Here is a 41,022-nt window from a genome sequence, read left to right on the forward strand (position 1 = left end):
TAGCTTGCAGGGTTCGTTAAGGTTTAGCATGATGTTGGAGGTGATGAGGTCGCCGGGCTTATCGGCCACGATCACCGTGCGCCATGGCGTTGAGAATGGCGCCTTGGCGTACACCTTAACGCCGTTGCTCCAGGGCACCAGCTCGCTGCGGAGCTTGCCCTTGCCCACATTCAGCAGGGTCATCGAGGCGTAGTCGGTAAGGTTGGCCTCGTGGATGGCCAGGTACAGCCCATCCCTAGTTTCGATGGTGGCAGGCGTATTTACCGTGTCGATGGCCGCGATGGCGGTATGGCGGGGGATGCTCTCGTAGTAGCTGTTGTCGCCATGAACGGGAGTCCACCAAGCCTTATCGGCCGTAGGAAGGCTGAATTCGGTCTCCTCGCTGGCGATAATCAGGCTATCGATGTTGGGCTGCTTGGGGAAGGTGTAGCGGAAGCCCAACCCATCGTCGAATACGCGGAAGGTAACGTTGATGGCGCGCTTAAGCCCCGACTTCTCGCGAAGCTTCACCACCAGTTCGCCGCAGCTATTCGTTATCCAGCGGCGCTCGCCCCAGGGTTGCTCCCACTTCTCGTTGATGCTTCGGCTGCTGCTGCCAACAACGGCAAGGTTGCCCTTCATCTCGGGCATATTCCTAAAGGTAAATCCTAACGACGATGGCGCAATAACCTCCTTGCCGTTGCGGGTAAGCGAGTAGGTTGCCGTTCCCTTTTGAAGGACAAAGCTAACCTGCACCCTGCCGTTTGGCGATTTTGCCCGGAGGGTTGCCTCAGCGCCCAGCACCAGCCCTGTCTGGCAGAGCAGCAGGAGTGCAACCGCTAGCGTGTATATTCTTTTCATTTGGTATGGTATTTTAATTTATCGATCTCATCGGACATCAAGCATCTTCGATGCCTTCGTACTGATGCAAATCTAGCAGCAACCATCCACGAAAATTCCTCGCGCCTGCTTTATCTAAATCCAACCAACCAAATATAGATGAATTAGCGCTGCTTATAAGCAAGTTGCATGTCGTAGACAGGGGCAAAAATCTAGATATTTCAAAGGGATATACGAGCAAATAAAGGGCAAATATGGCGGTTTTTGGCAGCAGAAAATGCCCTGAAGCCTCTTTTTATGAGGGGGGGGTGAGATGTGTGAATTGCGATTTGAGATGTGTGATGTGAGAAATGATTTTCAGATTCCTTCTAGGGTAAGCAAATCCGATGTCAGAGCTTATTGTTATGGGTAAAGGATGCACAGGGACTATTCCTCCCGCCTTAGCGGGAGGTGCCCGAAGGTTGTAGCGAAGCGGAAATCCCGAGAAGCGGGGGCGGGGTGGTTTATGTCAAAACAGCAAGGTGTCTCTGATTTCTCAACTACAACCACCCCCGGCTACGCCGACCTCCCGCCTTAACGGGAGCAATCGCGCTGATTTTACTCTGCTAAGTGTATGTCCACCTCGCCTCCGCTCGGTGGCCGCCGAGCGGAGGCGAAAAAGAGCCTTGATTAAACGCTTGTCAAAATTCTTTGACTTCAAATTCCTTCCGTCTAATCCCGCTAAGGCGGGATGTCGCTGCGCTCCACTTCCTGCTATAGAGGCGTTCTGATCTGCATGATGCGTTCCTCGAAGTGGTCGCGATCGATGGATTTGCTCTTGATCTTGGTTTTGTAGGTGTAGATGGTGCTCATCGAGTAGTCCAGAAACTTTGCGATCTTCTCGTTGTCCTTAATGCCCAGGCGCATCAGGGCGAAAATCCGCATCTCGGGACTAAGCAACTCGCCGCTTTTGGGGCTGATGCGATCCTCCTCCCTAAATAGGGCGTTAAACTCCTCGACGAAGCTGGGGAAGAGCTTTAGGAATATCCGGTCGAAGCTCTCGAACAGCGATTCCCGCTCCTTCTTCAGATCGTTGCTCTTAAGGATAGCGGACAAATCGTCGAACTGACGTGCCACCACCTTGCGGTGAATCGACTTTTGGAAGGCTTCAATCCGGGCTATGTACTCCGAGTTGGCGTTAAAGAAGTAGCCAATATACTCATCCTTGATACGGTTGGCATCCTCGAGGCTCTTGTTGATGTGCTCCAGCTGTAGGTTCGTTTCCTGCAACAGCTCCTTAACTTTTCGTATTCGGCGTAGCTGCCGGTAGATGATAACGGCAAAAGCCACCACCACCATTGCCAGAAGGCTCACCACAACAGCAAACCAAACAAGGTTACGCCGCTGCTGCTCCACCATGGCCATCCTTTCGCTCTCGATAATGGGCATAATGGCGGCCAGCTCCACCTTTCGCTGGCGGGCGTTGTACCGCCGGGCATCATCCATAGCTACCGTAATAAAACGGTACGCCCGTTCGACATCTCCCTGCTTGAACAGAAGCGTAGCCAAATCGCGCAGCGCCACCGTTTCGTGGGTCGATCCCTTAATATCGGCAATGGCGGCACGTATCAGCCACTCCGTCTCCTTCTCGAGGTTGCCCTGCATCCGATAAACATAGCTTAGGCACGAAGCCGCAACGCCCATCTGCTGATGCGTAAGCGTTCTGTGGGCAATCGAATACTCGAACAAGCGTTGAGCCTGAAGCCATTTGCCCGATCGTATCAGCAGAACGCCCTCATTCAACCAACGGTCGTAGGTTTCTAGCGCTGCCAAATCGAAGGCTTTTCGAAGATAACCGTTACTCCTTTGCAGGTAGAGGTCGGATAGGCTACCACCCTTGGCATAGTCGGCCAAATCGGAATAGGCTCTGGCGATAACCCCATAGTATTCGAGCCGAATAGAATCGGGAAGGGTTTGCACGCTGATGCTTTCGAGCGTATCCAGAGCCTCCTTAAACAGACCTGAAGAGAGAAAAACGAAGCTCTGCCCAATCTTGCAGTACGATACCAGTGCGGGCTGCCGCAGCTCTCGCGCAAAGCCCTTTGCCCGCTCGATGTAGCTGTATGCCGAGTCGTAGTTGTACGATTGGTATTCCCTAAAAAGATTATGGCTAATCGAAAACCTATCGCTAACATCCGAAGTAGCCTGCAGCTTATGCTTCAGCATCAGCAAACGCTGCTCCTTAACCTCTGCGTAGCGATTCCGCTGACCAACCAGCAGGTCCAAATCACGCATTAGGCTATCATTACTACCCTTTTGAGCAAACAGGTAGCAAGGCAAAACAAGCAGCAGAAGCGTTAGGAATCTTTTCATTCGTGGTATTCGTTAAAGCTGCTCGCAAGTTACATCCTTTTCGAAGCAGTAAAAAACACCCTTTCGAAAGGTTACGGTTCCGGCCTTTCGATAGCCTAACTTGGTGTACAGACCTTCGGAGGTTGGATTTTGCGTAAAGCTATCTAGGCGTATTGATGCATATCCATTCTTCCGAGCATGAGCCTCGGCAAACGCCATAAGCCCTTTAGCAACCCCCATCCCCTGAAAGTCGGGATGAACGCATAGCCGGTGCACCACCAGCTGCTTGCCATTGGTGTATTTCCAGCAGATTTCGGCGTACTCCTTATCCTGAAAATCATTGAGCACAACCATTCCCTGTACGATCTTATTTTCTTCGAGAACGTATAGGTTGCCTTCGGCGATATCCCGTTTCAGGACATCAGCATTGGGGTAAACCTCATCCCACTGATCGATGCCCGTTGCCGACATCGAAGCAGATGCGGCCCTAACGATTTCCATCAGCCTAACCACTTCGCGTTTGGTTGCCTTTCTAATCATATTTTAAGGAATTTACTATTCCCAAATATAGCCGATTGAATGTTTGATCCCCCCCTCACCTATACGATGTGGCTTCCCTTAGCATTATCCGCCCAAAATTGTACCTTTGCAGCTTAACGTTATATTAATGACAATGCTACTTCTCGAACCCCAAAGCTGGAAAGACTACGAGCTCATCGACTCGGGCAACTTCGAAAAGCTCGAGCGCTTCGGCAGCTACGTGGTGGCGCGCCCCGAACCTCAGGCCGTATGGAACAAATCGCTGTCCGATGCCGAGTGGGAGCGCATGGCCAACGCCTACTTTAAGAAGGATAAGGGGCAGAAGAGCGGTCAGGACGAACGGGGTACTTGGATCAAGAAAAAGGGAATGCCCGAGCAGTGGGTGGTTTCGTACCACTACCAAAACATGGCGCTAAAGATGCGCCTTGGGCTTACCTCGTTTAAGCACGTTGGATTATTCCCCGAGCAGGGCGAGAACTGGAACTACATCAACAGGGTTGTCAAAAAGATGAAGACACCCCAGCCTAAGGTGCTCAACCTTTTTGCCTATACGGGTGGCGCATCCATTGCGGCCAAGGCCTCGGGGGCCGATGTTACCCACGTCGACTCGGTGAAGCAGGTGGTTACCTGGAGCCGCGAGAATATGGAGCTGAGCGGCCTCAACAACATCCGCTGGATTGTTGACGATGCGCTGAAGTTCGTACGCCGAGAGGTGAAGCGCGGCAACAAGTACAACGGCATCATCCTCGATCCACCCGCTTACGGACGTGGACCAGATGGAGAGCGCTGGATTCTGGAGGATAATATTCTGGAGTTGATCCAATGCTGCCGCGAGATGCTCGATCCCGAGGAGGGTTTCTTAGTGCTCAACCTCTACTCTATGGGCTTCTCGGCCATCATCGCTGAAACGCTCATTCATCAAACTTTCGGTAAGGATATTAACCTCGAAATGGGCGAGCTCTACCTCAACGACCGCTTCGACAAAAAGCTACCGCTGGGGGTATTCTGTAGGTTTACCAACTTCTAATCACGGATTAGACAGATTTCGCGGATTGCACGGATTCTTCCTGCAAAATATAAAGAAGGGCGCATGTAATGCGCCCCTACATATAATCTACTCGGTTTATTTCCTTCTCAAACGCGCCATGTAGAACCCATCACCACCGGAGGATGGCATAATTGCGCGATCTTCCTCTAACGTAAATTCGGGTCGAGCTGAAAGGAATGCATCCACCTGTCCCCTATTCTCGGAGTTTAGGATGCTGCAGGTTGCGTAAACCAGCACGCCACCAGGCTTAACCATTTTCGAGTAGCGGCTGAGGATATCAGCCTGCTGCTGCTTCACGTTCTCTATGCTTTCAGGCGTCATTCGCAGCTTCGACTCGGGGTTGCGACGAAAGACTCCTGTTCCCGAGCAGGGAACATCGAGCAAAAGGAAGTCGACCTTGTCGTACATGCGCTTAACCACCTTGGTGGTATCGATAAGCCTCGTTTCGATGTTGGAGATGCCAGCTTTTAGGGCGCGACGCTTCAGTTCCTCGAGCTTTTGCGGATAAAGATCCATCGAAATGATGCGCCCCTTGTTACCCATCAGCGTGCCGATGTGCAGCGACTTGCCGCCGTTTCCGGCACAGGCGTCAACCACCAATCCAGAGCCTTTGTAATCCTTCAAAAGGAATGGCGCCACCTGCTGCGACGAGATATCCTGTACCTCCAGCAACCCTGCCTTAAAAGGAACCGTTCCGAAAATCTCCTTTCCTCCGGCAACCTCCAACGCATCTGGAAAGTCTGGTACGTTACGAACCACCACCATTTGTTGGCGCAGCTCATCAACAAGGTTGCGGGTGGAAACTTTCATCGTGTTGGTGCGGATGTACCGCTTAGGGCGAGACGCAAAGGCAATTAGTTCCTGCTCCCAGCTGCCTCCAAGTTCTTCTTTGGACAAATCGATAAACCACTGGGGAAAGTCTGGAGACTCTGGGGTAACATTGTCTCCATCAATACGCTCGACAGGTATTTCAAGAGCCTTGTTTACGATGCTGATGATGCTCTCTCCGCTGCCACCACCCAACGCATACCAGTTACGGAATACGAATGGCGCATACAGGCTCAACGCCCGACGAATATTGGGATCGACAACCTTCTTGTCCTTAAAAATATCGCGCAAAGCCCTATCGAGGTAGACATCCTCAGTAGCGACCTGCCTAACCACTGCGGCCAATAGGTTTGTCAGCTGCTTTTCCTTCATGGTATCAAATTATAGTGCGGCAAAAGTACAATAAAATGCATCAACGCCACATTACTTTATTCTTCCAAATATCTTATCGAAAAACCAGTTAGGACGTGCTGCAACTTCGCCCTTTGAGGGGCAATTGCCTTTTCCTAAGAGCTCATCTACGATGGTTTGGATTAAGGGTTGCTGAATATGCTGTGGAGGTGCAATATCAAAGGTTTCTGCACCTCGCTCTCCAACATATTCGATAGGCGTAAACTTGAAGGTAGAAAAAGTAATCTTACCCTTGGTGCCTACGATTTCTACCGTGTCTACCTCTGCTTCTGGCGCAGCCACAAAGCTCCAGAGGGCAGTTCCAAGCGCACCACTCTCAAACTGAAACGATGCGGAGACCGTATCCTCGGCAGCATAAAAACCACCTAGATTTGCAGCATAACCTTGTACATCGACAATCTTTCCCAAAATAAAATCGAGGATGTCGATGGTATGGGGAGCCAAATCGAGTAAATACCCACCCCCGGCAACCTCCGGCTTTACGCGCCAGGTATGGTTAGAGGCATTGATATCCGTTTCACGGGGTGATTTAAGCAGTTCAACACGAACTGTAAGCGGTTTCCCAACTGCTCCGTTTTCGACTAGTTCCTTTACCTTGATAAAGTAGGGCAATCCCCTGCGGTAATGGGCAACGAAAATCGGTTTACAGGCCTCCTCCGAAGCTCTTACCATTTCCATGCACTCGTCGTATGTAAGCGCCATCGGCTTCTCGACATATACCGCCTTTCCGGCTTTAAGGGCCATAAGCGCATAATCCTTATGCGTATTTGGCGGTGTAGCAATGTAAACTGCATCGATTTGAGCATCGGCAAGCAGCTCCTCTGCGCTGCTGTACCATTTGGGAACGTTGTGCCGTTGGGCAAAGTCTGCAGCTTTTGCCACATCGCGCCTCATAACAGCAACCAGCCTCGAATTTTCCACCTTGTAGAAAGCGGGACCACTTTTTACCTCACAAACATTTCCGCACCCAATTATGCCCCAACGAACAGTATCCATAGTTCCTAATAAAAATTGTCATTTACTTATTATTCCTTCGCAATTTAACCTAAAAACCGACAATCATTTATATCTTTGTATTGACACTACTTTAAACTATAAATATCAAATAACTATTTATGCAAAAGCCTGTGGACAATCGTGGAAATTTAATTCTGCTAAACAATACGATTCTTACAAGGAATACCCTTGCCATTCTTTGCAGAACAAGTTTAGTTCTATTTTCGATTTTCACCATCCATTTTGCCATTCAAGCCTATTTGAATCTATTAGATCATTTAGGTGCACTTGTTGTAAACATGCTGTTGTTTATTGTGTCTATTTTATCGATTCATAAAATATATACCATTAAATTCACCACCCTATACCGATCTCTATCAATTGATAATCTCCGTGTAGTGCGTTTCAGAACTCCGTTTATCAAGAGTTTTATACGTCCAGTTGTTTTCTCGTACCCTTATGCCGAGTTTGAGGATGAAAACGGGACAGTCAAGAAATATCGCGTATGCTTGGAAAAACCGGTTCTGTCTCAGTTCAAAATTGAACTGGTAAAAAAGGACATTCGAGTAGAGGAATACTACCAGCAAAAGAGCATTCTTTAACACGATAAAACGGATTTGCAGCTCGTTGAGAACAATTAATTAATCGTTCGTGTGTCTAAAGCAAAAAGTTCATTTTTGCTTTTTGAACTTAATAACACATGAACAAGATGAATCCGAAGGTTAAAGAATTTAGAGAGTACCGTGAAAAGATGAACGAGAAGATCCTTTCTAAAAACAATCTCGTTATTAAACGCATCTACAACATCGACACCAACACCTACCAAGAGGGTGCTTTATCTACCCGCGAAAAGGAGTTAATGGGCCTTGTTGCTTCTATGGTGCTCCGCTGCGACGACTGTGTGAAGTACCACCTCGAAACTTGTTACAACATTGGCCTAAATACCGATCAAATAATGGAGGCCTTTTCTGTTGCCAACCTCGTAGGCGGAACCATCGTAATCCCTCACACCCGCCGAGCCCTCGAGTACTGGGAAGCGTTGCAGGAAGAGTAGTAGAACAACAAAGACAAAAGCCCACTCGTAACATCGCTAGGCTATCCTCGTCTTTTCTTATCCGAAATAGAATTAACACCTAAAAATAGCCGATATGCTGAAGGCATTGCCTCATCCTATCGGCTAAGAATAAACTATCACCAGATGAAAAAACTGCTTTTTACCATGCTGCTTTTTGCGGCTACAGCAGCATTGGCTAAAGACGAGGCTCCGCTCTGGATGCGGCATCCCTCGATCTCACCCGATGGCAAAACCATCGCCTTTGCTTACAAGGGAGATATTTACACCGTTGCAGCAACGGGAGGTAAAGCCACCCAGCTAACCACCAACCCGGCGTACGACTATATGCCCGTATGGAGCCCCGATAGTAAGAGCATCGCCTTTGCTAGCGACCGATACGGCAACTTCGACATCTTTACGATGCCCGCTGAAGGAGGAACTCCCAAGCGCATTACCACCAATTCGGTTTCCGAGCAGCCCAAAGCGTTCTCTCCCGATGGAAAAGAAATCCTTTTCCTTGCCCAAATCATGGATAAGGGGAACAGCCGTCAATTCCCTTACGGAGGATTTCGCGAACTCTATGCCGTTTCGATTGATGGAGGTCGCCCACATCAGGTGCTCACTACCCCTGCTGAGGATCTTTCGTTCGATAAGAGCGGTAAGCTAATGGCCTACCACGACTACAAAGGCTACGAGGACCCCATGCGTAAGCACCATACCTCGCCCGTTACGCGCGATATTTGGGTGTACGATACCCAATCTAAAAAGCACACCAAAATAACGACCTTTGGTGGCGAAGACCGTACCCCCATCTTTGGCGATAACGGCAAAACGATCTACTACCTCAGCGAGCAGTTTGGCGACTTCAACATGGTTAAAACCAGCATCGACAATCCTGCAAAGGTTGAGCAGCTAACCTTCTTCAAGAAGAATCCGGTACGCTTCCTCACCAAATCGAACGATAACATATTTGCCTTTGGCTACGGCGGAGAGATATACACCATGAAGGAAGGGGAGCAACCCCAAAAGGTAGCCATCTCGATTGTTGCCGATCAAGTTGAAAACACCCTAGTTAGTAACGACATTACCTCTGGTGCCAGCGAAATGTCCGTTTCGCCTAACGGCAAAGAGGTTGCCTTCGTGTTACGCGGCGATGTATTCGTAACCTCGGTAGAGTATGGCACCACCAAACGCATCACCAACACGCCCGAGCAGGAGCGCACTGTTGGCTTCAGCCCCGATGGACGAAGCCTTGCTTATGCAGGCGAGCGCAACAGCAAGTGGCAAATATTCACCTCTACAATCGTAAAGAAGGATGAGCCTTTCTTTGCCACATGCACCTCTGTAAAGGAGGAAACTCTTGTTTCTATCCCCGAAGATGCCTTCCAACCAGCCTATTCGCCCGACGGCAAAGAAGTAGCCTTCCTTAAGAATAGAACAACCCTTAGCGTCATCAACCTAAAGAGCAAGGCCATTCGCGATGTGCTCGACGGAAAGTACAACTACTCGTACAGCGATGGAGATCAGGACTACTGCTGGTCGCCCGATAGCAAGTGGTTTTTGGTAAAATACTTCGAAAAAGGAGGATGGAGCATGGAAGATATCGGTCTGGTAAAGGCTGATGGAACCGGAACTATCTCCAACCTTACCAACAGCGGCTATGGCGATGGCAACCCTAGATGGATGATGAAGGGGCAGTCAATGATTTGGATTACCGACAGGGATGGCTACCGCAGCCACGGCAGCTGGGGAGCAGAAGCCGATGTTTACGGAATGTTCTTTACCAAGAAGGCTTGGGATACCTTTAAGATGACCAAGGAGGAATTGGAAATACAGAAGGAAGCCGAAAAGCTTGCCAAAAAGGGTAAAAAGGACGAAGCAAAAAAAGATTCTGCCGCCAAGGTTGCCCCAATCGAAATAGACCTCGACGATATAGAGGGCCGTACCACTCGTCTTACCATCAACTCGTCGAACATTTCGGACGCGGTGCTTACCCCCGATGGCGATAAGCTCTACTACCTATGCCAATTCGAAAGGGGCTACGATCTTTGGGTAAACGATCTGAAGGAAAAAAACACCAAGTTAGTAATGAAGCTTGATGGCTTTAGCGGAAACCTTGTTATGGATAATGAAGGGAAGAACCTCTTCTTTACGTCCGGTAATACGCTCAATAAGCTCGAGATATCGTCTAACAAGCGCACTACTATTAGCTATAAAGCCCCAACGTCTATCGACTTCCCTGCCGAACGAAAGTATATGCTCGACCACACCATTCACCTTGTCGAGAAGAAGTTCTACGATCCTAAGCTACACAACGTAGATTGGAAGTACTACCATCAGGAGTACGCCAAGTTCCTTCCCCATATCAACAACAACTACGACTTTGCCGAGCTGCTTGCTGAACTTCTTGGTGAGCTCAACGGCTCGCATACTGGAGGAAGGTACTCTCCTACCCCATCATCAAGTGCCGATCAGACCGCTACCCTTGGGCTAATCTATAACGATAGCTACAGCGGCAATGGCCTAATGGTGGCCGAGGTTATCAAAAAGGGACCATTTGCCAACGGCAAGACTAAGGTTGCTCCGGGTATCGTAATCAGCGCAATTGATGGCGACACCATTAAGGCAGGAGCTGACTACTTCCCATTGCTCAACCGTAAAGCCGGAAAAGCTACCGTTATCGGCCTCTTTAATCCAAAAACTGGAGAACGCTGGGAAGAGATCGTTAAGCCAATCAGCAAGGGTTCCGAGAACGGCCTCCTTTACGACCGCTACGTTGAGCGCCAAGAAGCCTACGTCGATTCGCTTTCGAATGGCAGAATCGGCTACGTGCACGTAAAAGGAATGGACAGCGAAAGTTTCCGCGAAACGTACTCGAAAACCCTCGGAAAGTTCCGTAATAAGGAGGCCCTTATCGTCGACACCCGCTTTAACGGCGGTGGCTGGCTACATAACGACCTTATCAACCTACTCAGCGGTAAAAAGTATGCCGAATTCACCCCTCGTGGGCAGTACATTGGTTCGGAGCCAATGTTCCAGTGGGCAAAGCCTTCGGTTGTGCTCATGTCGGAAGGCAACTACTCTAACGCACACGGATTCCCATTCGTGTACAAAGCGCTAAATGTTGGTAAGCTAATCGGGAAACCGGTTGCCGGAACCATGACTGCCGTATGGTGGGAGAAGCTACAGGATAGATCGATTACCATTGGTGTTCCTCAGATCGGCATGCGCGATATGAGCGGAAACTACCTCGAGAATCAAACGCTACAGCCCGATATTGATGTTGACTTCACCCCCGAGGATGTAGCCAACGGCATCGACCCACAGCTCGAAAGAGCCGTAAAGGAACTTTTGAAGAAGTAACAATGTTAAGTATCAAACCTAACAGGTTTTTGAAACCTGTTAGGTTTAACCACAAAATAAAAGATGAAAAAGTTTTTAATTGCAATTGCAGCATTCCTAGGATTCAGCGCGGCACAAGCACAGGATTCCCCGCTGTGGTTACGCTACCCCTCCATCTCTCCAGATGGTAAGACCATTGCCTTTACCTATAAGGGCGATATCTACACCGTTCCTGCAGCAGGAGGAAAGGCACAAGCCGTAACCACCAACCCATCGTACGACTACCTACCCGTGTGGAGCCCCGATGGCAAGACCATCGCCTTTAGCTCCGACCGTAACGGCAACTTCGATGTGTATGTTGTACCTGCCGAAGGAGGAACGCCAACTCGTTTGACGACCAACTCGGCCAACGAGAACGTGCAAACGTTTACCCCTGATGGCAAGCAGGTTATCTTTACCGCATCCATCCAAAAGCCTGCCAGCAACCAGCAGTACCCCGCCTCTTATCTTACCGAGACCTATGCTGTTTCGGTTAATGGTGGAAGATCGACCCTGCTAACCAGCGCTGCCGGTGAAAACCACGTCTACACCAAGGATGGGAAGACGGTATTCTACAACGATATTAAGGGACAGGAGAACGCCTGGCGCAAGCACCACACCTCGTCGGTTGCCCGCGATATCTGGAAGTGGAACATCGCTACCAACACCTTCACCCAGCTAACCGTAGAGGGTGCAGAGGATCGTGATCCGGTACTTACTGCCGACGAGAAGACGGTCTACTACCTATCGGAGAACTCGGGCTCGTTCAACGTTTGGAAGATGGACGTTGCCAACCCTAAAAGCATCGCGCAGGTTACCTCGTTTACCAAAGATCCTGTGCGCTTCCTTTCTATCTCCAACAACAACATCCTTGCCTTTAGCCAAAACGGCGAACTCTACACCTTAGCCCAAAGTGGCAAGCCCGAAAAGGTAAAGGTGACCATCGTTAACGACAGCGACAACCAAGTAGAAAAGGAAACGGCCCGCAACGGTCTTTCGGAAGGCGTTCTATCGCCCAACGGAAAGGAGCTGGCCATTGTGGTACGCGGCGACATCTACGTTACAGCCGTAGACTACGGCACAACCCGCCGCATCACCAACACTCCCGGACAGGAGCGCAGCCCATCGTTTAGCCCCGATGGCCGCACGCTGGTATACGCCGGATTCCGCAACGGAAGCTGGAACCTGTACACTTCAACGATTACAAAGGCTGAAGAGCCATTCTTCTTTGCGGCATCATCGGTTAAGGAGGAAACGCTTTTAGATAGCCCCGAAGAAACCTTCCAGCCCCTCTTCTCTCCAAAAGGCGGCGAAGTGGCCTATCTATCCGATAGAACCAAGATCAACATCATCGATGTTAAGACAAAAGCCGTTCGCCAGATTACCGATGGTAGCAAGAACTTCTCCTACTCCGATGGCGATATCAGCTTCGGCTGGTCGCCCGACGGAAAGTGGCTTACCCTTGCCTACATCGATAAGCTGCGCCAGGGCTACAACGACATCGGCATCGTGAGCAGCAAAGGCGGCGAGATTAAGAACATCACCCAATCGGGCTACATGCAGGACGATCCGAAGTGGATGATGGGTGGCGATATCATCCTATTCTCATCCGATCGTTACGGTATGAGAGCACACGGCTCGTGGGGCTCGCAGCGCGACGTTTTCGGTATCTTCACCAATAAGGCTGCCTACGACAAGTCGAAGCTCTCTCAGGAGGATCTCGACCTGATTAAGGAGCAGGAAAAGATGAAGAAGGAGGCCGAGAAGAAGGCCGCCGAAGCTAAGAAGGACGATAAAAAGAAGCCCGCCAAAAAGGGCGATGCGGCAAAAGCCGACACCGCTAAGAAGGAGAGCAAGCCCGAGGTAAAGGACCTCAAGATCGAGCTGAACGGCATCGAGGATCGCGTTGAGCGCCTTACCATCAACTCGTCAAACTTGGCCGACTACGTGATTACCCCCGATGGCGAAAAGCTCTACTACCTTGCCGCATTCGAAGGCGGATACGACCTATGGGTTAACGAGCTCCGCAAGAACGAGACCAAACTAGTTGTAAAGCTCAACGGCCGTGGCGGCTCGCTGATGCTCGACAAGGAGGCTAAGAACCTCTTCGTGATCGCATCGAGCGGTATCACCAAAATAGAGGTAGCCAACGGCAACAGAAAGCCCGTTACCTTTGCGGCCGATGTAGAGGTTGACCATGCCGCCGAGCGCGCCTACATGTTCGACCACGTGTACAAAACCGTGAAGAGCAAGTTCTACCGTACCGACCTTCAAGGGTGCGACTGGGAGTACTACAAATCGAACTACGAGCGCTTCCTTCCCTACATCGACAACAACTTCGACTTTGCCCAGCTGCTCAGCGAGCTCCTTGGCGAGCTTAACGCATCGCACACCGGCAGCAGCTACCGAGCAACGAAAGAGAACGCCGATGCTACCGCCCGTCTGGGTCTTCTAATGGACATGACCTACACCGGCGAAGGCGCCAAGGTGGTAGAGGTTATTAAGGATGGTCCATTCGACCGCGAATCGTCGAAGGTAAAGGCCGGATCGATGCTGGTTGCCATCGACGGTAGCCCCGTTAAGGCTGGCGAAGACTACTATCCGCTGCTTAACAAGAAGGCGGGCAAGCGCACCATGCTTACCTTTAAGGATGATAAGGGCAGCACCTGGGACGAGGTTATCAAGCCAATCAGCGCCGGTGCCGAAAGCGAGCTGATGTACAACCGCTGGATAGACAATCGTCGTGCCGAGGTAGAAAAGCTATCGGGAGGTCGCTTAGGCTACGTGCACATCCGCTCGATGGCCGACGAGAGCTTCCGCACCACCTTCTCTGACGTTTTCGGTAGATACAACCAAAAGGAAGGTATCATCATCGACACCCGCTTTAACGGCGGTGGACGCATGCACGAGGATATCGAGGCGCTGTTCAGCGGCACCAAGTACCTCGAGCAGGTTCCCCGCGGACAGTACGTGGGCCTTCAGCCAACCAAGCGTTGGACTAAGGCATCCATCATGCTAATGGGCGAGGCCAACTACTCCAACGCGCACGGAACCCCTTGGGTGTACAAGCATATGGGCATTGGTAAGCTCGTAGGTATGCCAGTTCCTGGAACCATGACCAGCGTTTGGTGGGAGAACATGCAGGACAACAGCATCACCTATGGAATTCCAATCATCGGATACCGCACCAAGGAGGGCAACTTCCTAGAGAACACCCAGCTCGAGCCCGACTTTAAGGTAGCAAACCAGTCTACCATACTAGATCAGGGTCGCGACCAACAAATTGAGGAGGCCGTAAAGGAGCTACTTAAGGATATCGATGCCAACAAGTCGAAGACTTGGTAGGCAGTAGGTGTATTAAATTGACTAAGGGCTGGTAGCAATACCGGCCCTTCTTGTTTCGTGTCGATGCTATAAGGGAAGTGGGCTGTATAAGAACGCTAATGTTTAACCACCTCCAACCAATCAATTGAACAAAGCCGAACGCCGAACGTGCAGTGATGGGAGCCTCTGCTTAACTGGGTTAGATCAACCATACTCCATCAAACTTAAGATACACCTCCGACGGCTCTCTAAACGGAAACCCTTTAATAGGAGTTCTCACCTCCCATATATCCAAAATCTCTTCATCCTTTTTTCCAACAGATGTAGATAAATAGTCGTAGCCCGTAGGTTTAACTCCAAAGTGCTTTACCATCGCTTCATTTTTCTCATCAACCATTAGATAGTACACCCCATCAAGGTAGTTCATGATCCGAAGCTTAAACCCATCTACTGTACCCCAATTCTCTACATGATAGGCGGAGTCGACCTCTAACGGTTTTATTGGCCTTGTATAATAGTTGCCAAATGTATAATCTATTTGTAGTTCAAATCCGATTTTTAAATCGTCAGAATTATCACTAACCAAAACATCTCGTTCGGTACTCAATGGATACATCTTGCCTTTGAATAAAGCCCAATCGTATGTTCTCAATTTGTCCATAAATTCTTTCTATTTGAATATTTTTTTATTAGTTCTGTTATGCGAAAGCTCCAGCCTTCGCCAATTCTATCATTGCAGGCTAGAGCCTGCTAGATTCAGCAGAGGCACAGCTTCAGCCGACCGAGAAAAACTCATCATCTAAATTTTAGGTGCTTTTACTATTTTCTCAAGTTTTTCTTTGATCTCGTAAATATCAAAATAGGATCTTTCGCGGTCGAGAAACTTCAGCTTAATCCCCCAAAACATAAATGGGAACCATAAAACAACATGGTAAATCCCTACATCTCTGTCATCATTCAGAGAGCACCACAAAATGGCAAGTAGATAGGTTGCATACAAGGTCGTTAGCAGCATTAATTCAGGGAAAATTGGAAAAAGTAAAAGCCAGCAACGCTGTAAAAATAACTCATCGTCGTATTTCTCTCTCCGGAGCTTTGTCTCCTTTTTAAACTTTCGGTATTTAATATAGGTTCTCAGCCCTAGGTAGGGGCCCATCCTGTAATACTTAATTCTCCCGTATATTTCTAGTAGCCTTTTTGCATCTGCTTTTGTCATTTCTATTCAATTTTAATCGGTATTCTCGCTACGCCAGGCTTGGCGCGGCCACTGGCCGTATTCGCAGGCGGAAGGTATCTATTATTGGTAAGTTTTCAAAGAGGATAAGCCCCCCTACGCTCAACGGAGTAGCAGAGTACCCCTTATGCGTACCGTAAACTTTTTTCGGTTTGACGATTTCCCCGTCAGGGAAATGACCAACCCGTTTACTTTGACAATTTCCCGACTGGGGGAACGCTCAACCTGATTACTTTGACGATTTCCCGACCAGGGGAACGCCCAACCCGATTACTTTGACGATTTCCCGACCAGGGAAATACCCAACCCGTTTACTTTGGCGATTTCCCGACTAGGGGAATATCCCCATCAATCGAGTATAAATGGCATTGCATGAATTTTTTCTCTTATTATTTTATATTACAGAAATAATTTTGGATATTTAACACACAAACCATTAAAACCATTTCATATGAATAAAATTAAAGGGTCCTATTTGAAAAACTTACGCGTTGACGAGCAAATAGGCGTATTGAAGCAGATCATTTCAGTTTTAAAATCATTTAACGTAAGTACGCTGGAGCTGGAGGCCGAGCTGGCAAGGTTGGAGAGCACCACCAAGCAGTTCGAGGTCTCGACATCGACGCTCAGCGAAAAGGAGAAAACCGCCGAGATGGTGGCCGCCGATGGCGAAGTAGACGGCTTTTTAGGAAGCTTTAAGGGCTACCTGAAGTCGCTTTCGCGCAACCCCAAGCCCGAGCTACACGTTCCAGCTCGACGCCTAATTAGCATCATCGAGCAGCAGGGGTGGGATGTCGAGGATATGTCGTACGAGGCAGAGTCGTCGGTTATCAGCAAGCTCAACACCATCTTTACCACCGATGCTGATGCGATCAGCTCGCTTAAAGCCCTAAATGCCGAGGTATTCTGGAGCGACGTGATGGTAGCAGAGGCAAAATTCCTGAACATCCAAAAGGTAAGAGTGGTAGCCACCTCCGAAAAGGCGGGTGTTATCTCCCCTATCACCGCAGGTAAGGATGCTCGAGAAGCCTGTTACGCCCTATTAAAGAAGGTGGATGCGTTTGCCGTAGTTTCGGCGAAGCCCGAGTATGCGGCAATCATCAGCCAGATAAACGAGATTATTGACGCCAAGCGCGCCCAACTCTTTGCCCGCACCACCAAGGCTGAAAACGCCAGAAAGAAAGCTGCCGCTAAAAACGATTCGGAATCCGCATCGTAACATCACAAAAGAACATATTGTAGAAAGGGCCGTACAGCAATGCACGGCCCTTTCTCTATGTGTATTCTCTTTGTCTCTGTTAGGATGAAATTACATCCCCGAATGCTCCTGCTGCCGGTTCTCGAGGTAGCCCAGCACTACCCGATCCATAAAGAGCAGGAAGAGGATTAGAAACGATACGCCTGCTACTACGTAGCCGCTGATGGTAAACTCGGCGTACTTGGGGAAGAAGGCGTTGACAACGTAGTTGCCCACAAAAACCGCTACGGTAAGCAGGGCTAGCACAATAGCGGTTCGCCCAAGCATCTTAAGCTGAATTCGGAAGGCCAGCTTGCGGGCAATACGGTCGTTGACCCCCTGCAGGAAACTCTTAGGAAGCCCGTACCCCGGATCTTGGCGCATGGCGCTCTCGAAAAATTCGTCGAAGTTATGTTGCTTGCTCATATCGTTACCCCCAGATTTCTTCTTTTGCAAATGTAAGCTTTTCCCTTAACATGTTCCTTGCCCGCGCCAGGTAGCTCTTAACCGTACCCTCGGGCATACCCGTTACCTCTTCAATTTCCCTATACGAGAACTCCTCGAGGTAGAACAGCGTCAGCACCACCCGGTAGTGCTGCGGCAGCTCCTCCACCTTACGCAGCAGCAGCTGCCGGGCATCCTCGTCGAGGGTAAAGGAGCAATCGTCATCAACCGTTGCCCCCACTTCCCTTTCAAGTGCTGGAGAGTCATCCATCGACACCTCCTGGAGCCGCTTGCGCTTGCGCAGGTGGTTTATGGCATGATGGTAGGCCACCGAGGCAATCCACGTGGATAGCTTCGACTGCCCGCGAAACTCGCCCAGCTTCTGGTACACCTTAACGAACACATCCTGGCAGATGTCGGCAGCCTCATCGTCGCTCAGCACCATTCGGCGTACTATGTGCAGCACCAGCTTCTGGTGAATGCTCACCAGGTAGCTAAAGGCCGACATGTTGCCGTTAAGGATTTGCTTTATGAGTTCTGCATCGTTCATTGTGCGTATATGACGCCAAGATAGTAGTAAAGGTTGCAGCTTCAATCGCTTTTTCTTCGAAAAAATGATTCCCATGCTAAAAGAATGATGCTATAGGAAGAGGACAAACAGGGCTTACTCCCCTCCTTTTTAAGGAGGGGTGCCCGAAGGGTGGGGTGGTTTATGTCAAAATAGCAAGGGATTATCTCATTTTTCAACTACACCCCCCCCCGGCTACGCCGACCCCTCCTTAGAAAGGAGGGGAATCGCGCTGATTCTATCTTATGCAAAACGTTTAAGGCGCTATTGTAAAAATTTACTATATATCAAAAAAAATGCATCCACCCTGCAACCTTTCTTTCAGTAGCGGTGTCACATGGGCAAATCAAAAACACAAACGCAATGGAAGCAATACTAGTCACTGGAATCGTATTCTACGGATTCTACCTGATCTTTAAGGCATGGTCGGACCATTCCATAAAGAGAATGCTCATCAAGAACAACATGATCGACCAATCGGAGAAGCTAATTGTAAAGGAAACGCCATCTGCCGAGCAAAACAGCCTACCAACACTTAAGTGGGGATTGGTACTTCTTGCTCTTGGAATAGGCTCTGTTGTTTCAGCCTCGTTCTATCCTCTAATTATGACCTACGAGGAGCACTACTACCTACTAACATGGCTACTACCAGGCATCGTGCTTATCTTTGCCTCGCTGGGTTTCTTGGCCTACTTCTTCATCTCTCAAAGGATGAAAAAGTAAGCATCCATCAATTTAAAACACGAAGGCCACAAAGTATCATTCGAACTTTGTGGCCTTCGTGTTATCCTTTACAACCTTTGTGCTTACCTAATCGCGAATTACGACCATCTGGCAACGGGCGCAGTCGAACTGCAGCCTAAAGCGCTGCCCGTTGTTTTCGAGAAATAGCGGCTCCTTTAGCTTGGTAGCACCTGCCGTTTTAAGGCAAGCACCCAACTCGTAGCGCAGGCAGTACTTGGTTGTCATTAGATGAGCACCTGCCACATGAGAAAGCTCGAAGCCTTCGTCTATCTGCAGTACTCCGTGCCGCTCGTAGAACTTTCGAGAGAGCGAGTTTACAACATTCCCAGAGTAATCGAGTGTCTGTTCTGGATATGGAATACTATTAGGAGTGATGGATGACGCAGCCTCAGGCAGGCTTGCCTCACGTTTAGCCTCCAGCGATTCTAGCAGCATTCTACGGTAGCCGTTTAGCGTTGATATGGGGATAAACGGCACCTCTTGGCAATCGACACCTACGCGCACCACCTCAAACATTCCTCCACCCGACTTGCGTAGCTGCTGATCGATGTTTTGAAGCGCGCGCTCGGGCTTCTGGGCTATTTCAAAGAGCTCGTCCACTACCAGCTTGGAGGTAAAGCCATCGGCATCCAGCGCCATCATGGTCAACCGTCCAGCCGTATAGGTAAAGTTTATGCTGATATCTACCAACCGTTCAGTAGAGCAGCCTTCGAGCATCTTGGCAAACCGATGGTCGTAATTCCTAAATATCTGAACACCCTTCGTAATGCCATCCATCCGGTTAGGGAACACGCTTCGTCCATCCACCTTGTTGATGTTGGTTCCCACCAGTCCACCACCTTTAGATATAAAGCAAATGCCATCACCATTAGATAGCGGCATTTTGGCATCAATCTCAAAGCATAACTTCCGTACATTGGTCACCGTACCAACCAAAGCACCAGTAGCCTTGGCGGTGTTAAATCCCGTGAGGCTATCCTCCCTCTTTTGCGTAAAGTAGGCGGTAAAGCCACGGTTAAAGCTTTTCTGCGCATCGGGCGTAAAGCCGAGGAATACCTTTCCCGATGATGCCCTACGGTACTCGGAGCGCTCCTCCAGAATAGCATCAAGTTCCTTTCTATATAGCGCGGTGATATTTTTCACGTAGTCGACATTCTTGAGCCTACCCTCTATCTTAAACGAGCATATGCCTGCATCGGCCAGCTGCCGAATGCTGCGCGAGAGGTTGAAATCCTTAAGCGAAAGCAGATGCTTATTTTTTAGGATGATGTTACCCGTGCCATCCACCAAGTCGTAGGCCGATCGGCAGGGCTGTGCGCACGCACCACGGTTAGCGCTACGTCCGGTAATAGCCTCGCTCATGTAGCACTGACCGCTGTAGCTCACGCAAAGCGCACCGTGTACAAATGCCTCCAGCTCCACGTTAGTATGCTTTCTTATATCGGCAATCTGCTGCAGCGACAGTTCTCGGGCAAGAATCACCCTTTCGAAGCCAACATCCTGAAGGAACTTTACCTTTTCGGGAGAAATATTGTGGGTTTGCGTTGATGCATGCAGCGCAATTGGCGGTAGATCCATTTCCAAGAAGGCCATATCCTGCACGATGAGCGCATCGGCACCCGCATTGTAGGCCCAACGGGCAACCCGTTCGGCCTCCTCCAGCTCGTGCTCATACACAATGGTATTCACCACCACAAAAACCTTCGCCCGGTAACGATGCGCATAGCGGATAAGCTGCTCCACATCCTCAAAGGAGTTAGAGGCAGCTTCGCGTGCACCAAAACGGGGCGCACCAACGTACACCGCATCGGCCCCATAGCCAATGGCAGCAATACCCTGCTCAAGGTTCTTTGCAGGCGATAGTAGTTCTAAGGTTCTTGGTTTCATCAGCAACAAAGGTAGCAATTAAGTGGATAGGGAATAGCGAGTAGGGGACTCGCGGATAAGCTGACTAATAAAAGAAAGGGCTGAGATTAACCTCAACCCTTTCTAATATCTAAAATCTATCGTCTAAATTCTAAAGATTAAACAGACGAATCAGCTCGTGAGCCAGCCCATCCTCCTTATGGTGAAGGGCAACTACGTTAGCAGCCTTCTTTACCTTTTCGGGAGAATTGCCCATTGCCACCCCGTAACCAACCTCGCGGAGCATCTCCACATCGTTGTAGTTATCGCCAAAGGCAGCTGCATTAGCCGCATCAACACCAAGTGCATCAAGCACCTTATGCATTGCTAGAGCCTTATTGGTTCCCATTGGGGTAATCTCTAGGTAGGTATCCTTCGAGCGATAGGCGTTGGCATTGCCCACATGCTCTCGGCGCATGAAATGCTCCAGCTCGCCAACCACGTGTGCATCGCCCATGCACATAATCTTATGCACGCCAAAGCCATGGCGAGCCCACTTCTCTAGAGTCTTTTCAACAGGAGCAAACTCAGGAGTAACTCGTGTATTATTAATCTCCCGCTTTGCCCAATAATCCTCGGTTTCCACAAACCACTCATCTTCCCTAAACAGGCTTATGTGAACGTCGGTATCCTTTAAAAAAGAGTATACGTCGTAGGCCACATCTGTAGAAATTGTCAAGTTCTGAACAACTTCTTTCTTTTCACTATTGTGGAAGATAAGACCGCCGTTGTAGGCGATAATAGGATCGGTAATTTCTAGTTGTGTGGCCAGATGAGTAATGGCCTTAGGCATTCGTGCCGATATCAGAATAAATGGGATGTTGTAGAGGTTTCGAACCTTTTTGATTGCTTCAACCGTAAGCGGAGAAAGAACACGATTTTTGTTGAGTAACGTACCGTCAATATCCGAAAGAATAGCCTTGATTGGCTGTAAAGTTTCTGCCATTTTGATTTTAGAAGGAACGCGTGCAAAAGTACGACAAAAAAAAGGGCTCCGAAATTCGGAGCCCTCAGTCTTAATGCCAATTAATAATTATTGACATTTCAAAGCCTTAATGCGAGCAGAAGCCTGTGCCTTATACTTAGGGTTAGTAGCTGCTTTCTTGTAGTTAGCACAAGCATTGGGAATGTCTTTTTTTGCCTCAGCAACACCGGCAAGTAGGAAGTAAACCTTTGCCTTTTCAGCTGGGTTCAACGTATACTCTAACGATTTGTTCGCTGCTTTTTCAGCATCGTCCCACTTAGATAGGGTATAGTTACAGAATGCTAACTTATAGTAAACCACTTCACTCTGAGGGGCATACTTAAGTGCCGTTTCATAACTCTTTATAGCTTCTTCGTACTTCTTTGCCTTTTCATCGTTCGAAGCCTTCTCAAGGAATAGATCACGAGCTTGAGCTGTAGCGTTAGCAACTTCATCAGGCTTATTGGTACGCTTACCTATCTCTATTACCTTGTCAAAATATACAAGTGCAGAGTCAACGTTTCCTTGCTTACTGTAAACCAAACCTAAGCCAAGTAGGCTATTGGTTGCCTCAGGATTAAGACGAAGGCCCATGTTATAGTACTCCTTTGCCTTATCGTAGTTCTTAGCACCCAACTCTTGGTTACCCATAACACGGTAAAGCTGAGGAACAATATTGCCAGCTTTAGTAACTGTTGCTTGATCGTTGTACTTTTTCCCTACCTCAATAGCATTGTTGAATTCATTTATTGACTCAACCACCTTCTTATCCTTGTAAAGGAGCATACCATTTTGTAGGTAGCAAGAAGGAAGCAGCTTTACAACGCCATCCTTTACATCATTTGCCTCGTCACCAACCTTTGCAGCAACATCTAACGCTTGATTAAAATTGGTAATTGCAACAGCAAAGTTCTTTGCATTATAAGCTGCAACACCATCGTTATACAGTTTAGCTGCCTCATCCTTTGTTTGAGCAGATGCATTTACGGCAAAGAAAAAAGCCATCATGCTCATAATTCCAAAAACTCTCATAATCTTACTTCTCATAGGTCTATTTCGTTTTTAATTGTTCTCTTTTCACCTTGGCCAACATGGTTCTGCAAAGAAATGTTAATCCTGTAAATATGCAACAGCTACCGCAATTTTTGACGTTTATTTTTAAAAAAATTCACCATCAAGGCCGAACACTCATCCTTTAATACTCCTCCTTTCACTTCAGTTCTAGGGTGTAACAGCCCTCTTTCAATATTTTGGTAGCCTCGCTTCTCGTCGATGGTGCCATACACGAGTCGTCCGAGATGCGTCCAGTAGGCGGCAGAAGCACACATTGGGCATGGTTCAACGGTTACGTATAGCGTACATTTGTCCAAGTACTTCCCTCCAATCGTATTTGCAGCAGCCGTAAGAGCCTGCATCTCCGCATGAGCCGTAGCATCATTCAAGGCTTCGGTAAGGTTGTGCGCTCTGGCAACTATGCGTTCATTTAATACAACAATCGCGCCAATCGGCACCTCATCTCTACTTAACGCATAATGCGCCTCTTTTAGTGCCTCTCGCATGAAATGCTCATCTTTTTTCTCGATGTCGGTCATACTTAACTCGTTAAAATACATTTTTGAATAGCCGCAAATGTATATAATAATTCAGCAATTAAGCGAAAAATTGTACCTTCGCAACATTTAGAAATTAAGGCACTATGTATAGAACACATACATGCGGCGAACTACGCCTTGAAAATGTTGGAACTGAAGTGACCCTAGCAGGATGGGTTCAGCGCGTCCGTAAGTTGGGCGGAATGACCTTTATTGACCTTAGGGATAGGTATGGAATTACCCAACTTGTTGTCGACGACAACGCCAGCGCTGATGTTGTTGAAACCACCAGTCACCTAGGACGAGAGTTTGTGATAAGCACAATCGGGAAAGTTGTTGAACGCGCCAGCAAGAATAGCAAAATAGCCACCGGTGATGTAGAAGTAATAGTCAACAAGATTTCTGTTCTAAACAAATCTGAAATTCCTCCATTTACCATCGAAGATGATACCGACGGCGGTGATGAAATACGCATGAAGTACCGCTACCTCGACCTGCGCCGTAATCCACTAAAGAAAGCGCTTGCATTGCGCCACCGCATGGCCCAAGAGGTAAGAAACTACCTGGATGCACAAGGCTTTCTGGAGATCGAAACACCCTATCTCATAAAGTCTACTCCCGAAGGTGCTCGCGACTTTGTCGTTCCTTCCCGAATGAACCAAGGAGAATTTTATGCCCTTCCTCAGTCTCCTCAAACCTTTAAGCAGTTACTTATGGTGGCCGGATACGACCGCTACTTCCAAATCGTGCGCTGCTTTCGCGATGAGGACTTAAGAGCCGACCGCCAACCCGAGTTTACCCAAATTGACTGCGAAATGTCGTTTGTGGAGCGCAACGACATCCTTAACCTCTTCGAAGGAATGGCCAAGCAGCTCTTCAAGTCCGTTTTAAACATCGAATTTGAAGGTGAATTCCCCCGCATGAGCTACGCCGATGCCATGAAGTACTACGGCAGCGACAAGCCTGACATCCGCTTCGATATGCGATTTGTTGAAATCACCAACGATGCCAAAGGAAAGAACTTCGTAGTTTTCGATTCAGCAGAGTACATTGGTGGAATAGTAGCCAAAGGAGCCGCAGAATATACCCGCAAGCAGCTAGACGAACTTACCAAGTTCGTTCAGCGCCCACAAGTTGGAGCCAAAGGGCTGGTTTATATCAAGTATAATGCCGACGGTAGCCTTAAATCGTCTATCGACAAGTTCTTTAACGAGGCTGAACTTAAGGCTCTAGCCGAAAAGATGAACGCCCAACCAAACGATCTTCTCCTAATCCTCGCTGGAGACAAAAAGAGAACTCTAAGCGCTCTAAACGATCTTCGCCTCGAAATGGGAACGCAGCTTGGCTTAAGAGATAACTCAACTTTTGCACCTCTCTGGGTAGTAGATTTTCCTCTTTTGGAATGGGACGACGAAACACAGCGCTTCTACGCAATGCATCACCCATTCACGTCTCCTAAGATTGAAGACTTGGAACTATTCTCAACCGATCCAGGTCAAGTTCGCGCCAATGCCTACGATTTTGTTGTAAACGGCGTAGAAATCGGAGGTGGATCAATCCGTATTCACGACTCCAAGATTCAGGAAAAGATGTTCGATGTCCTAGGATTCACGAAAGATGAGGCTGAAAAACAGTTCGGATTTCTTACCAACGCCTTTAAGTTTGGGGCTCCACCCCACGGTGGTATTGCATTCGGATTCGACCGCTGGTGCGCAATTTTTGGAGGTTCAGACTCTATTCGCGACTACATCGCCTTCCCAAAAAACAATTCTGGCCGCGATATGATGATAGATTCACCATCGACCATATCAGAAGATCAACTCAAAGAGTTAACACTAAAAATTACCCAATAAATATCAAAAGGGCTTCGATTAACGAAGCCCTTTTTTATTGACAAAAAACAAGCAGGGGGTGTAAATTAATACACCCCCTGCTTTATAGGTTTTGTAAGATTTATTCTGCTAAAGCAATACTTTCAACCTTACGTGCAATATACATAATCTTTAAAGCACTAGCCTTTCTAAGCTCCTGCTTTACGTCAGTAACCATACCCATTCTTGCTTCTTCGTCAATCTTAAGCGCAACTGTCATGAAGCCCTTATCAGCCTCATCAAGTTTTTCACGCTCCGATGAAATAAAGTCACGAATATCTTCAGGTGTTCTGAATGAATCGTTTAGCTGAATACGAGCATCAGTACCATAGATAGCCTGAAACTCGCGATTTGGGGTACCAATAAAGACAAAGCTCGTAAGCGATTTCTTTTCCAATTTGGCAACCTCAGTTGCAGCTGGCAACTTTACTTTTACGTTAAGTTTTTGCTCCCTCATAGTAGTGGTAACCATGAAGAAGAAAAGAAGCATAAACACGATATCAGGTAACGACGCTGTCGATAGGGCGGGCATACCACCCTTTCCTTTTCTTGAAAATTTTGCCATCGTTATTTTACTCCTGCAGCGTTACGTGGGTTAGCCTCAGATATTTGCTGAGGATACATCTTCTTAATCGCTTCCTGTTCATCTTCAGAAAGAAGATCAAACTTCTTTCCAAATTTTTCTTGAGAAGCCTTTTCGCGGAGAACATTGTAGGCTGCAACAATCTCGTTTTGTACCTCCATGTACATTTTGTAAGAGGTACCACGGTCATTCTGCAACGATATTACCCCCTTCGAAACCTCAACGTTACCAATTCCTGGTATGTTTTTAACAGTACGTTCCGAAAAAGAAAGGTTGTTCTGAGGATTTTCAACGAACTCCATAACTTTCTCCCTAAGTTGGATAACATCCATACGCTGTCCGTTCACCATCAACCAGTCGCGACCGTTGACTAGAACCATTAACACGTTCCTTTGATTTACCTCTTGGTCAGTAGCTTTTTGCTCCTGAGTCCATGGGGGAAGACGTCTTTGCAGACCTGCATCCGAGTTCATGGTTGTTGTTACCAAGAAGAAGATAAGCAAAAGGAAGGCGATGTCAGCCATAGAACCTGCGTTAACTTCAGGCGTAGCTCTTCCTGCCATATTTTTATCTTTTTATCACCCGAAGGCGAATGTTCTAACGTTTAAAAAAGTCTCTAAGCTCAGTAAATAGCATTCCAATAATAGAAATACCGAAAAGTGTGTAGGTTAGATAAAGACCAGTATCTGTCCACTTTAGGGTAGTTGTATCCTTATTGTAAATATCTGCTACTTCCTTAGAAGTAAAGTTAAGAGGAGCGTCAGAAGAAAGCATGTACGAAATGACAGCAATAACAACCAAACCTCCAATTCCTACTAAGGCCATTTTAAGGTTAGAAGGATCGATGATAACATTAATAACAGAGAAGACAAGAACAAGTCCTAGCGCTAGGAATGCCAACACATATGCAAACGAAAGGTATGGACCTGCAGCTGCAATGTTTTGTGCACTTCTATCACTTGTCCCATCCAATCCCATAAAAAACATTACCGTGAATACAATTGCTAATACGTAAGCAATGTACAGGAATGCTTTTGTAAATTTAGTTATGGTCATGGTTTAATTACTTTTTAAGGTTGTACTTAACAAGAATGTCGATTAGAGAAATAGAAGCATCTTCCATATCCATAACTAGAGAGTCAATTTTAGAAACTAGGTAGTTGTAGAATACTTGAAGAATCATAGCCACGATAAGACCAGTTACAGTTGTGATAAGAGCGATCTTGATACCACCAGCCACAAGAGTTGGGTCGATATCACCAGCTTTTTCGATGTTATCGAATGCCACGATCATACCTACTACTGTACCCAAGAATCCTAACATAGGAGCGATAGCGATGAAAAGAGAAATCCAAGTAAGACCGCTTTCCATTTGAGACATTTGAACGCCACCATAAGATACTACAGACTTTTCTACAACTTCAACACCTTCGCTAGAGCGATCTAGACCTTGGTAGAAGATAGAAGCAACAGGTCCACGAGTGTTACGGCAAACCTCCTTAGCAGCCTCAACACCACCTTGGTTAAGTGCATCTTCAATACCTTGAAGAAGCTTCTTGGTGTTGGTTGTAGCCATGTTTAAGTAAATAATTCTTTCGATTGCAATAGCCAAACCGAAAATCAAGCAAAGAAGGATTGGAGCCATGTAAAGAGGACCACCTTCAATAAACTTAGTCTTGATTTGCTGGTGTACAGCAGTTTCAGCTTCAGCAGCGGCAGGTGCTTGATCACCAGCAGCAGCAGTGTCTACTTGAGTAGTAGCTGCGGTATCGGTCTTAGCCGAGTCAGTTTGAGCAAATGCAGTAGATGCGAAAGAAAGCATCCCAATCACTGCGAACATTGCAAAAATTTTTTTCATTGTCGTTGTCGATTAGTTTTAAATAAAAGAACAATTGTGGTTAATTTTCTCTTTCGAGAGCGGAGAGAAAGGGATTCGAACCCTTGAACCACTTTTGGCGGTTACACACTTTCCAGGCGTGCGCCTTCGACCACTCGGCCATCTCTCCTCGCTGCTTTAGCACCGCAAATTAGTAAAAAAAAAACTAAATATCCTAGTTCTGCCCCATTTCTCCAGCCAAGGAGTTTTCAAATTGAGTTTTTACCTCATTTACAGTATAATTCTGTCCAAATAGGAACATCAATTTCACGATTGCCGCTTCAAATGTAATATCCAACCCTGTTATTACGCCCATCCTTTTTAGCAACAAACCCGTTTCGTAGCTTTCCATATTTACAGCCCCCCCTCGACATTGAGTAACGTTAACAACTACCAATCCCCGTTTAATAGCAGCATCTAACTCATCAATGAACCAAGGATAGGTTGGCGCATTGCCAGAGCCAAACGTTTCCAGAACGACCCCTTTTATCCCCTTAATGTTTAGAACCGAGTTAACCACGCTTTGGCTAATTCCTGGAAATAACGTTAGGGAAGCGACATTGGTATCTAATTTTGTATTAAATACCACATTCTGGCTGAAATCTACCTGCCGCACGTATGGCAAATGGTACTGTACGTCGATTCCTGCGACAGCCAACGCTGGGTAGTTTTCACTTCTAAACGCATTGAAGGTATGTGCATTATACTTAAAAGTACGATTACCTCTGTAAAGATGATTATTAAATAATACGCAAACTTCTGGAATTAGCGGTTTCCCTTCTTTATAGGCAGCAGCAACTTCAACCGCCGAAAGCAGGTTTTCCCTTCCATCGGTCCTTATCTCGCCAATAGGCAGCTGGCTTCCTGTAAGAATTATGGGCTTGGTAAGATTTTGAATCATGAAGCTAAGCGCCGAAGCCGTATACGACATGGTATCGGTTCCGTGCAAGATTACAAAACCATCGTACTTTTTGTAGTTTGCCTTAATAATCTCAGCAATACTTTTCCAAAACTCGGGCTGAATATTAGAAGAATCAACAGGAGGATCGTACGATATGGTATTAATCGCAAAATGGAACTTACTAAGTTCAGGAACTTCCTCCTGTATCTGCTTAAAGTTAAATGGAACCAGCGAACCGGTTTCAAGATCTCGCTTCATACCAATTGTTCCACCCGTATAAATTACGAGTATAGCAGTACCTCTCATAGCTTAAATTTTGAAGATGCTTTTAGCATTTGTAGTAGTTGCTCCCGCTACATCGCTAACCGTCACACTCTTAATTTGAGCCAACTTTGCTGCTATTAATGGGACGAACGATGGCACATTACGTTTCCCCCTATACGGAGTTGGCGCAAGATATGGAGAATCGGTTTCTAAAACAATACGTTCTAAAGGAATTTCTTTTACCACATTTGCCAAACCAGAATTCTTAAAGGTGACAATTCCCCCGATTCCAACATAAAACTCGCCTAACGTTTTAATCGTATTGTATGTATCGATATTGCCTGTAAATGCATGAAAAACTCCAAATATAGGTTGCCCTTTATAGCCCATCAAGACATCAAAAATTTCGGGGAAAGCTTCTCTTGAATGGATAACCAAAGGAAGATTATGCTTAAGTGCAAGTTGAATCTGGTAGTCAAAAGCTTCTAGCTGCTGGCGCTTATAATCAGTAGACCAATATAAGTCAATGCCCACCTCTCCTATTCCGTATACCTTTTTGCTTTTAAGATATTGCTCGACTATCGTCAGTTCTTCACGGTATGAATCATCTACCGATGTAGGATGAAGCCCTATGAGAGGATAGCAGCTTGATTCTTCGTCGGCTAACGCAAACAGTTTCCCATGACTTTGGCTATCAATTGCGGGCAAAATAATCGCATCTACGTTCTCTCGTTTTGCGGCTTTAAGTTCGGCCGAGTAGTCATCTTTAAACTCTTCAGCATATAAATGGCAATGCGTATCTATAAAATTCATTCTCACTATTTCTGATTGTACATTAGCCTAAAAACATTCGGGCAAATGTACGAAAAACCATTACTGAGGGAAATATGACTTAGATAATGCATACGCCTTCCCTGGTAAACTTTTTACAATACCATCAAACTCCATTGTAAGAAGAATTGCCGAAGTCGAAGGCATTGACAACCCGCTACTATATGCAATGGTGTCGATGCTTTCTTTTTCAACGTTTCTAAGAATATCTACAATTTTCTGTTCCTCCTTACTTAGATCTCTAAAAATGGTAAGCTGTTGCGAAGCATTTCCCTTTACAGAAACAGATTGCCAGTTTAGGGCATTCTCAATATCTTCTGCACTTTCTACAAGAGCTGCCTTGTTCATTTTAATTAGGGCATTACAGCCCTGCGAATATTTATCGCTTGTACGACCCGGACATGCAAGCACATCGCGATTATACGAGCAGGCTATATCGGCAGTAACCAATGCTCCCCCTTTTATGGCAGACTCAACCACAATTGTAGCATCGGCAAGCCCTGCAATTATTCTATTGCGTCTAAGAAAGTTATTACGTTCAGGCTGAGTTCCTGTAATAAAATCGGTAACAAGGGCTCCGTTACCTAGCATCTCTTTTGCCAGTTCTCGATTTGCAGACGGATAAATCATGTCTAAACCATGCGCTAGTACTCCTACGGTAGGGAAACCGCTCTTTATGGCATTCCGATGAGCAGCTGCATCTATTCCATGTGCTAATCCGCTTACAACAAGCACCGAATGACCTTTCTGAGCCAAGCCTCTAAGTAGTTCCTCGCAATGTCGCTTGCCATAGTCACTCGCGCTCCGAGTTCCTACCACTGCAAGCACTTTTTGGTGAGACAATGACGCGCTACCTTTATAGTACAAAAGAATTGGAGAATCTTCGCACTGTTTTAACCTTTCGGGATAATCAGGGTCAGTATAATAGAACGGTGTAATACCATACTTATTAAGAAACTCAATTTCCCTTTCTGCTCTATCTAGTACTCTTTGGTTGTACACCTCACGTGCAATTATCTCTCCCACACCTGGTATTTTCAGCAAAGCCTTCTTGGGCTGATTAAAAACCTCACCAATTCCTCCACAATAAGCAATTAGCTTTTTGGCCGTAATACTTCCAATATGAGGAATGATCTCGAGCGCTATCTTATATTTTAGTAAAGGATCAGATATGCACATAGAAAAAGGTAAACTAGGTTAACTCTATAGCATTCTTCTTCAACACTTCAACTACAAGCTCCTGCTTTTGCTTCAATAGGCTACCTATTGGAATTGGAGGGTACTGAAATATTTTTCCATCTTTTTCCTGATATAAAACCAGCGTTTTTTTCATATTAAAGAATCTCTTATGAATCTTAAATGCATATAAGCCCGCAACAGGTATTCTAACCATTCGCTTTGCCCCAAAAGGTGTTGTTAGCACATAATAGCGAAATTCATAGAATTCATCTCTAGATATGAATTCTAGAAACCACATTCCCCCTCGCATTGCTAAAATAAGCGCAACTAAAATATATATAACTGCATATGTGTGCCCAACCATCAGTACTACCCGATTCCCCGACCATGGAAAATACTCAGGGAAAGCCCATATCGAAGCAATATAAGCAACAAATATCACGGCTAAGAATACCCGCATTACATGGTAGGCTGCTACCTCATTCTCATTACTAACTTTTACCATTGCTTGCTATTTTTACGGCGACTAATTTCTTGTTTTACCAGGTTCAATTCACGAGATGTTTGCCCCGCAACGGAGGTATTCTCCCTTGCACGTCGAACAAGGTAGGGTAATACCTCTTTCACTGGTCCATAGGGAAGGTACTTTACTACATTAAAGCCTTCTGCAGCAAGATTAAACGACAGGTTATCGCTCATTCCATAAAGCTGAGAGAACCAAATTCGTTGATCGTTTGCCGATAAAGAATGCTTATACGTCAACTCGATAAGCAGCCTGATGCTATCTTCGTTATGAGTTCCTGCAAAAATGCTTATTTTACCAATATTATCAACGGCAAACATTAGGGCGGCATTATACATCTTATCAGTTATATCCTTTGAAGGATTTATTGGGGAAGGATAACCTAACAAGGCAGCACGTTCGCGCTCTTTTTCCATGTATGCTCCACGCACAAATTTTGCACCTATTACAAAGTCTTTTTCAAGAGCCCGCTTATGCAGTTCCTTCAGATAATCTAATCGATCGGTCCTATACATCTGAAAGGTATTGTAGACAGTAGCCTTTTCTCCATTATAACGTTCCATCATCCTCTCTACGACATCGTCTATTGCTTGTTGATAGCAAAAATCTTCAGCATCAACGAGAATCGAGACGCCTACTTCAGATGCTTTGTTGCACATTTCGTCTACTCTTTTAACGAATTGCTGAAATAGCTCATTTTCGTGTTGACTCAACGCTTGCCCACTAGATGCTTTTTCAAGAACGTCAGACCGAACAATTCCAGTAGGCTTAAAAACCGCAAAAGCAACGTACGGATGCTTTCCAGCAAATTCGATGCTTCTCATTATTTCCTTATAGCAGGATCTAATCGATACCTCATCGTTTTTCCCTTCTACCGAATAGTCGAGAATTGAGCTAACCTTGTGCTTCCAAAGCTTCTGGGCAGTACTAGCACAACCACTCAACGATTCTCCCCCAACAAATTGAGCATAAAGCGTCGGTTTTACCATCCATCCTATTGGAATAGAAAACTTAACGGCACAGGTTGCCATTTTGCCAAGCAGCCCAACCAACGTCGGATTGTTTACAAACCTAAAAAGCAACTCTGCCTTACGAAGCTCCGCATTCGATCGAATCTTAAAGGCTATTTCGGTATTAGTAAAGTCCAGCATTCTCATCAGGGTTTGTCAGTAAATTAACATACACAAGATAACAGCTATTTTCAATTCAAACAATCATTTCCACAAAACAATAAGGAGAGACCAATGGCCTCTCATTCCCGAATTATGCTGCATCTTTACAAACCAAACATAAGCCAAAATGCAATAAAGCCACTCAGATAACCAACTATTGCATAGAATGAAATATTCTTCAAATACCACATAAAGTCGATTTTCTCGATTCCCATTACAGCGACACCTGCTGCAGAACCTATAATCAGCATGCTCCCCCCTGTTCCGGCACAGTAAGCGAGCAACTCCCAAAACGTTCCATCTACAGTAAAAGCAGACATATAGGCAGGATCTGCAACCTGTTGAAGTGCTTCCGGCGTTACAATTTCATGCATACCAATTGCACCAGCAACTAAAGGTACGTTATCTACTATAGCGGAGAGCACACCTATTAGCAGGTTTATCACATAAATATTGTGTACTTTGCCATCGAGATACTGAGAAACAACCCCAAGCATTCCCGATGCTTGTAACGCACCAACGGCCAAAAGAATGCCAAGAAAAAACAGAATTGTAGACATATCTACATCCTTTACAATCTTGGTAACCCTCAGACGATACGACTCCTTTAGATTATACTTTCTGTAGAGCAATTCCGTTAACATCCAAACCATACCTAAGCCTAGTAGCATTCCTAAAAAGGGAGGAAGGTGAGTTACTGCCTTAAACACAGGAACCATTATCAAGGAAAAGAGGGCAAAGAAAAATAGAAACTGGCGCTCTGGTTCGCTAACGGCAGGCAATTCGCTACTTTCAGCTTTTGCTGAAGATGACGCTGGCGGGATCACATCGCCCTTCATCCTAAAAGACAAAATGGCCAGTGGAACTAGCAACGACACCAAACTGGGGATAAATAGCTTAAGGATTACATTCATCGTAGTAATGTTACCCTTTACCCACAGCATAATCGTTGTAACGTCTCCTATGGGCGACCATGCACCACCAGCGTTAGCTGCAATGATTACCATTCCCGCAAAAAACCAACGATCCATTTTATCCCCAATTAACTTCCGAAGCAAGGCAACCATAACAATAGCCGTAGTAAGGTTATCTAGTACAGCCGAAAGAACGAAGGTTAACAAGGATAGAAACCAAAGTAGCTTTACTCGCTTCTGGGTTTTAATTCGCTCAGTTATCAGCCTAAAACCACCATACTTGTCTATAATTTCGACAATAGTCATAGCCGCCAAAAGGAAGAAAATGGTGCTGGAGAGTTCGCCAAGAACCTCAATAAGCTGAAAACTGCTAATATAGCTTATGTATTTTTCGGTTACTGGAGCATTCTCCAGTTTAGAGTTAGAATGTGTTGCTTGGTAATCATTAAACCCATCAGCACCAGGTCCTGCTAAAATGGAATCGGCACCCCACATATAAAGAGTCCACATAAGGGCACCTAGGATCAATGCGGTTGCAGCCTTATTAATCTTAAGAGGGTGTTCTAGGGCAATGGCAATATAACCTAAAACAAACACTACAAACATTAAGGTGAACATGGTTTACATCGTTTTTTAAAGACTATTATATAACAAGCCTAAAGAATTAATGCACTTAAAATTATTTGCAATAATACATCGATTTGGGTGATCAAAAAAAGCGAGGTTTATATATAGTGTTAAACAATTCACAGATAAAAAAGGGAGGATCACGGTAGAATCTAACAAGAAACAAGAAAGCCTTACCTACAATTGATTAGGTAAGGCTTTAACAGTGACCCCGGCGGGATTCAAACCCACGACCTTCAGAACCGGAATCTGACGTTCTATTCAGCTGAACTACGGGGTCGACAAAGTGGTGCAAATTTAGCAATAATAATTTCTCTTTAAAATGAGTTCAACTCAAATTCCGCACAAATAATTCCTTTCTTTAAAAATTAATTTTTATGCTTTGTGTGCAATTTTATATTAAAAAAGATATATTTACTATATACAAATTTATTAAAAACACTGCCATGTCACAATTATTAAGACTCACCCTTGTTATAGCAATAGCCTCATTTATCGTTAGCTGCGATAAAGAAAGGCAAGATGATTCATTGCTTTTAGAAGGTAGCCAATGGAAGCTAAAAGCTTGTATTAATACTGTTACCGGAGAAGTACAGTTTTTGCCAACTTCACAATCTGCTGAAATCACGTTCCTAAAAGGAGAGAGATATTACTTCGCATCCGGATCTAAAGGATTTCAATCAAGCTATAAGCTTAAATCAGAAACAGGATCGGCATCCTTTTGTAGATCTGCAAAGCCCATCGCTTTTAGTAGCACAATTAATGCTTATCTAACAACCACCCTTAGGTCTACAAATTACGAGATTGCAGGAAACTGTCTAAAAATATCATCTCCAAGCACTAATAGGTTTCTAATATTTGAAAGAATTAAGTAGAAAAGCGTGACCACTCACGCTTTTCGCTCATTTTAACACAGTGTTATTTCAAAAGATCTTCTCTACCCTTTCTCTAAAAATGTAAATTTAAACCTCACTTTTCATTAGAACGGTAAACTATAAAGCCTCTATTACCGCTAAAACTGCAATTTTACCCCTTATTTCGCCATCTCTTCATTTTCGAAAATAATAATTAGACTTGCAAAAGTTCAAATTTCGATAGGAACAACTAGCAAGTACTAAATGCAGAACCATCAGGTTTACATATACGACAGCATCAACGCAATCCGAGAACTACGGGTTGATGCTGCTGCACATCTACTTCTAGCCCTCCTCCTACTCCTCCTGTCGAACCTGCTCCTCCTACTCCTCTAAGGCAAGCAAGTTCCGCACCACTGGGTGCACCCCGTTTTTTCCACAATCGTTTATCAATTTTAATCACAATACCATGAGTAAAGAAAAGGTGTACATCTTCGACACGACGCTCCGCGATGGCGAGCAGGTGCCCGGCTGCCAACTGAATACAATCGAAAAGATTGAGGTTGCCCTCGCCCTAGAAAAGCTCGGCGTTGATATTATCGAAGCTGGATTCCCCATATCATCGCCGGGTGACTTTAACTCGGTGGTAGAGATTTCGAAGGCAGTGTCGGAGCCAACCATTTGCGCGCTTACCCGTGCTGTTGAGAAGGATATTGAGGTGGCTGCAGAGGTGCTACGCTACGCCAAGCATCCGCGTATCCACACTGGAATTGGGGTATCGCCCTATCACATAAAGTACAAGTTTAATGCAACACCCGAAGAGGTAATCCAGCGGGCAGTTGCCGCGGTTAAGTACGCCAAACGGTTTGTGGAGGATGTTGAATTCTACGCCGAAGATGCCGGACGTGCCGATAATCGGTTCCTTGCTAAGATCGTAGAGGCTGTTATTGGTGCAGGGGCAACAGTGGTTAACATTCCCGACACCACCGGCTATTGTTTACCTTCGGAGTACGGATCAAAGATTCTATTCTTAAAGGAAAATGTTTCGAATATCGATAAGGCCATTATCTCGACCCACTGTCACAACGACCTTGGGCTTGCAACAGCCAACTCAATTGCTGGAGTAATAAACGGTGCCCGTCAAATAGAGTGCACCATTAACGGAATTGGCGAGCGGGCTGGCAATACCTCGCTCGAAGAGGTGGTGATGGTAATGAAGAGCCATAAGGGGCTTAATCTGGAAACATCAATCAACACCAAAAAGATATTCCCGACCAGCCGATTGGTTTCTACGCTTATGCGCATGCCCGTGCAAGCCAACAAAGCTATTGTGGGACGTAACGCTTTCGCCCACTCCTCGGGCATCCATCAGGATGGCTTCTTGAAGAACCGCGAAACCTACGAAATCATCAACCCAAAGCAGGTTGGCATAAGCGAATCGTCGATTGTGCTTACTGCACGAAGCGGAAGGGCAGCACTTAAGCATCGCCTTGCCACCTTGGGCTATAAGCTCGACCAGAAACAGCTAGACGATGTTTATGCAGAGTTCCTAAATCTTGCCGATAAGAAGCGAGAGATTCACAACGACGACTTGGAGGCTCTAATGGGCAAAGCCGCTCGTTTCGACAGGAAGATCCAGTTAGAATCACTTCAGGTTATATGCGGGAAAAGCGCTATTCCAACTGCAACCATCCGTATAAAGTACGAAGGTCAGGTTTGGGAGGGTACCGAAACGGGTAACGGCCCTATTGACGCTGCCATAAATGCCGTAAAAACCATCATCACTGCAAAAACTACCCTTGAGGAACTGCTGATTCACACCATTACACGCGGTAGCGACGACATGGGCAAGGTGCACGTGCAGGTTGAAAGCAAGGGAAAAGTTTTCTATGGCTTTAGCGCCAACACCGACGTTATTACGGCAACCGTAGAGGCATACTTGGATGCTCTTTCACAAATTGTTTGATAGAATTGTTCTAGAACGTCATGCGCAACTAGATGTAAAAAAGGAAGGATGAACATGGCTTACTCCCCTCCTTTTTAAGGAGGGGTCGGCATAGCCGGGGGTGGTTTATAGCATTAAGAAAAAGCACAAGGACTTGGAATTCCGATTCGCAACCACCCTGTCCTTCGGACACCCCTCCTTGAAAAGGAGGGGAATCGCACTGATTGTGACTTGTACTTTTCTGTTAAGATTCAATTCCAACTAGTCAATAGCTACAGCTAGATAGAATTGAATTAACGGGACGCTTTACTTAACCACCTTAATTTTTATAACCCTATTTTTCTTTAGTAATGGGAAAAACACTTTTCGATAAGATATGGGATGCACACGTGGTGCATAGCACAGGAGACGGAGCCGATATTCTCTACATCGACCGCCACTACATCCACGAGGTAACCTCTCCACAGGCCTTCGATGGGCTTCGCAGCCGTGGCATTGGGGTATTTCGTCCTTTAAAAACGGTGGCAACTGCCGACCACAATGTTCCAACCATCAACCAGCATCTTCCAATTAAGGAGGAACAATCGCGCAAGCAGATAGCGCAGCTGGTGCAGAACTGCAAAGAGTTTGGTTTGGATCTTTACGGACTTGGGCACCAGTACCAGGGCATCGTTCACATCATAGGGCCAGAGCTGGGCGTTACCCAACCCGGTGGAACCTACGTGTGCGGCGATAGCCACACCGCGACACATGGCGCCTTCGGTTCAATAGCCTTCGGTATTGGCACATCGGAGGTGGAGATGGTTTTGGCATCGCAGTCGCTACCTCAGGTAAAGCCTCGACAGATGCGCATCACCGTAAATGGGCAGCTGAAGAAGGGCGTTACCGCAAAAGACCTTATACTATATACAATAGGTAAGCTAACGGCAAAAGGTGGCACAGGCTACTTTGTTGAATACGCAGGCGAGGCCTTTCGCTCGCTAAGCATGGAGGGAAGAATGACGGTTTGCAACATGAGCATAGAAATGGGTGCCCGTGGCGGACTGATTGCCCCCGACGAAACCACCATCGCCTACGTTAAAGGTCGCGCGTTTGCCCCAAAAGGTGATGATTGGGATAAGACCGTAGCCTACTGGCGTACGCTGTACAGCGATACCGATGCAACGTTCGATGCCGAGTTCACCTTCGATGCTGCCGACATCGAGCCGATGCTTACCTATGGAACGAATCCCGGCATGGGCATTGGTATCTCGGAAAGCATCCCCTCGGAAAAGGATTTTACCGACGAAAGCGACAAAGCTACCCTTAAAAAGGCGCTTGCCTACATGCAGCTATCCGAAGGCGAACTGCTGCTGGGCAAACCCGTTTCCTACGTATTCATCGGAAGCTGTACGAATGGCCGCATCGAGGACTTTAGGATGGCCGCCGAGATTGTAAAGGGACGAAAGGTTGCCAGTGGCGTCACCGCCTGGTTTGTTCCCGGATCGAAGCAGGTAGAGAAGCAGTGCGAGGCAGAAGGACTAACCCAAATCTTTGCCGAAGCAGGCATCGCCCTTCGTCAACCCGGCTGCTCGGCGTGCTTGGCGATGAACGAGGACAAGATCCCTGAAGGAGAACTTTGCATATCGACATCGAACCGTAACTTCGAAGGACGACAGGGTCCCGGAGCGCGAACCATCCTTGCCGGACCGTATGCTGCCGCTGCCGCAGCGGTTACGGGGGTAATTACCGATCCGAGGACGTTTCTTTAAGCGCGTATCACGACGCACGTATCAAGTATCAAGATATGAGAAATGAGATGTGCGATATGAAATTTTAGAAATTCGTGATTCGTGATACTTGATACGTGATACCAAACCAACGTAAAAGAACATAGAACCATGCCAAACAAAAAAGTAACCATCATACAATCGTCTGCAGTGCCGCTGAGAGTGGACAACGTAGATACCGACCAGATAATCCCCGCGCGATTCCTTAAGGCCACCACGCGCGAGGGCTTCGGCGAGAACCTCTTTAGGGATTGGCGCTACGACAAGCAAAATAGTATCGTAGAGTCGTTTCCGCTAAACAGTCCGAAGTACTCGGGAAAGATTCTGGTAGCTGGAAAGAACTTCGGCTGCGGTTCTAGCCGCGAACATGCCGCCTGGGCCGTCAAGGATTACGGCTTCGAGGCCGTGGTATCGAGCATGTTTGCCGATATCTTTAAGAGTAACGCCCTCAACAACGGCTTGCTGCCCGTGCAGGTGAGCGAGGCGTTCCTCGAAAGGCTCTTTACGGCCATCGAGAGCGATCCATCAACCCAAATAGCGATTGATCTGCCCAACCAAACCATTAGCCTAGGCGATGAGAAGGAATCGTTTGCCATTGGAGCCTATAAAAAGGAGTGCCTGATGAACGGGTACGACGATGTGGACTACCTGGTGAGCATGAAAGATAAGATTGAAGCATACGAACAAAGCAAAAAGTAATGAACACATATAAGATAGCCGTCCTAAAGGGCGACGGGATTGGTCCCGAGATTGTAGACGAGGCCGTAAGAGTTTTAGAAACCGTTGGCCGCAAGTTTAACATCGAGTTCGACTACAGCGAGGGCCTTATTGGCGGTATTGCCATCGATACGGTTGGATCGCCCTTCCCTGCCGAGACTCAAAGGATATGCGAGCAGGCTGACGCCATCCTCTTCGGCGCTATTGGCGATCCGAAGTTCGATAACGACCCATCGGCAAAGGTTCGACCCGAGCAGGGACTGCTTGCCATGCGCAAAACGCTCGGCCTATACGCCAACATCCGTCCTGTTGCGGCCTACGACAGCCTTTTAAACCTATCGCCGCTTAAGGAAAGCATCACCAAAGGGGCAGACTTTGTGGTTATCCGCGAGCTAACCGGTGGAATCTACTTTGGCGAGCCTCGCGGCCGTAGCGAGAACGGGCAAACCGCCTTCGACACCTGCGTGTACACCAAGGAGGAGATTACCCGCGTGGCCAAAATGGCCTTCGAGTACGCCATGACGCGCCGAAAGAAGCTAACCGTGGTGGATAAGGCCAACGTGCTAGCCACCTCGCGCCTGTGGAGGGAAACCGTGCAGGCAATGGAGAAGGATTACCCTCAGGTAGTGGTCGACTACATGTTTGTGGACAACGCCGCCATGAAGCTGATCCTGCAGCCCACCTACTTCGACGTGGTGCTCACCGAGAATATGTTTGGCGATATCCTTACCGACGAGGCCAGCGTTATTACCGGCTCGCTGGGCATGCTGCCATCGGCATCGAAGGGCTCGAAGGTGTCGCTCTACGAGCCAATACACGGCAGCTTCCCCCAGGCAAAGGGCAAGGGAATTGCCAACCCCATTGCCACCATCCTTTCGGCAGCCATGATGCTCGAGGACTTGGGCGAAACCGTTGCAGGGAAGGCCATCCGTGTTGCGGTGGACAAGGTGGTTGCCGAGGGATTCCTCACCGCAGACCTAAACTCCATCAACCCCCATTCGACCACCGAGGTGGGACGCAGAATTGCGGAGGTGATTTAGTAGTATCAAGTAGCACGACACACGTAGCACGATTTGGTGCTGCGGAATTTGAGCCATACTGTTAGATAGATAAAAGAAGAGCCGTTGCAGGTGCAACGGCTCTTCTTTTATCAGATTCTATCGTATCAGCAGATTTCAATCTAAAATTTGTAGCTAATTGTAATACCTGCCTGCTGGTTGCTTAATTCAAAGTTATATGAATTAACGGTTATATCATCATTCTTACTTTTTAGATAGGTAAAATTTGGAACAATTTCTGCCGATAATGATACATTGGAAGTAATGCTATACGAAAAGCCTAAGATAAACCCAAGCCCTATCCCATAAGTAGTAGTCTTTGTACTTTGAATAACGTTATAAGATGTTATCTCATCCGCTTTTTCATAGTTGTAGAATCCCTGAAACTCTGGCCCATAGAAAAAATTAAATTGATCATTTATCCTCGTATGTTTGCAGCACAGGAATGGCCAGTGAAATTTACCATGATTCGGTAAGTTTGCGACCATTAATCAGAAAAGAAGACGTGAGAATAGCAA

36 protein-coding genes and 2 tRNA genes (1 of these 38 cut by a window edge) are annotated in these 41,022 nt (G+C 46.8%); 13 read left to right on the forward strand and 25 right to left on the reverse strand.

What is annotated here, in order from left to right; all coding sequences use genetic code 11:
* From CLV25_RS13720 to CLV25_RS13730, 3 genes are all read right to left on the reverse strand, one after another.
* Window positions 1-840, reverse strand: partial view of a glycoside hydrolase family 97 protein gene (locus tag CLV25_RS13720; RefSeq protein WP_131840237.1) — the start only. 1,173 nt of this gene lie to the left of the window's left edge; the window shows 840 of its 2,013 coding nt (coding positions 1-840); it begins with the start codon at window positions 838-840; its stop codon lies off the left edge, out of view.
* 732 nt (window positions 841-1,572) lie between these two features.
* On the reverse strand, window positions 1,573-3,171 hold the full coding sequence (locus CLV25_RS13725; protein WP_131840238.1) for a DUF6377 domain-containing protein: 1,599 nt from the start codon (window positions 3,169-3,171) through the stop codon (window positions 1,573-1,575).
* A 12-nt stretch (window positions 3,172-3,183) separates the two neighbouring features.
* Window positions 3,184-3,690, reverse strand: a complete 507-nt coding sequence (locus CLV25_RS13730; protein WP_131840239.1) for a GNAT family N-acetyltransferase — start codon at window positions 3,688-3,690, stop codon at window positions 3,184-3,186.
* 127 nt (window positions 3,691-3,817) lie between these two features.
* On the opposite strand from CLV25_RS13730, the gene CLV25_RS13735 reads away from it, so the two are divergent.
* The gene (locus tag CLV25_RS13735) at window positions 3,818-4,717 is read left to right on the forward strand and encodes a class I SAM-dependent methyltransferase (RefSeq protein WP_243649636.1); all 900 of its coding nucleotides are present in this window, start codon (window positions 3,818-3,820) and stop codon (window positions 4,715-4,717) included.
* Window positions 4,718-4,813: 96 nt separating this feature from the next.
* On the opposite strand, the gene CLV25_RS13740 is transcribed toward CLV25_RS13735, so the two are convergent.
* Window positions 4,814-5,938 (reverse strand): RsmB/NOP family class I SAM-dependent RNA methyltransferase, encoded by a 1,125-nt coding sequence (locus tag CLV25_RS13740; protein ID WP_131840240.1) that lies wholly within the window; start codon window positions 5,936-5,938, stop codon window positions 4,814-4,816.
* 51 nt (window positions 5,939-5,989) lie between these two features.
* Window positions 5,990-6,973 (reverse strand): Gfo/Idh/MocA family protein, encoded by a 984-nt coding sequence (locus CLV25_RS13745; protein WP_131840241.1) that lies wholly within the window; start codon window positions 6,971-6,973, stop codon window positions 5,990-5,992.
* A gap of 119 nt (window positions 6,974-7,092) precedes the next feature.
* On the opposite strand from CLV25_RS13745, the gene CLV25_RS13750 reads away from it, so the two are divergent.
* From CLV25_RS13750 to CLV25_RS13765, 4 genes are all read left to right on the forward strand, one after another.
* Window positions 7,093-7,575 carry a hypothetical protein gene (locus tag CLV25_RS13750; RefSeq protein ID WP_131840242.1) on the forward strand — a complete coding sequence of 161 codons (483 nt, stop codon included), beginning with the start codon at window positions 7,093-7,095 and terminating at the stop codon, window positions 7,573-7,575.
* 98 nt (window positions 7,576-7,673) lie between these two features.
* Window positions 7,674-8,027: a carboxymuconolactone decarboxylase family protein gene (locus CLV25_RS13755; protein WP_243649637.1), complete on the forward strand. Its 354-nt coding sequence runs from the start codon at window positions 7,674-7,676 to the stop codon at window positions 8,025-8,027.
* Between the two features lie 144 nt (window positions 8,028-8,171).
* On the forward strand, window positions 8,172-11,390 hold the full coding sequence (locus tag CLV25_RS13760; protein ID WP_131840244.1) for a S41 family peptidase: 3,219 nt from the start codon (window positions 8,172-8,174) through the stop codon (window positions 11,388-11,390).
* Between the two features lie 63 nt (window positions 11,391-11,453).
* The gene (locus CLV25_RS13765; RefSeq protein WP_131840245.1) at window positions 11,454-14,753 is read left to right on the forward strand and encodes a S41 family peptidase; all 3,300 of its coding nucleotides are present in this window, start codon (window positions 11,454-11,456) and stop codon (window positions 14,751-14,753) included.
* Window positions 14,754-14,931: 178 nt separating this feature from the next.
* Here CLV25_RS13765 and CLV25_RS16010 read toward each other — a convergent pair whose 3' ends face one another.
* Together CLV25_RS16010 and CLV25_RS13775 are read right to left on the reverse strand one after the other, a co-directional pair.
* On the reverse strand, window positions 14,932-15,393 hold the full coding sequence (locus CLV25_RS16010; RefSeq protein WP_207895683.1) for a hypothetical protein: 462 nt from the start codon (window positions 15,391-15,393) through the stop codon (window positions 14,932-14,934).
* Window positions 15,394-15,531: 138 nt separating this feature from the next.
* On the reverse strand, window positions 15,532-15,948 hold the full coding sequence (locus tag CLV25_RS13775) for a hypothetical protein (protein ID WP_131840247.1): 417 nt from the start codon (window positions 15,946-15,948) through the stop codon (window positions 15,532-15,534).
* Between the two features lie 469 nt (window positions 15,949-16,417).
* Here CLV25_RS13775 and CLV25_RS13780 point away from each other — a divergent pair, with 469 nt between their 5' ends.
* Window positions 16,418-17,185 (forward strand): DUF6261 family protein, encoded by a 768-nt coding sequence (locus CLV25_RS13780; protein ID WP_131840248.1) that lies wholly within the window; start codon window positions 16,418-16,420, stop codon window positions 17,183-17,185.
* Window positions 17,186-17,275: 90 nt separating this feature from the next.
* On the opposite strand, the gene CLV25_RS13785 is transcribed toward CLV25_RS13780, so the two are convergent.
* Together CLV25_RS13785 and CLV25_RS13790 are read right to left on the reverse strand one after the other, a co-directional pair.
* Window positions 17,276-17,629, reverse strand: coding sequence for a hypothetical protein (locus CLV25_RS13785; RefSeq protein WP_131840249.1), 354 nt, complete (start codon window positions 17,627-17,629; stop codon window positions 17,276-17,278).
* Window positions 17,630-17,633: 4 nt separating this feature from the next.
* Window positions 17,634-18,197 carry an RNA polymerase sigma factor gene (locus CLV25_RS13790; protein ID WP_165877089.1) on the reverse strand — a complete coding sequence of 188 codons (564 nt, stop codon included), beginning with the start codon at window positions 18,195-18,197 and terminating at the stop codon, window positions 17,634-17,636.
* Window positions 18,198-18,578: 381 nt separating this feature from the next.
* Between CLV25_RS13790 and CLV25_RS13795 the strand changes: the two genes are divergently transcribed.
* Window positions 18,579-18,938: a DUF6249 domain-containing protein gene (locus tag CLV25_RS13795; RefSeq protein WP_131840251.1), complete on the forward strand. Its 360-nt coding sequence runs from the start codon at window positions 18,579-18,581 to the stop codon at window positions 18,936-18,938.
* 87 nt (window positions 18,939-19,025) lie between these two features.
* Here the strand turns inward: CLV25_RS13795 and CLV25_RS13800 are convergent, their stop codons facing one another.
* The 4 genes from CLV25_RS13800 to CLV25_RS13815 all read right to left on the reverse strand — a co-directional run bounded on the left by CLV25_RS13800 (window position 19,026) and on the right by CLV25_RS13815 (window position 23,420).
* On the reverse strand, window positions 19,026-20,846 hold the full coding sequence (locus CLV25_RS13800) for a peptidase U32 family protein (RefSeq protein WP_131840252.1): 1,821 nt from the start codon (window positions 20,844-20,846) through the stop codon (window positions 19,026-19,028).
* Between the two features lie 130 nt (window positions 20,847-20,976).
* A complete protein-coding gene (locus tag CLV25_RS13805) occupies window positions 20,977-21,810 on the reverse strand; it encodes a Cof-type HAD-IIB family hydrolase (protein WP_131840253.1) in 834 nt (277 codons plus the stop codon).
* An 87-nt stretch (window positions 21,811-21,897) separates the two neighbouring features.
* Window positions 21,898-22,875 (reverse strand): tetratricopeptide repeat protein, encoded by a 978-nt coding sequence (locus tag CLV25_RS13810; protein WP_131840254.1) that lies wholly within the window; start codon window positions 22,873-22,875, stop codon window positions 21,898-21,900.
* An 86-nt stretch (window positions 22,876-22,961) separates the two neighbouring features.
* Window positions 22,962-23,420 (reverse strand): nucleoside deaminase, encoded by a 459-nt coding sequence (locus CLV25_RS13815; RefSeq protein ID WP_131840255.1) that lies wholly within the window; start codon window positions 23,418-23,420, stop codon window positions 22,962-22,964.
* Between the two features lie 104 nt (window positions 23,421-23,524).
* Here CLV25_RS13815 and aspS point away from each other — a divergent pair, with 104 nt between their 5' ends.
* On the forward strand, window positions 23,525-25,273 hold the full coding sequence (gene aspS, locus CLV25_RS13820) for an aspartate--tRNA ligase (RefSeq protein ID WP_131840256.1): 1,749 nt from the start codon (window positions 23,525-23,527) through the stop codon (window positions 25,271-25,273).
* Window positions 25,274-25,373: 100 nt separating this feature from the next.
* Here the strand turns inward: aspS and CLV25_RS13825 are convergent, their stop codons facing one another.
* The 12 genes from CLV25_RS13825 to CLV25_RS13880 all read right to left on the reverse strand — a co-directional run bounded on the left by CLV25_RS13825 (window position 25,374) and on the right by CLV25_RS13880 (window position 34,441).
* Window positions 25,374-25,856: an ExbD/TolR family protein gene (locus CLV25_RS13825; RefSeq protein WP_131840257.1), complete on the reverse strand. Its 483-nt coding sequence runs from the start codon at window positions 25,854-25,856 to the stop codon at window positions 25,374-25,376.
* A 2-nt stretch (window positions 25,857-25,858) separates the two neighbouring features.
* Window positions 25,859-26,437, reverse strand: coding sequence for an ExbD/TolR family protein (locus CLV25_RS13830; protein WP_131840258.1), 579 nt, complete (start codon window positions 26,435-26,437; stop codon window positions 25,859-25,861).
* Between the two features lie 34 nt (window positions 26,438-26,471).
* Complete coding sequence (locus CLV25_RS13835; protein ID WP_131840259.1) at window positions 26,472-26,930, reverse strand: hypothetical protein; 459 nt, start codon at window positions 26,928-26,930, stop codon at window positions 26,472-26,474.
* A gap of 7 nt (window positions 26,931-26,937) precedes the next feature.
* Window positions 26,938-27,732, reverse strand: coding sequence for a MotA/TolQ/ExbB proton channel family protein (locus CLV25_RS13840; RefSeq protein ID WP_131840260.1), 795 nt, complete (start codon window positions 27,730-27,732; stop codon window positions 26,938-26,940).
* Window positions 27,733-27,792: 60 nt separating this feature from the next.
* Window positions 27,793-27,880: transfer RNA gene (locus CLV25_RS13845), tRNA-Ser, on the reverse strand.
* 45 nt (window positions 27,881-27,925) lie between these two features.
* Complete coding sequence (locus CLV25_RS13850) at window positions 27,926-28,957, reverse strand: asparaginase (RefSeq protein ID WP_131840261.1); 1,032 nt, start codon at window positions 28,955-28,957, stop codon at window positions 27,926-27,928.
* Window positions 28,958-28,960: 3 nt separating this feature from the next.
* Window positions 28,961-29,728: a TatD family hydrolase gene (locus tag CLV25_RS13855; protein ID WP_131840262.1), complete on the reverse strand. Its 768-nt coding sequence runs from the start codon at window positions 29,726-29,728 to the stop codon at window positions 28,961-28,963.
* A gap of 60 nt (window positions 29,729-29,788) precedes the next feature.
* Window positions 29,789-30,925, reverse strand: a complete 1,137-nt coding sequence (gene dprA, locus CLV25_RS13860; RefSeq protein WP_243649638.1) for a DNA-processing protein DprA — start codon at window positions 30,923-30,925, stop codon at window positions 29,789-29,791.
* A gap of 13 nt (window positions 30,926-30,938) precedes the next feature.
* Entirely contained in the window at window positions 30,939-31,430 is a 492-nt protein-coding gene (locus CLV25_RS13865) for a hypothetical protein (protein WP_131840263.1), read from the reverse strand.
* Window positions 31,424-32,599, reverse strand: a complete 1,176-nt coding sequence (locus CLV25_RS13870) for a proline dehydrogenase family protein (protein ID WP_207895685.1) — start codon at window positions 32,597-32,599, stop codon at window positions 31,424-31,426. Before CLV25_RS13870 ends, CLV25_RS13865 begins: the two co-directional genes overlap by 7 nt.
* Window positions 32,600-32,724: 125 nt before the next feature.
* The gene (gene nhaD / locus CLV25_RS13875) at window positions 32,725-34,152 is read right to left on the reverse strand and encodes a sodium:proton antiporter NhaD (RefSeq protein ID WP_131840265.1); all 1,428 of its coding nucleotides are present in this window, start codon (window positions 34,150-34,152) and stop codon (window positions 32,725-32,727) included.
* 215 nt (window positions 34,153-34,367) lie between these two features.
* A tRNA-Arg gene (locus tag CLV25_RS13880) sits at window positions 34,368-34,441 on the reverse strand.
* A gap of 166 nt (window positions 34,442-34,607) precedes the next feature.
* Here CLV25_RS13880 and CLV25_RS13885 point away from each other — a divergent pair.
* The 5 genes from CLV25_RS13885 (at window position 34,608) to leuB (ending at window position 40,486) form a co-directional block, all read left to right on the forward strand.
* Window positions 34,608-35,036: a hypothetical protein gene (locus CLV25_RS13885; RefSeq protein WP_131840266.1), complete on the forward strand. Its 429-nt coding sequence runs from the start codon at window positions 34,608-34,610 to the stop codon at window positions 35,034-35,036.
* A 448-nt stretch (window positions 35,037-35,484) separates the two neighbouring features.
* Window positions 35,485-36,981: a 2-isopropylmalate synthase gene (locus CLV25_RS13890; RefSeq protein ID WP_131840267.1), complete on the forward strand. Its 1,497-nt coding sequence runs from the start codon at window positions 35,485-35,487 to the stop codon at window positions 36,979-36,981.
* Window positions 36,982-37,310: 329 nt separating this feature from the next.
* Window positions 37,311-38,711: a 3-isopropylmalate dehydratase large subunit gene (gene leuC / locus CLV25_RS13895; protein ID WP_131840268.1), complete on the forward strand. Its 1,401-nt coding sequence runs from the start codon at window positions 37,311-37,313 to the stop codon at window positions 38,709-38,711.
* Window positions 38,712-38,840: 129 nt separating this feature from the next.
* Entirely contained in the window at window positions 38,841-39,428 is a 588-nt protein-coding gene (leuD, locus tag CLV25_RS13900) for a 3-isopropylmalate dehydratase small subunit (RefSeq protein WP_131840269.1), read from the forward strand.
* On the forward strand, window positions 39,428-40,486 hold the full coding sequence (gene leuB, locus CLV25_RS13905) for a 3-isopropylmalate dehydrogenase (protein WP_131840270.1): 1,059 nt from the start codon (window positions 39,428-39,430) through the stop codon (window positions 40,484-40,486). Before leuD ends, leuB begins: the two co-directional genes overlap by 1 nt.
* Window positions 40,487-41,022: the final 536 nt, after the last annotated feature.

This window comes from Acetobacteroides hydrogenigenes (genome assembly GCF_004340205.1).
Taxonomy (GTDB): Bacteria; Bacteroidota; Bacteroidia; order Bacteroidales; family ZOR0009; genus Acetobacteroides; species Acetobacteroides hydrogenigenes.

What these genes read in the sequence shown, in the direction of transcription:
- CLV25_RS13890 (WP_131840267.1), top strand. Translation starts at nt 35,485, where the DNA reads ATGAGTAAAGAAAAGGTGTACATCTTCGACACGACGCTCCGCGATGGC.
- CLV25_RS13795 (WP_131840251.1), top strand. Translation starts at nt 18,579, where the DNA reads ATGGAAGCAATACTAGTCACTGGAATCGTATTCTACGGATTCTACCTG.
- leuC (WP_131840268.1), top strand. Translation starts at nt 37,311, where the DNA reads ATGGGAAAAACACTTTTCGATAAGATATGGGATGCACACGTGGTGCAT.
- CLV25_RS13865 (WP_131840263.1), bottom strand. Translation starts at nt 31,430, where the DNA reads ATGGTAAAAGTTAGTAATGAGAATGAGGTAGCAGCCTACCATGTAATG.
- CLV25_RS13800 (WP_131840252.1), bottom strand. Translation starts at nt 20,846, where the DNA reads ATGAAACCAAGAACCTTAGAACTACTATCGCCTGCAAAGAACCTTGAG.
- CLV25_RS13725 (WP_131840238.1), bottom strand. Translation starts at nt 3,171, where the DNA reads ATGAAAAGATTCCTAACGCTTCTGCTGCTTGTTTTGCCTTGCTACCTG.
- CLV25_RS13785 (WP_131840249.1), bottom strand. Translation starts at nt 17,629, where the DNA reads ATGAGCAAGCAACATAACTTCGACGAATTTTTCGAGAGCGCCATGCGC.
- CLV25_RS13760 (WP_131840244.1), top strand. Translation starts at nt 8,172, where the DNA reads ATGAAAAAACTGCTTTTTACCATGCTGCTTTTTGCGGCTACAGCAGCA.
- CLV25_RS13790 (WP_165877089.1), bottom strand. Translation starts at nt 18,197, where the DNA reads ATGAACGATGCAGAACTCATAAAGCAAATCCTTAACGGCAACATGTCG.
- CLV25_RS13870 (WP_207895685.1), bottom strand. Translation starts at nt 32,599, where the DNA reads ATGCTGGACTTTACTAATACCGAAATAGCCTTTAAGATTCGATCGAAT.
- leuD (WP_131840269.1), top strand. Translation starts at nt 38,841, where the DNA reads ATGCCAAACAAAAAAGTAACCATCATACAATCGTCTGCAGTGCCGCTG.
- CLV25_RS13750 (WP_131840242.1), top strand. Translation starts at nt 7,093, where the DNA reads ATGCAAAAGCCTGTGGACAATCGTGGAAATTTAATTCTGCTAAACAAT.
- CLV25_RS13765 (WP_131840245.1), top strand. Translation starts at nt 11,454, where the DNA reads ATGAAAAAGTTTTTAATTGCAATTGCAGCATTCCTAGGATTCAGCGCG.
- CLV25_RS13825 (WP_131840257.1), bottom strand. Translation starts at nt 25,856, where the DNA reads ATGGCAAAATTTTCAAGAAAAGGAAAGGGTGGTATGCCCGCCCTATCG.
- CLV25_RS13855 (WP_131840262.1), bottom strand. Translation starts at nt 29,728, where the DNA reads ATGAATTTTATAGATACGCATTGCCATTTATATGCTGAAGAGTTTAAA.
- CLV25_RS13740 (WP_131840240.1), bottom strand. Translation starts at nt 5,938, where the DNA reads ATGAAGGAAAAGCAGCTGACAAACCTATTGGCCGCAGTGGTTAGGCAG.
- CLV25_RS13830 (WP_131840258.1), bottom strand. Translation starts at nt 26,437, where the DNA reads ATGGCAGGAAGAGCTACGCCTGAAGTTAACGCAGGTTCTATGGCTGAC.
- CLV25_RS13815 (WP_131840255.1), bottom strand. Translation starts at nt 23,420, where the DNA reads ATGACCGACATCGAGAAAAAAGATGAGCATTTCATGCGAGAGGCACTA.
- CLV25_RS13805 (WP_131840253.1), bottom strand. Translation starts at nt 21,810, where the DNA reads ATGGCAGAAACTTTACAGCCAATCAAGGCTATTCTTTCGGATATTGAC.
- CLV25_RS16010 (WP_207895683.1), bottom strand. Translation starts at nt 15,393, where the DNA reads ATGGACAAATTGAGAACATACGATTGGGCTTTATTCAAAGGCAAGATG.
- CLV25_RS13835 (WP_131840259.1), bottom strand. Translation starts at nt 26,930, where the DNA reads ATGACCATAACTAAATTTACAAAAGCATTCCTGTACATTGCTTACGTA.
- CLV25_RS13730 (WP_131840239.1), bottom strand. Translation starts at nt 3,690, where the DNA reads ATGATTAGAAAGGCAACCAAACGCGAAGTGGTTAGGCTGATGGAAATC.
- CLV25_RS13775 (WP_131840247.1), bottom strand. Translation starts at nt 15,948, where the DNA reads ATGACAAAAGCAGATGCAAAAAGGCTACTAGAAATATACGGGAGAATT.
- nhaD (WP_131840265.1), bottom strand. Translation starts at nt 34,152, where the DNA reads ATGTTCACCTTAATGTTTGTAGTGTTTGTTTTAGGTTATATTGCCATT.
- aspS (WP_131840256.1), top strand. Translation starts at nt 23,525, where the DNA reads ATGTATAGAACACATACATGCGGCGAACTACGCCTTGAAAATGTTGGA.
- CLV25_RS13735 (WP_243649636.1), top strand. Translation starts at nt 3,818, where the DNA reads ATGACAATGCTACTTCTCGAACCCCAAAGCTGGAAAGACTACGAGCTC.
- CLV25_RS13745 (WP_131840241.1), bottom strand. Translation starts at nt 6,973, where the DNA reads ATGGATACTGTTCGTTGGGGCATAATTGGGTGCGGAAATGTTTGTGAG.
- dprA (WP_243649638.1), bottom strand. Translation starts at nt 30,925, where the DNA reads ATGTGCATATCTGATCCTTTACTAAAATATAAGATAGCGCTCGAGATC.
- CLV25_RS13755 (WP_243649637.1), top strand. Translation starts at nt 7,674, where the DNA reads ATGAACAAGATGAATCCGAAGGTTAAAGAATTTAGAGAGTACCGTGAA.
- CLV25_RS13780 (WP_131840248.1), top strand. Translation starts at nt 16,418, where the DNA reads ATGAATAAAATTAAAGGGTCCTATTTGAAAAACTTACGCGTTGACGAG.
- CLV25_RS13885 (WP_131840266.1), top strand. Translation starts at nt 34,608, where the DNA reads ATGTCACAATTATTAAGACTCACCCTTGTTATAGCAATAGCCTCATTT.
- leuB (WP_131840270.1), top strand. Translation starts at nt 39,428, where the DNA reads ATGAACACATATAAGATAGCCGTCCTAAAGGGCGACGGGATTGGTCCC.
- CLV25_RS13840 (WP_131840260.1), bottom strand. Translation starts at nt 27,732, where the DNA reads ATGAAAAAAATTTTTGCAATGTTCGCAGTGATTGGGATGCTTTCTTTC.
- CLV25_RS13850 (WP_131840261.1), bottom strand. Translation starts at nt 28,957, where the DNA reads ATGAGAGGTACTGCTATACTCGTAATTTATACGGGTGGAACAATTGGT.
- CLV25_RS13810 (WP_131840254.1), bottom strand. Translation starts at nt 22,875, where the DNA reads ATGAGAAGTAAGATTATGAGAGTTTTTGGAATTATGAGCATGATGGCT.